Here is a 56047-nt window from a genome sequence, read left to right as displayed (position 1 = left end):
CATCCTGCGCCGCGTGATGGGCAAGAAGAAGCCCGAGGAACTGGCGAAGAACTTCACCATCTTCCAGGAGGGCGCCCGCAAGAACGGCTTCTCCGACCAGGCGATCCAGGCCCTGTGGGACGTCCTGGTGCCCTTCGCCGGCTACGCGTTCAACAAGGCGCACTCCTCCGCGTACGGCCTGGTCACCTACTGGACCGCGTACCTGAAGGCCAACTACCCGGCCGAGTACATGGCCGCGCTGCTCACCTCGGTGAAGGACGATAAGGACAAGTCGGCCGTCTACCTGAACGAGTGCCGGCGCATGAAGATCAAGGTCCTCCCGCCGAACGTGAACGAGTCGGTGCACAACTTCGCCGCCCAGGGCGACGACGTGATCCTCTTCGGCCTGGAGGCCGTCCGTAACGTCGGTACGAACGTGGTGGACGCGATCATCCGCTCCCGCAAGGCCAAGGGGAAGTACGCCTCGTTCCCCGACTACCTCGACAAGGTCGAGGCCGCCGCGTGCAACAAGCGGACGACCGAATCCCTCATCAAGGCGGGCGCGTTCGACGAGCTGGGACACACCCGCAAGGGCCTCACCGCGCAGTACGAGCCGATGATCGACAACGTGGTGGCGGTCAAGAGGAAGGAAGCGGAAGGGCAGTTCGACCTCTTCGGCGGCGGCGAGGAGGAGAGCGACGCCCCGGGCTTCGGGCTCGACGTCGAGTTCTCCACCGACGAGTGGGACAAGACGTATCTGCTCGCCCAGGAGCGGGAGATGCTCGGCCTGTACGTGTCCGACCACCCGCTGTTCGGTCTGGAGCACGTGCTGAGCGACAAGGCCGACGCGGGGATCGGGCAGCTGACCGGCGGCGACTTCGGGGACGGTGCCGTCGTCACCGTCGGCGGCATCATCTCGGGCCTCCAGCGCAAGATGACCAAGCAGGGCAACGCCTGGGCGATCGCGACCGTCGAGGACCTCGCCGGTTCCATCGAGTGCATGTTCTTCCCGGCGACCTACCAGCTGGTGTCGACCCAACTCGTCGAGGACGCCGTGGTGTTCGTCAAGGGACGCCTCGACAAGCGCGAGGACGTGCCGCGTCTGGTCGCCATGGAGATGCAGGTCCCCGACCTGTCGAACGCGGGCACCAACGCGCCGGTGATCCTCACCATCCCCGCCCTGAAGGTGACCCCGCCGATGATCAGCCGCCTCGGCGAGATCCTCAGCCACCACCGCGGCGACAGCGAGGTGCGGATCAAGCTCCAGGGGCCGCGCAAGACCACGGTCCTGCGGCTCGACCGGCACCGGGTGAAGCCGGACCCGGCGCTCTTCGGCGACCTGAAGGTGCTGCTCGGCCCGTCCTGCCTGGCCGGCTGAGCCGGACCGGACACGCGCGAGGGGCTCACCCGGACATCCGGGTGAGCCCCTCGCTGTGTGCCAAGTGCCTTTTAGTGTCAGTTGTGACCGAAGCGGCGCTGGTGCTTACGGGCCACATCCGCGGGGCTGCCCTGCGCCTGCGTCTGCGGCATCGACTGTGCTTCCTGAGCTGCCGACTTGGCCTGCTCCGATGCCTGCTCCGCCGCGGACGCGCGGTTCTGCTGGGCGGCCTGCTTGCGGTTCTTGTTCTTGGCCATGGTGATCTGCCTCCTGAGGGGGATCTAGGGGCCAGGGCCGGCTCCAGATTCACATAGGACGACAAACAGCGCATTTCAGAGAATTACCGTGCGTGACAAGGGGTATCCGGACGCGTTCGTCCGGCCTTCACGCCATCCGCCACGCCGAAGATCGAGTTCGGGCCGTTAACCCCCGCGCGGTCGGGCAGACTCGAAGGAAACCCGAAGCGAACGCACGGGCGTGTCGGCGAAAGAGGGTGGATCGCGTGGACCGTTGCATCGTCCTGGTGGATGCCGGGTATCTGCTGGGGGCCGCCGCGAGCCTTCTCGCGGGCGAGCCCTCCCGCTCCCGCATCCATGTCGACCACACCGCCCTCATCCAGGGCCTGCGCGAGCGCGCCGAGTCCGAGACCGAGCGCCAACTCCTGCGCATCTACTGGTTCGACGGGGCACCCGACCGCGTTCCGCAGCCCGAGCACCGGCGGCTGCGCGTCATGCCCCGCGTCACCGTCCGGCTCGGCGCGCTGACCCGCAGCGACGGACGCTGGGCGCAGAAGGGCGTCGACGCCGCCATGCACGCGGAGCTGACCGAACTCGCCCGCAATCGCGCGTGCTCCGACGTCGTGCTCGTGACCGGCGACGGCGATCTGCTGCCCGGCATGATGGCCGCCAAGGAGCACGGCGTCGCCGTCCACCTGTGGGCCGTGCAGGCCGCCGACGGCGACTACAACCAGTCCGAGGACCTCGTCGCCGAGGCCGACGAGCGGCGCGTCCTCGACCGGACCTGGATCACCAAGGCCGTCCGCGCCAAGGACCTCGGCGGCGTCTGCGCGCCGCCGCCCGTGCCGCGCCCCGAGATCGCCGCGATCCTCTCCGCCCCGCTGCCCGAGTCGGCGCTCGCCTCGGCGGGCCGCGCCGCCGACGAGCGAGGGACACCCAGCCCGTCCAACACGCGCCGGCGGCCCGGTCCGAGAGCGACACGGAGGACCGTTCCGGCGGCGCCAAGGGCGTCCCCACGCCGAAGGACCTGGCCGCCCTGCGCGGCCCCGGCCCGCAGCCGGGCCACGCCGCGCAGGTGGGACAGCCCGCGAACGCGACGCTGCGCTGGTCCTCCGACAAGGGCTGGGTGGAGCGCCCCGGAGGCGGCGGCGAGCCCCCCGAGGCCGCCTCGCTGCCGACACTCGCGCAGCTCACCACGGCGGAGCAGCGGTGGGCCGACCGCGAGGAGGACATCACCACGGTCGGCGGCGACCCGTACGAGGTGGGGCAGGTGTTCGCGCGGCGCTGGATGGGACGGCTCGCCGACCAGACGCTGCTGCCGAAGCTGGCGACCATGTACCCGCGCGTGCCGCACCGGATCGACGGGGAGCTGCTCAGGTACGCGGCGCGGTTCGGGCTGCTCGCCCACAAGGACGACCAGATCGACGAGCACGACCGGTACGCGATCCGGGCCGGATTCTGGCGCGAGATCGACGTGCGGACCACGGTGGAGCACGCCTCCGCGGGGGAGTGAGGCCGCGCCCGGCCGGGCACGTCCGCCGCATATGTCCGGCCCCGCGCGCCATGATGATGCCCGGACCCCGTACTCTCGTTCCTCGTGAGTACGCGCACCGGTCAGGCCGCCCCGACCCATAAAGGGGGCACTGTGGTGTGCGCGGTGCGAGGACTCAGTAAGACGTATTCCGCTGCGCGCGGGCGCCGCGGGGCGCCCGGCACCCCCGCCGTGCGGGCCACCGACGACGTGACGCTCGACATCCGGCGCGGCGAGATCTTCGGACTGCTCGGGCCCAACGGCGCCGGCAAGTCCACCCTCGTACGGCAGCTCACCGGGCTGATGCGGCCCGACGCGGGCAGCGTCGAGATCCTCGGGCACGACATCGTGCGGCACCCCGAGCGGGCCGCGCGGATCCTCGCGTACCTGGGGCAGGAGTCGACCGCCCTCGACGAGCTGACCGTCTCCCTCGCCGCCGAGACGACCGGGCGGCTGCGCGGGCTCACCCTCAAGGACGCGCGGATCGAGCGGGACGCCGTGCTCGACGAGCTGGGACTCACGGAGCTGGCCGGGCGGCCGCTGAAGAAGCTGTCCGGCGGACAGCGGCGCCTCGCGTGCCTCGCCGCCGCGCTCGTCGGCGAACGGCCCCTGCTCGTGCTCGACGAACCGACCACCGGAATGGACCCCGTCGCCCGGCGCGCCGTCTGGGCGGCCGTGGACCGGCGACGCGCCGAACGCGGCACGACGGTGCTGCTCGTCACCCACAACGTCATCGAGGCCGAGACCGTGCTCGACCGGGTCGCCGTGCTCGACGCGGGCCGGGTCATCGCCTGCGACAGCCCGGCCGGGCTCAAGGAGAGCGTGGCCGGTGAGGTGCGGGTCGAACTCGTGTGGCGGGAGAAGGCGCCGATGGAGCTCGACGAGGTCGCGCGGCTGCGCGAGCACGCCGTCGAGGCCGGTCGGCGCTGGTCCCTGCGGCTCGCCCCGGACGCGGCCCGCGCCGCCGTCGCCGCCGTCACCGGCGGCCCGGCCTTCGACTTCCTCGACGACTTCACGCTCGCCACACCGAGCCTGGAGGACGTGTACCTGGCGCTCGGCGGGAGCCGCAGCAGCGTGAAGGGCCTGGTGAAGGCATGAGTGTCGTTCCCGCCGAGGCGTTGCAGGGCGGCCGGGCCGCGGAGCCCGTACCACTGCCCTCACTCGCCGACGACGGTCTCGCGCCGCGCGCACGGTTCCTGCCGTCGCTCGCCGCCGTCTACCGCGCCCAGCTCTCCCGGGCCCGCGTGGCCCGGATCCCGCTGCTCTTCGTGGCGACCTTCCAGTCCATCGGGATCATGATCCTGATGCGGGGCGTCGTCGACCGGGGCGGCAGCGAGGCACGGGCCGTCGTCGCCGGCTCCGCCGTCCTCGTCGTCGCCTTCGTCGCGCTGAACCTGCTCGCCCAGTACTTCGGACAGCTGCGCGCGGCCGGCGGGCTCGACCACTACGCGACGCTTCCCGTGCCGCCCGCCTCCGTCGTCCTCGGCGCGGCCGGCGCGTACGCCTCCTTCACCGTGCCCGGCACCGTGGTCACCGCGGTCGTCGGCTCCCTCATGTTCGACCTGCCGCTCACCCACCTGTGGGTGCTCGGCGCCGTGATCCCGCTGGCCGGAGCGGCCCTCGCCGGTCTGGGCGCCGCCCTCGGACTCCTCGCGCCGCGACCCGAACTGGCCACCCTGCTCGGCCAGTTGGGCATGTCCGCGGCGCTGCTGCTCGGAGTGCTCCCGGCCGACCGGATGCCGGGGATCGTGCGCTACGCGCGGGATCTGCTGCCGTCCACGTACGGGGTCGAGGCCTTCGCGCGGACCTTCGGGGACCGGCCCGACTGGGCCGTCGTCCTGCTCGACCTGGGGGTCTGCGCCGCCGTCGGCGTGGCCTCGCTGGCCGTGGCGACGTGGGCGTACCGCCGGGCAGCCGTCCGGTGACGCGGCCGACAGGTACGCCTGGCACGATGGCAGGGTGACCGCACCGTTGACGCCGCCGCCTCATCAACCCCCGCACAACAACGGGCAGGGGGACCCGTGGCAGGCTCCCGATCCGATGACGGGACACCTGCCGCCCGCGCCGTCCGCCCCGCACGCCGGGGAGCAGGACGGACCCGGGCTCCGTACCGAACTGCGCGAGGCCGCCGTCGTGACGGTCGGCGTCGCGCTCGTCGGGCTGCTGCTCGGCGCGCTCTGGCTGTGGCTCGCGCCCCGGGTTCCGCTGGTGTCGGACAGTACGGCGGTCTACCTCAAGGACACCGAGGGGGAGCAGGCCATCGGCATCGACGGAACGTTCACCCTGCTCGGGCTGGCGTTCGGCGTGGTCACGGGTGCCGCCGTCTTCCTGTGGCGCAAGCGCGGCGGGATCGCGCTGGTGGTGGCGCTGGCCCTCGGCAGCCTGCTGGGCGGCGCGCTCGCGTGGCGGTTCGGGATCTGGCTCGGGCCCACGCAGAACGTCGCCGCGCACGCGAAGGACGTCGGCAAGGGTGTCGTGTTCGACGCGCCGCTGGAGCTGAAGGCCAAGGGGGCGCTGCTGGCATGGCCGCTCGCCGCGATGGTCGTGCACCTCGGCCTCACCGGGCTGTTCGGGCCGCGCGACCCGGACCCGTACGCCGAGTACTACATGCCGCGTGGAGAGGCCCCGCCGGCCGCGTGACGGCGGCACACCGGGCACCGGGACCCCGCCGGCCGCCTGCGCGGCCGGCGGGGCTCGTCCGTGCGGCTCAGGCGGGCCTGCGCCCGTGATTCGACTTGCCCTTCTTGATCCGCCACTTGCGCTTGCGCGTCTTCTTCGACATGTCCTTGGTGCTTAGCCGAGGACCAGGGGTTCGTCGAGGGGTCAGGCACGCCCGACCGGAGCGAGCACCGCGTCCGTGAGCGCCGCCAGGTCGCTCGCCGCCAGCTCCACCTCGAGCCCGCGGCGCCCCGCCGAGACACAGATCGTGGCGTGCTTCTCCGCCGACGCGTCGATGACCGTACGCAGCTTCTTGCGCTGCCCGAGAGGCGAGATCCCGCCCCGGACGTATCCGGTGGTGCGCTCGGCGAGGGCGGGGTCGGCCATCGTGGCGCGCTTGCCGCCGACCGCCGCCGCGAGCGCCTTGAGGTCGAGCTGGCCCGCCACCGGCACGACGGCGACGGTCAGCGCGCCGTCGACGTCCGCGACGAGCGTCTTGAACACCCGGTCGGGGGAGACGCCCATCGCCTCGGCCGCCTCCTCGCCGTACGAGGGGTGCGCCGGGTCGTGCTCGTACGCGTGGACCGTGAAGGTCGTGCCGGCGGCGGTCAGGGCCACCGTCGCGGGCGTTCCGCCGGACTGCTGCTTCTTGGCCTTCTTAGCCAACTTCTCTCGTCCTTGATGTCCGTCGGGTCAGTCAGGTCAGTTGAGGCTGGTCGCCTGCCGGGTGAGGTCGGTGGCGGGCAGCGAGGGCAGGTTCCGGATGATCGCCGTCTCCGCGCGCAGCAGCTTCAGCTCGTCGCGCAGCCGGGAGGCCGTGTCGGGGGACTGGAGCAGGCGCTGCTTGGTCGGTACGTCGAGGACGGCCGCGGCCGCGACGAGGTACGACACCACCGACGGCTCGTCCGGCAGCTCGGCGCCCGTCGACAGGGACCGCTCGCGGGCGCCCGCCAGCCGCTTCTGGTACGAGCGGAACGCGCGCAGCACCCCTTCGGCCAGGGCGCCCGCCTCGTCGCCCTCGTCCTCGGGCAGCTCCTCCACCTCGGCCGTCAGATACGGGCCCGAGGCGTCCACCGAGTGGAGCTTCACGCGGCGGGTGCCCGTGGCAAGCACCTCGAAGCTGCCGTCGGCGCGCTCGCGGATCGTCGCCGCGTCCGCGACGCAGCCGACGGTGTGGAAGGACGCGATCGGGTCGTCGCCGAAGCCCGCCGCGGGTCCCGCGCCGGCCTCCTTCGCCGTGGCGGCGTCCGGCATCCCGGCGGCGCTCGGTGCGACCTCGTGGCCGTCGCGGATGGCGACGACGACGAACTGCCGGGGCTCGTCGGAGACGGCCGGGTCGGTGTCGGGGATCTCGGGGGCGGCCTTCAGGAGATCGCGCATCATGGCGCGATAACGCTCCTCGAAGATGTTCAGCGGGAGCACGAGTCCCGGGAACAGCACCGAGTTGAGCGGAAAGAGCGGAAGCCGGACGGTGGTCACGACGGTCAAGCGTAATGGGCGCCGGACGTGCCGGGTCCGCCGCGCAGCGGCAGGGCCGCCGCGACCTCCAGGCGCACGGTGTCGCGCAGCTCCAGAAACCGGCCCAGCGGGTCGTCGCAGACCCGGTCCCAGGGGAACGTGGTCGCGTACGGGCCGATGAGCCGCAGCTGCTCCAGGGCGTCCGGCCAGCGCTGCAACTCGGTCAGGACGCAGGTCAGGACGTTGCGCACCTCGGCGGGCCAGGCGTCCGCGGTGTCGTACGCGCGGGACAGCTCGATGGCCAGGTCGGCGGCGGCGTCGAGGCGGGTGCGCGGGATGCCGTGCGGGGTCCTGGGCGCGGTCGTCGTCAGGTACGCGAGGGCGGCGCGGACCGGCAGGGCCTTGAGGAGGGAGCCGGGCAGCGCGTCCTGCGCGGCGCGCTCGGCGAAGTCGAAGCACTCGGCGTGCGAGCCGTACCAGGCGGCCGACAGGTACTGAAGCGCCGACACGTGGCAGCCGTAGTGGTGCGGGGAGCGGCGCACCGCCTGCGACCACAGGGCCTCGAAGGCGGTGTGCGGGGCGTTCGTGCCGCGGGCGTGGTCGAGCGCCACGCGCCAGGGGACCGGGTCGCCGGAGTCGGCGTCGGACGCGGCGAGGATCAGCGGGGTGACGTCGCGCAGCAGCTCGGCGCGGGCTGGGGAGGTGAAGGCGCGGCTCACCGCGAGCTCGGCCTTGACCAGGAGCAGGTCGGGGTCGTGCGGCGCGGAGCTCTGCCAGGACTCGAACCACTCGGTGCGGTGGGTGGCGAAGGCGGCCAGGCGCTGGACGTAGCGGTCCCGGTTCTCCCACTCGCCGGCCTCGCGGGTGTGGGCGAGGACCTTGGCGACCGGGCCGGGGTCGCCGGTGCCCGCGGCGACGAGGGCCGGGGCGAGCCGGGCGTCCGGGGCGTCGAGGAGGACGTCGTCGTCCGCGGGGAGTCCTTCGGACAGGGAACCGGTGTGGCGGATCATGCGGGCGGTGCGGATGAAAGCGCGCAGGAGCGGCATGGCGGGGCCTCCTCTGCGCGCGGGGTTCGTTGCTTGCGCAGGAATGACGGGTGATGCGGGCGGATGGTTGCTCAAGGGCGCTGAAATGTTTCGGGTGGGACGGTTCGGGACCGGCGGTGCCGGGACCAGGGCTGCTGCCGCCCAGTGTCGCCCGGCGCGGCGCCCGGTTCCTAGTCCCTGGTCCCTGCCAACCCCTGGCCCGCGGCCCGCGGCCCCTGGCTCGCGGCTGCTGACCACTGGCTTGCGGCGTCTAGCTCCTGCGGAGCAGTCGGGACGCGCCCGCCGCCACCGTCGTCGCCAGGATCCACCCCAGGAGCACCAGGACCGCCGCGAGCCACTGCCAGCCGCCCCGCAGCTGCCAGCTCGACGACTGGCCGAGGTCGATCACGGGGAGCAGGAGGTCGAGGGTGAACAGGGCCGAGTCCCACTGCGGGCCCTCGCCCGGCTTCATCCGGGGATGGTCGGCGTGGCTGAACGCCACCGCGCTGACCGCCCACAGCACCGTCATCCACACCGCCGCCCGGCCCGGCCGGTACCCGTACGCGACCGTCCAGTCCTGGATGACGCCCCAGGTCTTCGCCGCGAGCGGCAGCGTCTCGCGGCGGCGCCGCTGCTTGGCGAGGAGCACCTCGCGGGCGTCGGCGTCCTCGCCGCTGTTGCGCAGGACCGTGGCGAGCCGCTCGTACGGCTCCGGGTTGTACTCGGGGGTCGCGGAGGCGAGCCAGTCCAGGCGCCGGGTGAGCGGGAAGGAGCCGAACGGGATCAGGTTCTCGTACTGGAACCCGCCGACCCGCAGCTGCCCCGGGCCCGGCCAGCTCGTCGACTTGTCGACCAGGTTGACGACCTTCGCGCCGGACAGGACGACCCGCCCGCGCTGCGGCCTCTCGCCGAGGAAGCGCAGCTCGGGGGTCTGCACGCGGCGCAGCGAGATCTCCTGGTCCTGCTCCAGGGCGAAGCGCGCCGAGTCGAAGTCGATGGCGTCGCCGAAGCGCCCGTCGTCGAGCCGGATCCCGCCGACGCACGCGAAGCGCTGCACCCGGGTGCCGCGGGCCGGGGTGGAGCCGCTGGTCTGGAGCGGGTTCCCGAGCCCGGCCGGGGTCAGATAGAGGGTGCGCTCCACCGACATCTGCGGGGCGTTGAGGGCGAGCCGCCCGCCGGTGTTGCTGAGCAGGCTGCCGCGCAGCGAGAGGGAGACGCCCACCGTGGCGCCGCGCAGGCTCAGCTCCCCGTGCGTCTCCAGCATCTCGGCCTGGAGGTCCTGCCCGACCGACATCCCGTCCGCCATGATCGACTTGCCGCGCCGGTCGCGGAACACGACGGCCTGGTTGAGCAACAGGTCCGTACCGATGTGGGCGTCGGTGAGGCGGACGCCGTTGTGGAAGCGGCAGCGGGGGAGGTGCAGATCGCCCTCGGTGCGCACCCGGGCGCCCTCCAGGCGCGGTACCGAGCAGTCGACGAGGCGCACGGTCGTGAAGTGCGCCTCGGGGAGGAGCACCTCTTTCTCGAAACGGCAGTGCTTCATCTCGACATACGGGACGACCGTGCCGCCCGCGAGATCGAGGACGTCCGTGATCTGCACGCCCTGGAGCTTGAGGGAGGAGACCCGGCCGTCCAGGGCGGGCGGTCCCGCCAGCAGGAGCCACGCCACGATCCGCGCCCGCACGCTGCGCTCGGGTCCCCAGGGATGTCCGCCGTGCGGGTCGTCCACCGCCGTGTCCCCGGACCGGAGGTCGTAGACGCTCCCGTTCCGGAACGCCTGCCACATCCCGACTTCCGTTGCGGTCAGTCCGTCCGGCACGTCTCCGTCGCCGCTGCCGGTCGTCGTCCCGTCGACCACGACTGCTCTTCCTCCCCGTACGTTTCGTACACCTGTTCATGCCCGCTGGGTGACCGTCTGAACGCTAGTCGTGAAGGTCATCTTCCGGGGCCGGAACAACGGCCGGATCAGGGCGTGTATCAGCCATTGATACGGGCGGCCGACGGCCGAGCGGCGTCTGAGAGAATTGGCGGGTGATCTCTCGAATCGATCTGCGCGGCGCCGCCCTCCCCGAGGGTCAGGCCCTGCGCTCGCTGCTGCCCCGTGCCGACTTCGACGTCTCGGCCGCCCTGGACAAGGTGCGTCCGATCTGCGAGGACGTGCATCATCGCGGTGACGCGGCGCTGATCGAGTACGCGGAGAAATTCGACGGTGTGAAGCTGGAGAGCGTACGGGTCCCGGCCGAGGCCATCACCGAGGCCCTGGAGACGCTCGACCCCGCCGTCCGCGCCGCCCTGGAGGAGTCGATCCGGCGCGCCAGGATCGTGCACCGCGCCCAGCGCCGTACGACCGAGACCACGCAGGTCGTCCCCGGTGGCACCGTCACCGAGAAGTGGGTCCCCGTGGACCGCGTCGGGCTCTACGCGCCCGGCGGCCGTGCCGTCTACCCCTCCTCCGTGATCATGGACGTGGTCCCGGCGCAGGAGGCCGAGGTCCCCTCGATCGCGCTCGCCTCGCCCGCCCAGGCCGACTTCGGCGGCCTGCCGCACCCGACGATCCTGGCCGCCTGCGCGCTGCTCGGCGTCGACGAGGTGTACGCGGCCGGCGGCGCCACCGCCGTCGCGATGTTCGCGTACGGCACCGAGTCCTGCCCGTCCGCGCCGATGGTGATGGGCCCCGGCAACATCTGGGTGGCCGCCGCCAAGCGCTACTTCACCGGCGTCATCGGCATCGACTCCGAGGCCGGTCCCACCGAGATCGCCGTCCTCGCCGACGCGACCGCCGACCCGGTGCACGTCGCCGCCGACCTGATCAGCCAGGCCGAGCACGACCCGCTGGCCGCCTCGGTCCTGGTCACCGACTCCGCGGAGCTCGCCGACGGCGTCGTCCGGGAGCTGGAGGCGCAGGTCGCCGTCAGCAAGCACCGCGACGAGCGGATCGTCCCGGCGCTCACCGGCAAGCAGTCCGCGATCGTCCTCGTCGACTCCGTCGAGGACGGACTCGCCGTCGTGAACGCGTACGGGGCCGAGCACCTGGAGATCCAGACCGCCGACGCCGCCGCCGTGGCCGAAAAGGTGCGGAACGCGGGCGCCGTGTTCGTCGGCCCGTGGGCCCCGGTCTCGCTCGGCGACTACGCCGCGGGATCGAACCACGTGCTGCCCACCGGCGGCTGCGCCTGCCACTCCTCGGGCCTGTCCGTGCAGTCCTTCCTGCGCGGCATCCACGTCGTGGACTACAGCCGGGACGCCCTCGCCGAGATCACCCGGCACGTGGTGACCCTCTCGGAGGCCGAGGACCTGCCCGCGCACGGTGCCGCCCTCAAGGCGCGGTTCGGGTGGAAGGTGCCCACCGTATGACCGGCATCGACGACCTCCCCGTACGGGACGAGCTGCGCGGCAAGTCCCCTTACGGCGCGCCGCAGTTGGACGTCGCCGTACGGCTCAACACGAACGAGAACCCGTACCCGCTGCCCGAGCCCCTCGTGCGGCGGATCGCGGAGCGGGTCGCGGAAGCGGCCAGGAACCTCAACCGCTACCCCGACCGGGACGCGGTCGAGCTGCGCACCGCACTCGCCGGGTACCTGACCCGGACCACCGGTCACCCCGTCACGTACGAGCAGGTGTGGGCGGCCAACGGGTCGAACGAGGTGCTCCAGCAGCTGCTCCAGGCCTTCGGCGGGCCGGGGCGCACCGCCCTCGGCTTCGAGCCGTCGTACTCGATGCACCCGCTGCTCGCCCGCGGTACCAACACCGGCTGGATCAGCGCCCCGCGCCGGGCGGACTTCTCGCTCGACGTGCCCGGCGCCGTCGAGGCGATCCGTACGCACAGGCCGAGCGTCGTCTTCATCACCAGCCCCAACAACCCCACGGGCAACGCGGTGGCGGCCGAGGACGTCCTCGCGCTCTACGAGGCGGCCGGCAAGGACGCCCTGGTGATCGTCGACGAGGCGTACACCGAGTTCAGCCACGGCGACTCGCTGCTCCCGCTGATCGAGGGACGGCCGAACCTGGTCATCTCGCGCACCATGTCCAAGGCGTTCGGCGCCGCCGGACTGCGGCTCGGCTACCTCGCCGCCGACCCGGCCGTCGTCGACGCCGTCCAACTGGTGCGCCTGCCCTACCACCTGTCGGCCGTCAACCAGGCCACGGCGCTCGCCGCCCTGGAGTACACCGACACGCTGCTGAGTTACGTGGAGCAGCTGAAGGCCGAACGCGACCGCGTGGTCGCCGAGTTGAAGGGCCTCGGCTTCGACGTGACCGTCGCCGACGCCAACTTCATCCAGTTCGGTGTCTTCGAAGACCCGCACGCCGTCTGGCAGTTCATCCTCGACCGCGGAGTCCTCATCCGCGACAACGGAGTGCCGGGACGGCTGCGGATGTCCGTGGGCACCCCCGAGGAGAACGACGCGTTCCTGGACGCGGCCCGCGAAGTGAAGAAGGCCCAAATGAACAGTCAGGAGCGGGGCGCATGAGCCGCGTAGGACGTATTGAACGTGTGACGAAGGAGACCTCCGTCCTCGTCGAGATCGACCTCGACGGAAGCGGGAAGGTCGACGTGTCGACCGGTGTGGGCTTCTACGACCACATGCTCGACCAGCTCGGCCGCCACGGCCTCTTCGACCTCACGGTCAAGACCGAGGGCGACCTGCACATCGACTCGCACCACACCATCGAGGACACCGCCCTCGCCCTCGGCGCCGCCTTCAAGCAGGCCCTCGGCGACAAGGTCGGCATCTACCGCTTCGGCAACTGCACCGTCCCGCTGGACGAGTCGCTCGCCCAGGTCACCGTCGACCTCTCCGGCCGCCCGTACCTCGTGCACACCGAGCCCGAGAAGATGGCGCCGATGATCGGCGAGTACGACACGACGATGACCCGGCACATCCTGGAGTCCTTCGTCGCACAGGCCCAGATCGCGCTGCACGTCCACGTCCCGTACGGGCGCAACGCGCACCACATCGTCGAGTGCCAGTTCAAGGCCCTCGCCCGCGCCCTGCGCTACGCGAGCGAGCGCGACCCGCGCGCCGCCGGCATCCTCCCCTCCACGAAGGGTGCCCTCTAGCCATGAACGGCCTCGCGACCGTCCTCATCGTCCTCGGCCTCTTCCTGCTCGGCGGCGTCTACTCGTTCGTCAAGCAGGGCATGGGCAAGAGCCTCATCACGCTCCTCTCGATCAGCGCCGCCCTGTGCCTGGTCGCGGGCGTGCTGCGGCTCGACTACTGGAATTGACCCCACTGTCATGACTGAGAAGAAAGTTGTCGTCTTCGACTACGGCTTCGGGAACGTGCGCTCCGCCGAGCGCGCCCTCGCCCGCGCGGGCGCCGACGTCGAGATAACGCGCGACTTCGACAAGGCCATGAACGCGGACGGACTGCTCGTCCCCGGCGTCGGCGCCTTCGCCGCCTGCATGCGGGGCCTCAAGGACGCCCGCGGCGACTGGATCGTCGGCCGCAGGCTCTCCGGCGGGCGCCCCGTCATGGGCATCTGCGTCGGCATGCAGATCCTGTTCGCGCGCGGCATCGAGCACGGCGTCGAGGCCGAGGGCCTCGACGAGTGGCCCGGTGTCGTCGAGCCGCTCAAGGCCGACGTCGTCCCGCACATGGGCTGGAACACCGTGCGCGCCCCCGAGGGCAGCCGGCTGTTCGCCGGCCTCGACGCCGACGAGCGCTACTACTTCGTGCACTCGTACGCGGTCCAGAACTGGGACCTGGAGGTGCACAACCCGAACATCCGTGCGCCGAAGGTCACCTGGGCCACCCACGGCGAGCCGTTCGTGGCCGCCGTCGAGAACGGCGCGCTGTGGGCGACGCAGTTCCACCCCGAGAAGTCCGGCGACGCCGGAGCCCAGCTGCTGAAGAACTGGATCGGAACCCTCTGATGAGCGCCGCGAACAAGCTCGAACTTCTCCCCGCCGTCGACGTCCGCGACGGACAGGCCGTCCGCCTCGTGCACGGCGAGTCCGGCTCCGAGACCTCCTACGGCTCCCCGCTGGAGGCCGCCCTCGCCTGGCAGAACGCCGGCGCCGAGTGGCTGCACCTGGTCGACCTGGACGCCGCGTTCGGCACCGGCGACAACCGCGCCCTGATCCGCGAGATCAGCCAGGCCATGGACATCAAGGTGGAGCTGTCCGGCGGCATCCGCGACGACGACACCCTCGCCGCCGCCCTCGCCACCGGCTGCACCCGCGTGAACCTCGGCACCGCGGCCCTGGAGACCCCCGAATGGGTCGCCAAGGTCATCGCCGAGCACGGCGACAAGATCGCCGTCGGCCTCGACGTGCGCGGCACGACGCTGCGCGGCCGCGGCTGGACCCGCGACGGCGGCGACCTCTACGAGACGCTGGAGCGCCTCGACGCCGAGGGCTGCTCCCGCTACGTCGTCACCGACATCGCCAAGGACGGCACGCTCCAGGGCCCGAACCTGGAGCTCCTGAAGAACGTCTGCGCGGCCACGGACCGCCCGGTCGTGGCGTCCGGCGGCGTGTCCTCCCTGGACGACCTGCGCGCCATCGCCGAGCTCGTGCCCCTGGGCGTCGAGGGCTCCATCGTCGGCAAGGCCCTGTACGCCAAGGCGTTCACCCTGGAAGAGGCCCTGGAGGCGGTCTCCGTATGACCTCCTCCGGTTCCGGCGAGGTGCGCCGGGTCTCCTCGGGCGTCCCGTACGAGGAGACCATCGGGTACTCACGTGCCGTGGAACTGCCCAACGGCCTGGTCCTGGTCTCCGGCTGCACGTCCCACGTCAACGGCGTGATCGACGCCGGCACGCCGTACGAGCAGACGGTCAACGCCTTCCAGGTCGCCTTCGACGCGCTGCGCGCCCTGGGGCTCGGCCGTGAGGACGTCGTGCGCACCCGCATGTACCTCACGCACGCCCGGGACGTGGACGACGTCGGACGCGCCCACAAGGAGCTGTTCGACACCGTGCGCCCCGTCACGTCCCTGCTGATCGTCTCCGGCTTCATCGACCCGTCGCTGGTCGTCGAGGTGGAGGTCGAGGCCTTCCGACACGCGACAGGAGCAGCGCAGTGAGTCTCGCCGTACGCGTCATCCCCTGCCTCGACGTCGACAACGGCCGCGTCGTCAAGGGCGTCAACTTCCAGAACCTGCGCGACGCGGGCGACCCCGTCGAGATGGCGAAGGTCTACGACGCCGAGGGCGCGGACGAGCTGACGTTCCTGGACATCACCGCGTCCAGCGGCAACCGCGAGACCACGTACGACGTGGTGCGGCGCACCGCCGAGCAGGTCTTCATCCCGCTCACCGTCGGCGGCGGCGTACGCACCGCCGACGACGTCGACAAGCTGCTGCGCGCCGGCGCGGACAAGGTGGGGGTCAACACCGCCGCCATCGCCCGCCCGGACCTGATCCGCGAGATCGCCGAGCGGTTCGGCCGCCAGGTGCTCGTCCTGTCGGTGGACGCCCGCCGCACCCCCGCCCGCCCCGGGGCGCCCGCCTCCTTCGAGGTCACCACGCACGGCGGGCGCCGGTCCGCCGGCATCGACGCCGTCGAATGGGCCCACCGGGCGGCCGAGTTGGGCGCGGGCGAGATCCTGCTCAACTCGATGGACGCCGACGGCACCAAGGACGGCTACGACATCGAGATGATCGAGGCCGTCCGCAAGCACGTGACCGTGCCGGTGATCGCGTCCGGCGGGGCGGGCAAGCTGGAGCACTTCCCGCCGGCCGTCGCCGCGGGCGCGGACGCGGTGCTCGCCGCCTCCGTGTTCCACTTCGGCGACCTGCGGATCGGCGAGGTGAAGCAGGAACTGCGCCGGGCCGGACACCCGGTGCGCTGAGCCACGACCACCCAAGGGCCCCGACCGCGTCCGCGGCCGGGGCCCTTCGCGCTGCTCGCGCCGCTGCACGAGACCGGCGATTTCACCGATGCGTGGGGGCGCGCCCCACGGGAGCGTGGCCGCTGTCACTGACCGCGGTGGCGTCCCGGGACGGACGCCGCCCCACCGAGAGGAACGCGTCATCGTGCAGCAGCACAGCAGTGCGGCATCCCCCGTGCACGCCCGACGAGCCGCCGGCAAGATGCGAACCCGCCTGATCCGTACGGCACTCGCCGCCGCCCTCGCGGCCGGCGGCCTGGTCACCACGCAGGCGCTGACCGCGCACGCCGCCGCCAACCCCTACGAGCGCGGCCCCGCCCCGACCCAGTCCAGCATCGAGGCGTCGCGCGGCTCGTACGCCGTCTCCCAGACCACCGTGTCGTCGCTGAGCGTCAGCGGGTTCGGCGGCGGCACGATCTACTACCCGACGTCGACGGCCGACGGCACGTTCGGCGCCGTCGCGATATCGCCCGGCTACACGGCGTACCAGTCGTCGATCGCCTGGCTCGGCCCACGCCTGGCCTCGCAGGGCTTCGTCGTCTTCACCATCGACACGAACACGACGCTCGACCAGCCCGACAGCCGCGGCCGCCAACTCCTCGCCGCGCTCGACTACCTGACGCAGCAGAGCTCCGTGCGCGGCCGCATCGACACCAGCAGGCTCGGCGTCATGGGTCACTCCATGGGCGGCGGCGGCACGCTGGAGGCCGCCAAGAGCCGCCCCTCGCTCCAGGCCGCGATCCCGCTCACCGGCTGGAACCTCGACAAGACCTGGCCCGAGATCCAGACGCCGACCCTCGTCGTGGGCGCCGACGGCGACACGGTCGCCCCGGTCGCCACCCACTCCGAACCGTTCTACGAGAGCCTGCCCGGATCGCTCGACAAGGCGTATCTGGAGCTGAACGGCGCCACGCACTTCACGCCCAACTCGTCCAACACGACGATCGCGAAGTACAGCATTTCGTGGCTGAAGCGCTTCATCGACAACGACACCCGGTACGAGCAGTTCCTCTGCCCGCTGCCGAGTCCGAGCCTCACGATCGACGAGTACCGGGGGAACTGCCCCCACACCTCCTGATCGTGCGACCTGTGGTGTGCGGGGGCACAGCGTCGTGCGACGCCGGTTGGGTGTGGGCCCAACCGGCGTTCCCCGTCGGGCGGTTGGCTCCTACCGTGACGTAGGTGACCGCGTCAGAGGTTCTGGTGCTGGCCGCCGCCGCGTACGAGAGCGACCCCGAGGCTCCCGGCGCCGACGGCGGAATCGTGCTGCGGGCCGCCGCCCTCGCGGGACTCGGCCCCGACGACCTGGACGCCGCCGAGCGCGCGGGCCTGGAGCGCGGACCGGACGGCAGGCTCCTGCTCCCCGGCCGCCGCGCGCTGTACGAGGCGACGCCGCCCGCCCGGCGCAGGGCCGCGCACCGGCTGCTCTCCGAGGCCGCCGCTGCCGCCGCGGGGAGCGGCAGCGGCTCGCGGGCCTGCTGCACCGGGTACTCGCCTCCCCGTACCCGGACGAGCGGCTCGGCGCCGAACTCGCGTCGGCGGCGCAGGAGTCAGGCCCGCCGCACGGGGAGCGTGCCGTCGCGCTCGCCCACGCGGCCGCCCTGGCCACCGCTCCGGACGCGTACGCCTGGCGGCTGGTCGCCGCCGCCGACCAGGCCCGGCTCGCCGGCCGCCCCGGGCAGGCCCGCGCACTCCTCGACAGGGCCGCCGAAGCGGCGCGGGGCGACGCCGTCCGGGGTGGGCCGCCCTGGTCCACGGGCTCCTCGCCCTGCGCGACGGGCCCGTGGCCGACGCCCGCGAGTCCCTGCTGCTCGCGACCCGGCTCTGCCCGCCGGACCTCGCGCTCCCGGCCCGGCTCGCCGCGGCGGAAGCGTCCTGGGCCCTCGGCGACATGGACGCGTACCGGGAGGCGGCGGCCCCGGCGCTCGTCAGGACGCCGGAGACACCCGAGCCGGACGCCGACCGCGACTACCGGCTCGGCATGTCCGCCTCCCTCGGCGACCGGTACCGGCCCGCGCGGGTCGCCCTGCGCCGGGTCGTCGCACGGGCCGCCCAGGAACGCGACCCGGACGCCCTGCTGCGGGCCGGGGCCGCCGCCCTCGTCGCCGGGGACGTCGACGCCGCCTGCCGCACGGGCAGCAGAGCCCTCGCCGCCGCCCGCGTCCAGCACGCGGAGGCCGAACTCCTCGCGCCCTGGAGCTGTTGGCGTACGGCGAACTGCGCGCGGGGCGGCACGCGCGGGCCCGCGCCCACGCCGAGGAGGGCTGCGCGCCGCGCTCGCCACCGGCCAGCGCAACGCCCTCGCCCACCAGCACGCGATCCTGGCCCTCGTCGCCTCCCTCGACAGCGACGCGGCGGCCGTCGCCCACCACGCCGGGGCCGCGCAGGACATCGCCGCCCGGCACGGCCTCGTCCAGGCCGCCACCCTCGCCCAGTGGGCGCTGGCCCGCGCCGACCTGGCGCGCGGCCGGGCCGGGGAGGCGGCGGCCCGGCTCGGGCCGCTCGTCCGGCCCGGGACCCGGTGCGGGCACTTCGCGATCCGGATGCTCGCCGTGCCGTGCTTCGTCGAGGCGGCGGTGCTCGCGGGCGAGACGCAGGACGCGGGGAGGGGAGCGGGGCGCACGCCGCCGTCGCCGAGTTCGTGGTGTGGGCCGAGCGCGGCCACGACGCGCAGGCGCCCGCCCAACTCGCACGCTGCCAGGCCCTGTTGTCCACCCATGACCCGGCCGTCGCCCCGGCCCGCTTCGTCGAGGCCCTCGCCCGCCACGAGCGGACGGGCGGCGACTTCGAGCGGGCCCGCACCGCCGCCCTCTACGGCAAGTGGCTGCGCCGCGCCCGCAGACCGGCCCGCGCCCGCGTCCTGCTGCGCGACGCGCTCGTCGCCTTCGAGCGGTGCGGCGCCACCGTCTGGGCGGAGCAGACCGCGGCCGAACTGCGGGCCACGGGCGAGGCTCCCGCGCACCGCGAACCCCCGGGCATGCTCAGCGAGTTGACCCCGCAGCAACTGCGTATCGCGCGCTGCGTCGCGGACGGCGCCACCAACCGCGAGGTGGCCCAGCACCTCTCGGTGAGCCCTCGCACCGTCGACCACCACCTGCGCAACGTCTTCGCGCAGCTCGGCGTCCGCTCCCGGGTCGAACTGGCCCGCCTCGTGGACCGCGCGGAACAGATGGCCGCGCATTCCTGAACGTCACCTGTGCCGTCCCCTCCGGACGCCACCCTTCGGGCGTCACGACCCGAACGACGACACCTGAACGTCACCGCACCGTGACCTGCCGCTTTCTTCCGAACACTAGAGACCGACCGGACGGTATGTCATTCTTCGGGCGCGAGTCGACCCGTGGAGGACCGCCATGCCCGCTGCGCACCTCGTCCGTCCCCGTCCCCGTACGCGCTCCGCCGCAGGCCCCGTCGGATCCGACGCGGTCGCCGTACTGCGCCGCGCCGCGCTGCCCCTGAGCGGTCAACTCGCCTCGCTCACCGAACGGTTGACGGCCGACCTGTACGCACAGGAGCCGGCCTACCGTGCCGCGATCGAGGCCGACCCCGCCGACGTGCGCGCGGAGATCCGCCGCTCGCTGCGGCACAGCGTCGACTCCCTCCTCGACCCGGTGCGCTCCCGTGCCGCCGCCCGCGCCTGCTCCGCCCGGATCGGCGCCGAGCGCGCGGCGCGCGGCCTCCCGCTCGACGCCGTGCTGCACGCCTTCCGGCTCGGTGGCGCCCTGGTCTGGCAGGCCCTCGTCGACGAGGTGACGCTGCACCACCCCGAGGACGCGCATCTGCTGGTCCACCTCGCCGCCGACGTGTGGAACTTCGTCGACGAGCACTGCACCTGTGTCGCCGACGCCTACCGGGAGGCCGAGCGCGAGCTGACCTGGCGCCGCGAGAACCGGCGCCGCCTGATGACCGCGGCGCTCCTCGACGGGGCCATCCGCATCGCCGACCTGCCCGAGGCCGCCGCCGTGCTCGGCCTGCCCGAACGCGGCCGGTACGCGGTGGTGCTCGTCGCGGGCGGCCGCGGCACGCCGCCCGCGCTGCCGGGCGGGGTCCGCGCGGTCTGGCACAAGAGCGGCGACGCCGAGCTGGGCATCGTCGCCCTGGGGGACCTCGACCCCGACGGGCTCGCCGCGGCGCTGCGGGAGTCGGCGACCGGGCGGGCCGGTGTCAGCCCCGCCGTCGACGGGCTCGCCGCCGTCGGCACCGCCCGGCGCCTGGCCGAGACCGCCCTGCGCATCTGTCCCGCCGCCGGCGGCACGGTCCTCCTCGACGACGAGCTGCCCGCCGCCCTCGTCGCGGGCGCCCCCGCCCTCGGCCGCATGCTCGTCGCCCGGGTCCTCGGCCCCCTGCTCGTCCTGCCGCCCGCCGACGCGACGGTCCTGCTCGACACCCTGCGGGCCTGGCTGGACTGCGGCGGCTCGGCCCAGCGTGCCGCCACCCGCCTCTACTGCCACCGCAACACCGTCCTCAACCGCCTGCGCCGCTGCGAACAGCTCACGGGCCGCAGCCTGACCAGCCCCACCGACCTGGTGGAGCTCGGCCTCGCCCTGAGCGCCCACCGCCAGCTGCCCTAGGGCCTGTCTCCCGGATCTCTCCTGCCCTGCGACGCCTGGCACGCGCTCTCGCCGCACCGGGCCCAAGGCCACGTACATCCAGTACGAGGCCCTGCACCCGGCACGCCGAGAGCACGCACCGGACGCCGCAGGGCCCGCCCTTCGGGCGGACGGAGGGATCTGGGAGACAGGCTCAGGCGCGCGCTCCCGCGGACCCCGCGACCGCGACAGATACACAGCAGAACTTGCGCAATTTATATTGCGCAAGTTTTCCTGCGTACCTACGGTGGTGTCATGGCAGACAAAGAGCGCGACCGCCGCATCACCGACCTGGGCACCCTCAAGGCGCTGGCCCACCCCGTACGGGCCCAGCTCTACCGGGAGCTGTCCCTGCGCCGCGTCGCGACCGCCTCGCAACTGGCCGAGCAGGTCGACGAAGCCGTCGCCCTGGTCAGCTACCACCTGCGCAAACTCGCCGAGCACGGTCTCATCGAGCAGGCCGAGCCGCAGCGCGCCGACGCCCGCGAGCGCTGGTGGCAGCCCGCGTCCGAGGGCGTCGAGATCCGCGACGCCGACTTCCGCGACGCCCCCGAGAAGGCCGCGGCGCACACCGCCGCCAGCCGCCTCTTCTTCGAGCAGCGCGCCGCCATGTACCGGCGCTTCCTCGACGAGCGGATCGCCTGGGAGGACGCCTGGGCCACGGCCCACGAGTCGTCCGAGTCGATGATGCGTCTCACCGCCGCCGAACTCACCTCCCTCGTACGGGAGATGCGCGAGCTGCTGCGCCGCTACGAGGAGGACGGCCGGGCCGCCGAGGCCGCCGGGGACACCGAGGGCCGGGAGAACGTCGCCGTGCACACCTACGCGTTCCCGTTCCGGACCTGAGGAGGCGCCCCGCGATGGCCGCGACCGCCGTACGCATATCGCCCGTCGACGATGCCGTGTCCGCCCACCGCGACGGCAACGTCCTGCGCTGGCTCGGCGCCTACACCGCGTCCGCCGTCGGCGACAACGTCTACTACTTCGCCCTGTCCTGGGCGGCCGTGCAGCAGGGGACCCCCGCCCAGGCCGGCGTCGTCACCGCCGTCAGCGCCGTGCCGCGGGCCGTCCTCATGCTGGGCGGCGGCGTGGTCGCCGACCGGTACGGGCCGCGCCGCGTCGTCCTCGGCAGCAGCGCGGTGCGCGCCGTCCTCGTCGTCGCCGCGGCCGTGATGCTGCTCGCCACCAGCCCCGGCCTGTGGGCCCTCGGCGCCGTCGCCGTCGTCTTCGGCATCGTCGACGCCGTCTTCCTGCCCGCCGCCGGAGCACTGCCCACCCGGATCACGGGCCGCGCCCAACTCGCCCGCGTCCAGGGCCTGCGCGCCCTCGCGACCCGCCTCGCCAACGTGCTCGGCGGACCCCTCGGCGGACTCGGCATCGCGCTCGGCGGCACGGCCGGATCCTTCGGGCTCGCCGCGCTCCTCATCGGGGTGTCGCTGCCACTGCTGCTCACCGTCCGGCTGCGCACACCGGCACCGCGCGAGGAGCCCGGACGCGGCGCCGTCGGAGCCGAACTCCGCGACGGGCTGCGGTACATCGCCCGCCACCCGGTGCTGCGCCCCCTCGTCCTGTGCATCGCCCTCGGCGACCTCGGCTTCGTCGGGCCGATGAACCTCGGCCTGACCCTCCTCGCACGCGAACGCGGCTGGGGCTCGGCCGGCATGGGGCTCGTCCTCGCCGGATTCGGCGTCGGCGCCGGGGTCGCGGCGCTCCTGGTCACCGTGCGCGGCCGGGTGCCCCGCGCCGGGCTCGTCACCGGGGTGGTCGCCGTCGTCGGGTCCACGGCGATCGCGGCCCTCGCGCAGGTGCCGTCCCTGTGGGGCGCGGTCGGCGCGGCACTCGCCGTCGGGCTCCTCGTGGGACTCGCCGGCACCCTCAGCGGCGCACTGCTCCAGGCGTACGCCGGACCCGCCTACATCGGCCGGGTCACCTCGGCCTCCACGCTGGTCAGCTTCGGCGTCGCCCCGCTCACGTTCCCCGTCGTCGGCTGGGCCGTGCAGGGCTGGGGGACCGGCGTCGTCTTCGCGATGTGCGCCGCAGTCTGCGCGCTCGGCGGTGTCACCGCTCTGGTCTCGGGACCGCTGCGGCGCGCCGAACTCCCGTAGCGGAAAAGCTACTTGGCGACCGACTGCATCAACTGCACATAGTTGCCCACGGTGTCGTCGAGCACCGCCGTGATCACCGGTCCCTGCTCCTCGGGGCCCTGCGTGAACCGCACCCCCAGCCGGTCGAGGCGGGCGTGCTCGGCCGCGACGTCGTCCACGGAGAAGACGATCACCGGCAGGCCCGCCTCGCGCAGCGCCGCGCGGTAGGGCTCGGCGATCGGCCCCTGGCCGGGCTCCAGGAGGAGCTCCACGTCCCCCTGGGCACCGGCCGCGCCCACCGTCACGAACAGCGTGCCGTCGCCCAGGTCGACGTGGTTGCGGGTCTCGAAGCCCAGGACGTCCGTGTAGAACGCGTGGGCCTTGGCCACGTCGTCGACGTAGACGCTGGTCATGGCGATCTTGATCATGAGGGCCTTTCCTGCGGGACGACTGCGGACAGCGGTACGCCCCAGGGTGCTACAGCCCCAGCTGCTTCGTCTCGCTGAGCGTGGCGATCGCCGCCTTGTCCCCCTCCAGCTCCACGCTCGCCGCGTCCTGCCGCCCGAACGCGTACATCAGCAGCTCCGACGGCTGACCGGTCACCGTGACCACCGGCGTGCCGCGGTGCGCGACCGCCGTCTGCCCGTCCGGGCGGCGCAGCACCAGGCCGACGGGCGCCTTGCGGCCCATCACCCGCGCCATCCGCTCCAGACGCGACCAGAGGACGTCGGAGAAGACCGGGTCCAGCTCGCGCGGCGTCCAGTCGGGCTGCGCGCGCCGCACGTCCTCGGCGTGGACATAGAACTCCACCGCGTTCGACGCCTCGTCGATCTGCTTCAGGGAGAACGGCGAGAACCGCGGTGGCCCCGTGCGGATCAGCTGGATCAGTTCCTCGTACGGCTTCTCGGCGAACTCGGCCTGCACCCGCTCCAGGCGGGACGCGAGCTGCTTGACGAGGATGCCGCCCGCGGCGTCCGGGCGGCGCTCGCGCACCACCACATGGGCCGCGAGATCGCGGGCGGTCCAGCCCTCGCAGAGGGTGGCGGCCTCGGGCCCCGCGGCCTCCAACAGATCGGCGAGCAGAAGTCGTTCACGCTTGGCATGGGTCGACATGGCCGCCAGCCTACGACCGTGCCTGCCGTCCGGACAGTGGACGGGCCGCCGGGAGCGTCCCGCGGCGCGGCACAATGGCACGTATGACCAGCTCGCCCGTGCCCCGCAGCAACCTCGACCCGGCCATCGCGGCGCGCCTCAAGCGCGGCGCCGACGGCCTCGTGCCCGCCGTAGCCCAGCAGTACGACACCGGTGAGGTGCTCATGCTCGGCTGGATGGACGACGAGGCACTGCACCGCACCCTGACCACGGGCCGCTGCACGTACTGGTCGCGCAGCCGCCAGGAGTACTGGGTCAAGGGCGACACCTCCGGCCACTTCCAGCACGTGAAGTCCGTCGCCCTCGACTGCGACGCGGACACCGTCCTGGTCAAGGTCGACCAGGTCGGCGCCGCCTGTCACACCGGCGACCGCACCTGCTTCGACGCCGACGAACTGCCCCTCAGCGGCAGCGCAGCGTGATCCGCGATCCGTCCCGGAACACGATCCGGGCCGGATCGCCCGGCACCGCCCGCCCGTCCACCACGCCCGCGCAGTGCGGCCGCACGCCCCACTCCGTCAACAGCTGACCGACGGTGAAGTCCTGCCACCGCGGTGACTCCACGTGCACGACACCGGTCGTGTCGTGCGTGTGCAGCGGGCTGTAGCGCGGCTTCTCCCCGCTGCGGTCGATGCCGAGGTCGGCCGGCACGGTGACCTGCTGCCCGTCCGCGTACACCGTGAGCCGCGAGTGGATGTGCATGACGACGCCCTCCTCCGGGAGCATCGTCAGCCCGGCGGCGCGCACCCGCTCCGCGACGTTCGTCGGGGCGGGCCACCGCGGCGGGGCGGGCGTGGGGGCGGCGGCACAGAGCAGGGGCAACAGCGGGGCGAGGGCGGCCAGGACGGCGGCACGTTTCATGATCACGTCCTACGTTCTAGGGGATGCGGCGGCAGGACCCGACCAGCCACGCGGGGCACACCCGCGGTGACCGTAAGCTCGTCCCATGGATCTCGAGACCTTCCGCAAGCTCGCGACCGACCGCCGAGTGATCCCCGTCAGCCGCAAGCTCCTCGCGGACGGTGACACGCCCGTCGGTCTGTATCGCAAGCTCGCCGCCGAGCGGCCCGGCACGTTCCTCCTGGAGTCCGCGGAGAACGGCCGCTCCTGGTCCCGGTACTCGTTCGTCGGCGTACGTTCCGCGGGCACCCTCACCGAGCGCGACGGACAGGCCCACTGGCAGGGCACCCCGCCGGTGGGCGTCCCCGTCGACGGCGACCCGCTCGCCGCGCTGCGCGCCACCGTCGAGACGCTGCACACCCCGCGCTACGAGGGTCTGCCGCCCTTCACCGGCGGCATGGTCGGCTACCTCGGCTACGACATCGTGCGCCGCCTGGAGAAGATCGGCCCGGGGGAGCGCGACGACCTCGCGCTGCCCGAGCTGACGATGCTGCTCACCAGCGACCTCGCCGTCCTCGACCACTGGGACGGCTCCGTCCTGCTCATCGCCAACGCGATCAACCACAACGACCTCGACACCGGCGTCGACGAGGCCTACGCGGACGCCGTCGCCCGCCTCGACGCGATGGAGGCCGACCTCGGCAGGTCCGTCGAGAGCGCCCCCGCCGTGCTGCCCCCCTCCGAGCTCCCCGAGTTCACCGCCCTGTGGGGCGGCCAGCAGTACCAGGACGCCGTCGAGGACATCAAGGAGCGCATCCGGGCCGGCGAAGCCTTCCAGGTCGTCCCCTCCCAGCGCTTCGAAACCCCGTGTGAAGCAAGCGCGTTGGACGTCTACCGGGTGCTGCGGGCCACGAACCCGTCCCCGTACATGTACCTGTTCCGCTTCGACGGGTTCGACGTCGTCGGCTCCTCGCCCGAGGCGCTCGTCAAGGTCGAGGACGGGCGCGCGATGGTCCACCCCATCGCCGGCACCCGGCCGCGCGGCGCCACCCCGCAGGAGGACCAGGCCCTCGCCGACGAGCTGCTCGCCGACCCCAAGGAGCGCGCCGAGCACCTGATGCTCGTCGACCTCGGCCGCAACGACCTGGGCCGCGTCTGCGAGCCCGGCTCCGTCGAGGTCGTCGACTTCATGTCCGTCGAGAAGTACTCGCACGTCATGCACATCGTCTCGACCGTGACCGGCCGGGTCGCCGAGGGCCGCACCGCCTACGACGTGCTCACCGCCTGCTTCCCCGCGGGCACCCTCTCCGGCGCCCCCAAGCCCCGCGCGATGCAGATCATCGACGAGCTGGAGCCGTCCCGGCGCGGCCTGTACGGCGGCTGCGTCGGCTACCTCGACTTCGCGGGCGACTCCGACACCGCCATCGCCATCCGTACGGCACTGCTGCGCGACGGCACCGCCTACGTGCAGGCGGGCGCGGGCGTCGTCGCCGACTCGGACCCCGTCGCCGAGGACACCGAGTGCCGCAACAAGGCCGCCGCGGTGCTCCGCGCCGTGCACACCGCGGGCCGGCTCCATGTGAAGTGACCCACGCTTGCGGCCCCCGAGTCACACATACCTGGACGGAGGGGCGATAGTGGAGTGCGTGACTGCCGTACCGCACCCCCGTACCGATGCCGCCGAGTCCGCCGACCCGGCCGAGCCGCCGAAGAACGGCCGGCGCAGCCTCGGCGCAGCCCTGCTCCTGGGGGCGGCGGGCGCCGTGGTCGCGCTGCTCGCCTCCCGTCAGGAATGGTGCTCGGGCGTCGTCTCCGTCGCGGGCGGCGAACTGCCGCTCTCCGCGACGGGCAGCGACGTCACCGGCGTCCCCGCCGCCCTCGCGATCGTCGGGCTCGCCGCCCTGGTGGCCGTGTTCGCGGTCCGCAGGGCCGGCCGCATCCTGGTCTCGGCGCTGCTCGCGCTCAGCGGCGCGGGCGCCGTCGCCGCCGCCGTGCTCGGCGCCGACGACAGCGCCGCGCTCGACGAGAAGGCGGCCACCGCCGCGGGCAACACCGCGGCCACCATGGACACGATCAGCCACACGGCCTGGCCGTACGTCGCCGCGGCCGGCGGCGCCCTCATCCTGCTCGCCGGGATCCTCGCCGTGATCTACGGCGCGGCCTGGCCCTCGATGGGCGGCCGCTACGAGCGCTCCGGCGCTCCCCGCCCCCGCAGGGCGAAGGCCGTCGACCCGGAGCGCCCCGAGGAGCTGTGGAAGGCCCTCGACCGCGGCGAGGACCCGACGGGCGCTGCCTGACCCCGGGTTATTTCCCTATGTACGAGTACGGGACAATGGACCCGAACGACGTACGTGCGCGTACGCATAGGCCATAAGCAACGAGGAGCAAGCCATGGCGGACATCAGCCACGGACACACCCCGGCCGCCTGGACGGGTGTCATCATCGCCTTCATCGGTTTCTGTGTCGGCGGCGCCTTCATGGTGATGGGCAACGTCGCCGGATTCTGGGCGGGCATGGCCCTGCTCGCCCTCGCGGCGATCGTCGGCGGCATCATGAGCGCGGTCGGCCTCGGCAAGCCGAAGCGCGCCGAGCTCCAGATGAAGTCCTCGGCCACCGCGCGCCCGGTCGGCTCGGAGGCCTGACCCTTCTCGGTACGTGACAGGGGCGGGGCGGCGACGGGTTCGCCGCCCCGCCCCTCCGCGTTTCCCGGCGGGCGCGACGAGGGTCACCGGGGCAGAATGCACCGGGTGACCGTCGAGACGCGCGACACCGGCACCGCCCGCACCACGACGCTGCGCGGGCTCGCCGTGCCGCTCGGCGTGCTCGCCGGGGTCGCCGCGGCCTTCGCGTACGTCGGCGCCGTCGACCCGAACGAACCGGGCCACTACCCGGCCTGCCCGCTCCTGCGGGCCACGGGGATCTACTGCCCCGGCTGCGGCGGACTGCGCGGCGCCCACGCCCTCGTGCACGGCGACCTGACCGCGGCGCTCGGGGCCAACGCCCTCGCCGTCGCCGGCTACGCGGTTCTCGCCGTGGTGTGGACGGTGTGGGCCGTGCGCGCGGCGCGCGGCAAGCCGCTCGGCCTCGCTCTCGGCCGCCCCCAGCTGTGGGCCGTCGGCGCCGTGGTGCTCGTCTTCACCGTTGTCCGGAACCTGCCCCTCGGTGGCTTCCTGCACCCTTGATCAACTAGAAATGTCCAGGTAGTGGGACCGCCGTCAACCGGATGCGGGTCCTTCGCCCACCTCCGGATACCATCGCAGTGACCACTTGGTCGCTCAGGATCGCCAGGAAAGGAGTCCGCTCGCGTGAGTGTGCTCGACGAGATCATCGACGGAGTCCGTGCCGACCTCGCGGAACGGCAGGCGAGCGTCAGCCTCGACGAGCTCAAGGAGCGCGCGGCGAAGGCTCCAGCCGCCAAGGACGGTGTCGCGGCCCTGCGCGGCGACGGCGTCAAGGTCATCTGTGAGGTCAAGCGGTCCAGCCCCTCCAAGGGCGCCCTCGCGATGATCGCCGACCCCGCCGCCCTCGCCGCCGACTACGAGGCGGGTGGCGCGGCCGTCATCTCCGTACTGACCGAGCAGCGACGCTTCGGCGGCTCGCTCGCCGACCTCGAAGCGGTCCGCGCCAAGGTCGACATCCCGATCCTGCGCAAGGACTTCATCGTCACCTCGTACCAGCTGTGGGAGGCCCGCGCGTACGGCGCCGACCTCGCCCTGCTGATCGTGGCGGCCCTCGACCAGCCCGCCCTGGAGTCCCTCATCGAGCGCGCCGAGTCCATCGGTCTCACGCCGCTCGTCGAGGCGCACGACGAGGACGAGGTGGAGCGGGCCGTGGACGCCGGCGCCAAGATCATCGGCGTCAACACCCGGAACCTGAAGGACCTCACCGTCGACCGCGGCACCTTCGAGCGCGTCGCCCCGGAGATCCCGGACCACATCGTCAAGGTCGCCGAGTCCGGCGTCCGCGGCCCGCACGACCTGATCGCGTACGCCAACGCCGGCGCCGACGCCGTCCTCGTCGGCGAGTCCCTCGTCACCGGCCGCGACCCGAAGTCCGCGGTCGCCGACCTGGTCGCCGCCGGCGCCCACCCGGCCCTGCGGCACGGCCGGAGCTGACCCGACCCATGCCGATCTCCGCCCGCCTCGCCCCCGGCTGCCGCCCTCGCGGCTGCCGGGCCCCGGCGCGCCGCGTACGAGGTCGCAGGGTCAGGTACCACATCGGCAGCGAGCCCGGTCAGATCAACGGCATGCGATGGCAGGCGCCCCGCTAGGGGCGCGGGACTCATCCACTCGACCCTTCGGACGGCGCCGCGCGAGCGCGGGCCACCACGAACAGCTCACCGTCGAGTAACGACCCATGCCCCCACGGCGATCAGTCATCACCCGTTCCCACCGTGAGGTTTACGCATGCCCAGCGAGTACTTCATCCCCGACCCCGAAGGTCGGATCCCCAGCGCCGAGGGGTACTTCGGCGCGTTCGGCGGCAAGTTCATCCCGGAGGCGCTCGTCGCCGCCGTGGACGAGGTCGCCGTCGAGTACGAGAAGGCCAAGAACGACCCGGAGTTCGCCCGCGAGCTCGACGACCTCCTCGTGAACTACACCGGCCGCCCCAGCAGCCTCACCGAGGTGCCCCGGTTCGCCGAGCACGCCGGTGGCGCCCGGATCTTCCTCAAGCGTGAGGACCTGAACCACACCGGCTCGCACAAGATCAACAATGTGCTCGGCCAGGCGCTGCTCACCAAGCGCATGGGCAAGACCCGCGTCATCGCCGAGACCGGCGCCGGCCAGCACGGCGTCGCCACGGCCACCGCCTGCGCCCTGTTCGGCCTCGAATGCACCATCTACATGGGCGAGATCGACACCGAGCGGCAGGCCCTGAACGTGGCCCGCATGCGCATGCTCGGCGCCGAGGTCATCGCCGTGAAGTCCGGCAGCCGCACCCTCAAGGACGCCATCAACGAGGCGTTCCGCGACTGGGTCGCCAACGTCGACCGCACGCACTACCTCTTCGGCACCGTCGCGGGACCGCACCCCTTCCCGGCGATGGTCCGCGACTTCCACCGCGTCATCGGCGTCGAGGCCCGCCGCCAGATCCTGGAGCGCGCCGGGCGGCTCCCCGACGCCGCGATCGCCTGCGTCGGCGGCGGCTCCAACGCCATCGGCCTGTTCCACGCGTTCATCCCGGACACCGACGTCCGCCTCATCGGCTGCGAGCCCGCCGGCCACGGCATCGAGACCGGCGAGCACGCCGCGACGCTCAGCGCGGGCAACCCGGGCATCCTGCACGGCTCCCGCTCCTACGTCCTCCAGGACGAGGAGGGCCAGATCACCGAGCCGTACTCGATCTCGGCCGGTCTGGACTACCCGGGCATCGGCCCGGAGCACGCCTACCTCAAGGACAGCGGACGCGGCGAGTACCGCGCGGTGACCGACGACGCGGCCATGCAGGCGCTGCGCCTGCTGTCCCGTACCGAGGGCATCATCCCGGCCATCGAGTCGGCGCACGCCCTCGCGGGCGCCCTGGAGGTCGGCACGGAGCTGGGCGCGGACGGGCTGATCATCGTCAACCTGTCGGGTCGCGGCGACAAGGACATGGACACCGCCGCACGCTACTTCGGGCTCTACGACACGGACGCGTCCGTCGCCGCGGACGCCGAGGGCGAGCAGGCCGAGATCGAGGGGGACGCCAAGTGAGCGGCAACATCCAGCTGTTGAACGACACCCTCGCCGGCGCGAAGGCCGAGGGGCGCGCCGCGCTCATCGCCTACCTGCCCGCCGGCTTCCCCACCGTCGACGGCGGCATCGAGGCGATCAAGGCCGCCTTCGACGGCGGCGCCGACGTCGTCGAGGTCGGGTTCCCGCACTCCGACCCGGTGCTCGACGGCCCGGTCATCCAGACCGCCGACGACATCGCGCTGCGCGGCGGCCTCAAGATCAAGGACGTCATGCGCAGCGTCCGCGAGGCGCACGAGGCCACCGGCAAGCCGGTCCTCGTCATGACGTACTGGAACCCGATCTACATCTACGGCGTCGAGCGGTTCACCGCCGAGCTCGCCGAGGCGGGCGGTGCGGGCTGCATCCTGCCCGACCTGCCCGTACAGGAGTCGGCGGTCTGGCGCGAGCACGCCGACAAGCACGGTCTCGGGACCGTCTTCGTCGTCGCGCCCAGCAGCAAGGACGAGCGCCTGGCCACCATCACGGCGGCCGGCTCCGGCTTCGTCTACGCCGCCTCCCTCATGGGCGTCACCGGCACCCGCGAGTCCGTCGGCAACCAGGCCCAGGACCTCGTACGCCGTACGAAGGCCACCACCGACCTGCCCGTCTGCGTCGGTATCGGCGTCTCCAACGCCCAGCAGGCCAAGGAGGTCGCCGGCTTCGCCGACGGCGTCATCGTCGGCTCCGCGTTCGTCAAGCGGATGCTGGACGCCGAGGACGAGAAGGCCGGGATCGACGGGGTGCGCGCCCTCGCCGCGGAACTCGCCGCCGGCGTGCGCGGTCACGCATAGTCACGTCGCCGTGTCGCCCGTACGGGTGGAATCGGACCGGGGAGGCACGCTCGTGCCTCCCCGGTTCGTTGCGCGGGTGTGAGTGAGAAGAACCGTGAGGGAAAGCGCGCGGCCCGCGATCGGCTTGCCGCGGAGCGCGAGAAGCAGAAGGCCGCGGAGAAGCGGCGCCGGACGTTGGTGGTGGGCGCGGCCGTCGTCTGCGTACTGGGACTTGCCGCGGTGATCGGTGTGGTCGCCGCGAACTCGGGCGACGACAGTTCCGGCGACACGTCGTCGGGCCCGGTCGTCGCGCCGAAGGGAGCGGACGGCGACGACCAGCTCGCCATCCCCGTGGGCAAGGACACCGCCAAGTCGACGCTCACGATCTGGGAGGACTTCCGCTGCCCGGCGTGCAAGTCCTTCGAGACCAACTACCGCACGGTGCTGCACGAGCTGGCCGACAGCGGCAAGGCGCAGATCCAGTACCACCTCGTCACGCTCATCGACGGGAACCTCGGCGGCACGGGCTCGCTCCGCGCGGGCAACGCGGCGGCGTGCGCACAGGAAGCCGGCAAGTTCCGCGACTACCACGACGTGCTGTACGAGAACCAGCCGGAAGAGACGGACGACGCGTACGCCAAGAACAGCAAGCTGATCGAGCTGGCCGGGAAGGTCGACGGCCTGGTCACCGACACCTTCACGTCCTGTGTGAACGACGGGACGCACGACAGCTGGGTGCAGAAGACCTACAAGAAGTTCCAGGACGAGAAGATCTCGGCGACGCCGACGGTGATCCTGAACGGCACGACCCTCGATCTGAACACGCTGACGCCGGACAAGCTGAAGCAGCAGGTGGAGGAAGCGGCCAAGTAGCCCTCGCCCGCCGCTTGGTCACCCTGCAAGCAGTCCTGGCAGGGCGCCGGGTGATCCTTGTTATGGAGACGTAGCCGGGCTGCCGGACGAGTCCGCGGCCCGGCACGGTAGCGTCGACCCTGCCATGGAACTTGCCTACATCCCCAGCCCGTCGCGCGGGGTCCTCTACCTCGGACCGATCCCGCTGCGCGGCTACGCGTTCTGCATCATCATCGGCGTCTTCGTGGCCGTCTGGCTCGGCAACAAGCGCTGGATCGCCCGCGGCGGGCGGGCCGGCACGGTCGCCGACATCGCCGTCTGGGCGGTGCCGTTCGGCCTGGTCGGCGGGCGGCTCTACCACGTGATCACGGACTACGAGCTGTACTTCAGCGAGGGCCGCGACTGGGTGGACGCCTTCAAGATCTGGGAGGGCGGCCTCGGGATCTGGGGCGCGATCGCGCTCGGCGCGGTCGGTGCCTGGATCGGCTGCCGCCGCCGGGGCATCCCGCTCCCCGCGTGGGCCGACGCGCTGGCACCCGGCATCGCCCTCGCCCAGGCCTTCGGCCGCTGGGGCAACTGGTTCAACCAGGAGCTGTACGGCCGGGAGACCGATCTGCCGTGGGCGCTGAAGATCACCTCGGACACGGACGGGCGGGTGCCGGGCCTCTACCACCCGACCTTCCTGTACGAGTCGCTGTGGTGCATCGGCGTCGCCGTGCTCGTCATCTGGGCCGACCGGAAGTTCCGGCTCGGGCACGGGCGTGCCTTCGCGCTCTACGTCGCCTCGTACTGCGTGGGCCGGTTCTGGATCGAGTACATGCGCGTGGACGACGCGCACCACATCTTCGGGATGCGGCTCAACAACTGGACCGCGATCTTCGTCTTCGTGCTCGCCGTGGTCTACCTGGTGCTGTCGGCGAAGATGCGGCCGGGGCGTGAGGAGATCGTCGAGCCTAGGGCGTCCGAGGACGGCGACGGATCGAGTGGCGGATCGGTGGACGGATCGGTGGACGCCGGCTCGTCGGCGGATGGTGCGTCGGCGGATGGTGCGGAGGCCGGGTCGGCCGACGCCGACGCGGCCGAGGGCTCCGAGAAGTCCGGTGGTGGTGAGTCCGTGACCTTGGGCAAGGGCGACATGGAGAACGCCAAGGACGAGGCCGAGGCCAAGAACGGCTGATGTTTCTTCGCCGTACGTCGACGAGGGCGCCGGAACCGCGAGGTTCGGGCGCCCTTCGGCGTCATACGGTGGACGGCCTGGGCGTCACACGGTGGACGGCCTGGGCGTCACACGGTGGACGGCCTGGGCGCCGAGCGCCCCGCCAGACTCAGCGTGCGGCGGGCACCCGCCACCACCGCCGCGTCCACGAAACGGCCGTCCGGCAACGCGAGCGCACCCGCGTCCGTGGCCGCCGCCCCGACGATCTCCTCGGCCGCCGCCACCTCCGCCTCCGTCGGACGGAACGCCTCCTCGATCACCGGCAGCTGGCGCGGATGGATCGCCGTACGCCCGAGGAAGCCGAGCGCGCGGCCCTCGGCGCAGGAACGGGCCAGGCCCTGCGTGTCACGGATGTCCGGATACACGGACTGCGGCGGAGGCGGCAGCTGGGCCGCGCGCGCGGCGACCACCGCGCGGCCGCGCACCCACGCCAGCCCCGCCGCGTCCGAGATGCCGAGCTCCGCGCGCAGATCCGCCTCACCGAGCGCGATGCCGTGGACGGACGGCTGGGACGCGATCTCGTACGCCTGCTCGACGCCGAGCGCCGACTCCAACAGGGCGTACAGCGGCAGGTCTTCGGGCCCCTCGCCCGTCCAGTCGGCGACCCGCGCCAGGTCCGCCGGGCCGTGCACCTTCGGCAGACGCAGCGCGCCCAGGCCCGGCAGCGCGGCGAGACGGCGTACCTCGTGCTCGGCGAGCGGACCGTCGAGCGCGTTCACGCGCACATGCACCGGCACCTCGGGCCGGTCGGCCAGCAGCTCGGCCGTCGCGTCGAGGGCGTACGCCTTGCGGTCCGGGGCGACCGCGTCCTCCAGGTCGACCAGCACCACATCGGCGCCCGAGCCGAGGGCCTTGGCGACGACATCGGGGCGGTCACCAGGGGCGTACAGCCAGGTGACGTGCACCGGCTGAGAGGTGGTCCGGGGCGTGTTCGCAGAGGTGGTCCGGGGGGTGTTCGGCCAGGTGTTCTGTGGGGTGTGCCGCCTGGTGGTCATACCGCACCGGCCTTTCGCAGCGCCACGATGTCCGCCTCCGTCAGACCGAGGCCGTCGAGGACCTCGTCGGTGTCCGCGCCGTGCTCCCGGCCCGTCCACCTGATGGCCCCGGGGGTCTCGGAGAGGCGGAACAGGACGTTCTGCATCTTGACCGTGCCGAGGTCCGGGTCCGGGAGTTCGGTGATGGAACCCAGCGCCCGGTACTGCTCGTCCCGCATCACGTCACGGACGTCGTAGATCGGGGCGATCGCCGCCTCCGCCCGCTCGAAGGCCGCCACGACCTCGTCCCGGGTGTGGGCCGCGATCCAGCCGCCGACCGCCTCGTCCAGTTCGTCCGCGTGAGCGGCGCGGCCCGCACCCGACCCGAACCACTCCTCCTCGATGAACTCGGGCCGCCCCACGAGACGCATCACGCGCTCCGCGATCGACTGGGCCGAGGTCGAGACCGCCACCCACAGGCCGTCGCTGGTGCGGTACGTGTTGCGCGGCGCGTTGTTCGTCGAACGGTTGCCGGTGCGCGGCTGGACGTAGCCGAGCTGGTCGTACCACGTGGCCTGCGGGCCGAGGATCGCCAGCATCGGCTCGATGATCGCCATGTCGACGACCTGGCCGCGCCCGGTCGTGTCCCGGCCGCGCAGCGCCGCCATGATCGCGTACGAGGTGGCCAGCGCGGCGATGGAGTCGGCGAGGCCGAACGGAGGGAGCGTCGGCGGGCCGTCCGGCTGGCCCGTGATCGCCGCGAAGCCCGACATGGCCTCCGCGAGCGTGCCGAATCCGGGGCGGCGGGCGTACGGGCCGAACTGGCCGAAGCCGGTGACACGCGCCAGGACCAGGCGGGGGTTCGCCGCCGACAGCTCCTCCCAGCCGAGGTGCCACTTCTCCAGGGTGCCCGGACGGAAGTTCTCGACGATCACGTCCGACTCGGCCGCCAGCTTGAGCAGGACCTCGCGGCCGCCGGGGGAGGAGAGGTCCAGGGTGAGATTCTTCTTGTTGCGGCCCAGCGTCTTCCACCACAGGCCCACGCCGTCCTTCGACGGGCCGTGGCCGCGCGACGGGTCCGGCTTGCGCGGGTGCTCCACCTTGATGACCTCGGCGCCGAAGTCGCCGAGCATCGTGGCGCAGAGCGGACCCGCGAAGAGAGTGGCCAGGTCCAGGACGCGCAAGCCCTTCAGGGGGCCCTGGGGTTGGTGCGGAGGGTTCGGCCGGTGGTGATTTTGAGGGGTCGTCATGTGCGGGCCTCCAGAGTGAGCCGGGCCAGTTCGTCGAAGCCGATGCCGTCGAAACCGCCCACCGTGGTCGCCAAGCGGTTCTTCAACGGGGCCGTCCACGCCTCGCCGAGCGCGTCCGGGTCCCCCGCCAGCAGGCCCGCGATCGAGCCGGCCGTCGCGCCGTTCGAGTCCGTGTCCCAACCGCCCTCCACCGCACGGCAGACGGAGGCGCCGAAGTCGCCGTCCGCGTGGGTGAGCGCCGCGGCCAGGAGCGCCGCGTTCGGCAGGACGTGCACCCAGTGGTGGTCGGCGTAGACGGCGTGCAGTTCGTCCGCCACCCGGTCGAAGTCGCTGTGCTCCGCGGCCAGGCGGATGCCCAGGTCGATCGCCTTCGCGTAGCGCGACCGCGGCGGCACGACCGCGAGGCCCGCCCGCAGCGCCCCGTGCACGTCCGTCGTGCCCGACGCCGCCGCCGCGATGACCGCCGCCGTGAACATCTCCCCGTACACGCCGTTCGCCGTGTGCGTCAGGACGGCGTCCCGGTGCGCCTGCTCGGCCGCCCGCCCCGGGTCGCCCGGGTTCGTCCAGCCGAAGACGTCGGCCCGGATCTGCGCGCCGATCCACTCCCGGAACGGGTTGCGGTGCACCGCCGTCGCGGGGGGCTCCAGGCCGTCGAGGAGATTGCGGTACGCGACCCTCTCCGCCGTGAACGTACGGCCCGCCGGGAGCTCGTCCAGCCACAGCTTCGCCACATCCTCGGTGGTGAAGCCGGCACCGTGCCGCCGGAGCAGGAGCAGCGCCAGGAGCGGGTAGTTGAGGTCGTCGTCCTCCGGCATACCGTCGATGTTCTCGGCGAGCGAGGTGGGCGCGCTGCGGCGGTTCCAGGGGTACGCCGCGGCCGTCTCCCGGTCCAGGCCCACCTCCGTGAACCAGCCGCGCAGCGGCCAGTTGCCCGTGGCCCGCGCCAGGGCTCGGATGCCCTTGAGAGGGAGCTTCTCCACCGGCTTGCCCAGGAGGCAGCCTGCCGCCCTGCCCAGCCATGCCGCATGCAGTGCCTTCGTGCCGTACGCGGCCGAGGGCGTCCTCGCGGTGGGCCACGCAGGGCAGGCCGCCTTGATCGCCTCCAGGTCCGTGGGCTCGTCCACTGCCGTGGGGGGCGGGGTCATCGCCGCCAGTTCCGCGAGCAACTCCGTGGCCAGCAGTTTCAGTTCCGCGTTCGGCGGTGTCGCTGAAGCGCCGGCCCGGGGCGGCGCCAAGTGGCCGCCCGCCGCCGTCCAGCGCGCCTCGATCGCGGCGGCGTCCCGGCCGTCCTGCGCCGCCTGGCGCAGTTCGTGGCCGATCAGGTCCTCGGGCTGGACCCAGGTCAGGCGGAGCATCACAGCGCCGTGATCGCCGCGAACGCGGACTCGTGGGCCCGGCGGCGCTCCTGGTCCTTCGCGTACACCTCACGCGTGATCCTCGCCAGCGACGCCGCCGGACAGTGCAGGTCCAGCTTGCTCGCCCGCGCGATCTCCGCGCTCCACTCCTTGGGCACCGCGCTCTCCCCGTACAGCGCACCGACGATCGCGCCGCTCATCGTCGCGATCGAGTCGCAGTCCCGGCCGTAGTTCACCGAACCGAGGACGGTGTGCCGGAAGTCGCCGCCGCCCACCAGCAACATGCCCAGCGCCACCGGGAGTTCCTCGATCGCGTGCAGCCGCGACGGGCGCCGCGCCCCCAGCGACGGCTTGCGGTACTCGTCGCCCACCGTGTCGAACGGAGCCACCGCCGCACGCAGCGGCTTCAGCGCCTCCTCGAAGTCGTCGTAGCGGCCCGCCACTTCGCAGACCGCCTCGATCGCCGACTTCGTCCCGTCCTTCGCCAGCGCCAGAACCTCGTCGATCACCGTGGTGGGTGTCGCGTCCGGTTTGTGGGCCGCCGCTACCGCCGCCGCGAAGACCCCCGCCGCCTCACGGCCGTACGAACTCTGGTGCGCGCCCGCGACATCCAGCGCCTCCTCGTACGCCTTGAGCGGGTTGCCCGCGTTGACCGCGCCCACCGGCGCCATGTACATCGCCGCACCGCAGTTCACGATGTTGCCGACGCCCGCCTCACGCGGGTCGACGTGGCCGTAGTGGATCCGCGCCACGATCCACTTCTCCGCCAGGAAGATGCGCTGGAGGGGGAGGGCCTCCGCCTCCAGCTCCGGGATCCAGCGCGGAGTCGTGATCAGGTCCGGGACCAGGTGATCCGCCACGGAGTACGCGTCGAGGTGGTCGCGGACCTTCTCGTACACGCGGATCAGCGCGTGCGTCATGAGAGTGTCGTCGGTGACGTGACCGTCGCCCTTGTGGTACGGCGCGATCGGCCTCGCCGTCCTCCAGTCGTCCTTGTAGAACGGCTCCACGATGCCGCGGACCCGGCCGCCGTGGCGCTCCGCGATGGCCTCCGGGGTCCAGCCCTCGACGGGGCCGCCGAGCGCGTCGCCCACAGCGGCTCCTACGAGGGCGCCGGTGATGCGGTCTTCCAACGAAACGGTGGTCATGCCGACGTTCCCTTCAAGGCGGGGGAGTTCGAGTACGAAGTGATCTGTGACAGGCGGGCGGCCAGGTCGATGAGGTCCGTGCCCGCGAGGCGGGGCAGGGCGCAGCCCGCGAGGACGCGGCAGGCGTCCCGCCAGGTGTCGGGGAGCGCCTCCGCGCCGCCGATCGCGCCCGTGAGCGCTCCGGCCAGCGCCGGGGCCGAGTCCGCGACGCGGGACAGGCAGGCCGCCGTGGGCACCGCCTCGGTGACGTCGCCCGCGGCCGCCGTCGCCACGGCCAGCGCCACCGGGACGGTCTCCGCCGCCGCGATGCCGTAGCTGTAGACGTGGTCGACGATCTCGTGTTCGAGGACGGGGACGAGCGCGAACGCGTTGCCGTGGCGGCCGGGGCGGGCCGTGGCCGCCGCCCGGCCGAGTTCGACCGCGCGGTGGGCGTTGCGATGGATCTCCGTGCCCGGCGGAAGCTGCGCGAGCGCCTCGTCCACGCAGACGTCCACGGCCGCGCCGCCGAGCGCCGTCGCGACGGCTGCCGCCATCGCGCGGGCGCCGTGCACGCCGTCGCCGTCCTGGGTGTAGCGGGCGTCGAACTCGGCCAGATCCGCGGCCCGTTGGGCGTCGCCCGGATGGACCACCGCGAGGACGGCGGCGCGTACGCAGGCCGCGTCGTCGAAGTAGTGCGGGTTGTCGTGGCCGGTCGCCGGAGGGCGCAGGCCCGCGGCCAGGTTGCCCAGGCCCGCCCGGACCGAGATGCGGGCGCGCAGCGGCATGCGCGCCGACTCGATCTCGTCCGCTCGGGCCGCCGCCGCCGCGATCTCGTCCGCGAGGTTGTTCCAGGCGAGGGCGAGCGCCGAGCGGACGCTCTGGTCGGGCGGGAGGTCGCTGAGGCCCGCCGCGTACGCGTCGAGGACGGCCTGCGCGGTGAAGGCCGCCCACTCCGCGTCGTCGGACGGGCCGAGGCGCAGGGGTTCGGGGGGCTGGTTCAGGGCGATGGGGACCGGGAGGGTCGTGGTGGCGTTCTGCTCGGCGAACGTGTCGAGTTCGCGGGTGAGGCGGCGGGTCCAGTCGGGCAGGCGGGCGGCGCGGTGCCGGCCCGAGGGCCAGCCGGCTGCGTCGCCTGCGGCGATGCCCAGAAGGAGGCCCTCGATGCGGGGCGCGTCCGCGGGGGTCATGGGCGGGGCCTTTCGGTGGTGCGGGTGTTCTCGGGCGAGGTCGCGGGGCTCTGCCTCGGGGCCCGCTTCTCATGTGCCGGAGGGGCCTCGGACGGTCGCCGTCCGTCGCGGGGTGGGGCGGGGCCGCGTCGGGGTGCCTCCTCGGCCGGATGGGTCTCGTCGCCTCCGGACGACCGAAGTCGGGTACGGGTGTGCTGAGTGCCTGCGGAGTCCTGCGGGGGCACCCCGACGCGTCCCCGCCCGGTGCGTGGGCGGGTGCGGGTGGTGGTCGTCATGCCACGGCTCCCGGGGGCGGCGGTGACAGCTGGTCCGCCACGTCCAGGATGTGGCGGCCCGCCATGGACGGGAGGCAGCTGCCGCGGACCGGGCCGATCGCCGATGCCCAGACCTCGGGGATCGCCGCCTCGCCGCAGAGTGCCCCGGCCAGTGCTCCCGCGACCGCGGCCGTGGTGTCGGCGTCGCGGCCCATGTTGACCGCGGTGAGGATCGACTCGCTGAAGTCGCCTCGGGCCACCGCGAACGCCCCGAAGGCGAGGCCGACCGCCTCCGGTGCCAGGTCCGTCCAGGGGTAGCCGCCGATCACGACGGCCTTGCGTACCGCCCTTTCCATGGAGAGTTGGGTGGCGTCCGGGTCGCGGCGGGCCCGGCGCGCCGCCGACACGGCGCGGTGCAGGGAGCGGGCCGTCCAGGAGTCCTCGGGGACCACGGAGAGGGCTGCCTGGACCACCGCGTCGGGGTTGTGGCTGACCATGGCGGCGGCCACGCCCGCCGCCACTGCCCGGCCGCCGTGGATGCCCTCGCCGTCGTGCGACACCGTGCCGTCGATCGAGACCAGGCGGGCGGCTTCGGCGGGGCGGCCGGCCGCGTAGACGCCGAAGGGTGCCGCGCGCATGGCCAGGCCGTCGCTCCACGCGTGGCGGTGCTGGGCCGAGATGGGGGCGGCCAGGCCCCGGCGCAGGTTCTCCAGGGTGCCGCGTTCGCTGAACCCGGCACCCTTGAACGGGCCCTCGTCCTGGTCCGCGATCCAGGTGTGCCAGGCCGCCTCCACGTCGGCGATGGTGAGGGCCGCGCCGTGCTCGGCCAGCAGCAGGCCCGAGAAGATCGCGTACTCGGTGTCGTCCGTCCCTGCCGGGTTGTCGGAGACGAACCCCTCGATGCGGCCCCAGCGTTCGCGGATCTGGGACGGCTTCATGTTCTCGGCGGGCGCGCCCAGCGCATCGCCGACAGCCAGTCCCAGGAGCGCGCCGCGGGCACGGTCCCGCGGAGTGATCGCGGCCGGGGGTGTGGGGTGCGGGACCGTGCGGAGCCTGCGAGCCGATGGATCTGGGTCGACGCTGACGCTCATGGTGTGCTCGTGCTCTCTAGTGGGGTGGTGCCATTTGTGCCAGTTGTGCCAGTGGTGCTAGTTATGTCGATTTTGCTAGTTGTTTCAGTTGTGTTAGCTGTGCTAGCCGTGCCAGTTGTTTGAGTTGTGGCGGTGGCGGTGGCGGTGGCGGTGGCGGTGGCGGTGGTTGTGGTTGTGGCGGTGGTTGTGGGGTCGGTTGTTGGGGTCGTGAGGGGGCTCGGGGCGTTTAGCGTTGGTAGCGGTCCAGGATTCTGTTGCCGTCCTGGGCCAGGCGCTTGCGTAGCTCGTCCACCCCGAACGCGCCGTTGTAGTACTCCTGGTAGGCCGGAGTCGCGATCTTGTCCTTCCACTCCGCATAGCCGCGGACGCCCAGGACCGGCGACGGGCGCAGGGACGTCGCTATGTCCGCCCCCGTCTTCCAGCCGTACGCGGTCGTCGTGAGGGACGGGTCCTTCAGCGCCTTGGTGCTCGTGGGCAACAGCCAGTCCCCTCGGGCCAGTTCGACCTGGTGCTGTGCCTGCGTGAGGAAGGCGATGAAGTCGGTGGCCTCCTGCTTGTGGTTGCTGTCCTCGGAGACCGAGAGGGTCTGGGGTGCGGTGCCCTGGGCCGTGCCTCCCTCGCCCGACGGCATCGGCAGGACCGTCCAGTCGAAGCCCTTGGGCGCCTGCTGCTTGACCTGCTGGCGGTACGAGAAGTTGAGCGGCAGCATCGCGTAGCGGCCGGCGAAGAAGCCGGGCAGCGTGTCCGAGCCCGACATGCCCAGGCCCGTCTTGGGCGCGGTGTGGTCCTGGTTGACCTGGCGGTTGATCAGTTGGGCGACCGCTGAGTCCGCCGCGTCGTAGCGGATCTCGTTCTTGCCGTCCGCGTCCTTGTAGAAGATCTTGCCGCCGGTGGAGAGGGAGAGATTGACCGACTGACTGACCGGCTCCTTCATCGACCACGCCACGCCGTAGGTGTGGGGTTTGTCGTCGTTGGTGGTGGTGCCGGGGTTCTTCGTCAGGCGTTTGCTCGCCTTCTCGAATTCCGCCCAGGTCCAGGGGTGTTGGGCCGTGGGGATGCGGACTCCGGACTGCTTGAGGAGCTTGGTGTTCGCGATGAGGACGCGCGGCTCCTGGAGGAACGGGACGCCGTACGTCTTGTCGTCATAGGTGGTGGTGTTCCAGGACGCCTGGGGGATGTCCGCGCGGAGGGACTTCGGGAGGTACGGAGTGAGGTCGGCCAGGTAGCCGCCGTTCGCGAAGTCCGTGAGGTCGGAGGCGTCGTCGTGGAAGATGTCCGGCGCCTCGCCGCCCTCGAAGGACGTGAGCAGCTGGTCGTGGATGTTGTCCCAACTGCCCTGTACGTATGTGACCTTGACCGTCGAGTGGGTGTCGTTCCACTGCTTGACCAGGGCCTTGTTGGCGTCCACCGACTCCTTCTGCCAGGCGAGGCTGAGGAATTCGAGGGTGACCGTGCCGTCCGCGTCGTCGTCCGATCCGGTGCAGCCCGCGACGAGCGTGAGGGCGAGGGCCGCCGTGACCAGTGCTGTCGGCTTCCTTGTACGCATCAGCCCTTCACCGCCCCGGCGAGCATGCCGCCCACGAGCCGGCGTTGCAGCAGCGCGAAGAAGACGAGGCTGGGGATCGTGGCGAGGACCGAGGCCGCCGCGAGCGGGCCGAGGTCGGCGACGCCCTCGGCGCCCAGGAAGCGGGTGAGGATGACCGACATCGTCTGGTTCTCCGGAGACTTGAGAAGCACGAGCGCGAAGAAGAACTCGTTCCAGGCCGTCACGAAGCTGAACATCAGCGTCGCCACCAGGCCCGGCGCGAGGAGGGGCAGGACGACATTGGTGAGCGTGCGCAGGCGGCCCGCGCCGTCCATCGCCGCCGCCTCCTCCAGTTCGCGCGGCACCGACTTGACGTAGCCCTGGAGCATCCAGAGGGAGAAGGGCAGGTTCCAGACGACGTACACGATGATCAGGCCGGGGATGCTGTCGATCATGTGCAGGTTCTTGAGCACCAGGAACAGCGGGATGATCACCAGGACGAACGGGAACATCTGGCTGACCAGGATCCAGACCGTGCCCGCCTGGCTGACCCGGGACCGGTAACGGACCATCACGTACGCCGCGGGCACGGCGATCGCCACCGAGATCAGCGACGCGCTCACCGCGACGATCAGGCTGTTGAGCGCCGAGTGCAGGAGCGGCTGCGCGTCGAAGGCCGCGCGGTAGTTGTCCAGGCTCGGGTGCTGCGGGAACCACGTCGGATCGATCGAGCCCAGTTCCTGTGGCGACTTGAAGGATGTCGAGAGGAGCCAGAGGAAGGGGAAGGCCAGGAACACCATGTAGCAGAGCAGGGCCAGGTACTGGCCGGTCCGGCCCGCGGTTCGGGAGAGGGTCGTGCTCGTGCTCATGCCGCGTCCTCCTTCAGCTTCGTACGGAGGAAGAGGGTCAGCAGGACGGCGATCACCGCGACCATGACCAGGCCCATCGCCGCCGCGTAACCGAACTGGCCGTACTTGAAGGCCTCTTCGTACGCGAAGAGCATCGGCAGGCGGGTCTGGCCGCCGGGGCCGCCCTGGGTCAGTACGTACACGAGGCCGAAGGAGTTGAAGTTCCAGATGAAGTTGAGCGCGGTGATGGCCATGACCACGGGCTTGAGCGCCGGCCAGGTCACCGTCGTGAAGCGGCGCCACAGGCCCGCTCCGTCGAGCTGGGCGGCCTCGCGCAGTTCGTGCGGCACGTTCTGCAAGCCCGCGAGGAGGACCACTGTGGTCTGCGGCATGCCCGCCCAGACCCCGACGACGATGACCGCGGGCAGCGCGTAGGAGAGGTCCGCGAGCCAGTCGACGTTCTCGTGGATGACGCCGAGCTGGGTCAGCGTCTTGTTGAGGATGCCCGCGTCCGAGTGGTAGACGAGGCGCCACATGATGCCGACCACGACCTCCGGCATCGCCCAGGGGACCAGGGCGAGGGTGCGGGCCAGCCAGCGGAAGCGCAGATTCTGGTTCAGCAGCAGCGCCAGGCCGAGGGCCAGGACGAACTGGAGGGCCGTGACGCACACCGCCCAGATCAGGCCGATGCGGAACGACTCCCAGAACAGGTTGTCGTGGCGCAGGTCCAGGAGGTTGTCGAGGCCGATGAACTGCGTGGGTGCCGTGCGGCCCGCCTGCGAGTCGGTGAACGCGAGCGCGACGCCGTACAGGAGCGGTCCGACGCTGAGTATCAGGATCGGGATCAGCGCGGGAAGCAGCAGGAACCACGCGTCCCGGTCCAGGCCGAGCGCGCGTTTGCGCTGGGCCGGGGTCCGGGGCGGCGGTGTGCCGCGACTGCCCGGGACGGCGCTGTCCCGGGAGGCGGTGAGGCGCATGAGGGTCCTCGCGTTCTCAACTGTCGGTCGCCGCCGGGCCTGTGGAGGCACGGACGACGAGGCGGGGAGGGGCGGTGGTGCTCCGGGGTGGTGGGTTCCCGGTGGAGGCCCCGGCGATGCCGAGGCGCTCCAGAAGCAGTTCTGCCGCGCGCCGGCCGCGCTCCGTGGAGCCGAGGTCGACGCTGGTCAGTGGGGGCCAGCCGGCCTGCGCGAGCATGCTGTCGTCCATTCCCGCGACGGCGACGTCCTCGGGTATGCGCAGGCCACGGGCGTGCAGGGCGCGGGCGGCGCCGAGCGCCAGCTGGTCGTTGGCGCAGAAGACCGCGTCGGGGGCGTGGTCGAGGAGCGCCTCGGCGGCCTCGGCGCCCGACTCGATCCCGAAGTCGGTGTGCCGCACGAGCGACGGGTCGTATACGAGACCGCAGTCGGCGAGCGCGGCGCGGTAGCCCCGGTCGCGGTTGTGGCCGGGGACCGTGTCCGAGGGGCCGTTCACGAAGGCGATCCGGCGGCGGCCCGTGTCGTGCAGATGGCGGACGGCGAGCTCGGCCCCGGCGACGGAGTCGGCGCGCACGCTGTCCACCGGGACGTCGTCGGGCAGGGACCCTATGACCACCACCGGGCCCGCGGCCGTGCGCAGCGCCTCCACGTGGTCGTCGGTGATGCGGATGGGGCAGATGATCAGGCCGTCGCTGGTGCGGTCGCCGAGGCTGCGCAGGACGGCCAGTTCGTCGTCGACGACGGCGTCCGTGGAGTGCAGGAGCAGGCGGTACCCGGCGGCCTTCGTCACCGTCTGGATCGCGCGGACCATCGCCACGTAGACCGGGTTGCCGATGTCGGGCATCGCGAACGTGAGCTGGCGGGTGCGGCCGCCCTTGAGGGAGCGGGCCACCGCGTTCGGCACGTAGCCGAGCTCGCTGGCGGCGCGTTCGACCCGCTCTACGGTGTCGCGGCGGGCCCCCACGCCGTTCAGGACGCGCGAGACCGACGCGATGGAGACCCCGGCGCGCTCGGCGATCGAGACGACTGTCGGTTGACCCGTGCCCATTCCCTTGCCCCCATACGTCCTGCATGCTCCGGTATCGGCTCTTGCTGTAAACGTTTCCCGCAACTGGAAACGTTTACAGATGTTGCGGTGATGTTTCCCAGCCGTCAACGGCCCCATCGCGTGATCCATCTCACGGGTGACGGCGGGAAGATCGAGGTCAGCCCGCGCCGAGGGTGTTGCGCAGGGCGCAAAACCGCAGGTAAGTACGGCCTTCCTTGCTAGCGGCCAGGATTATTCGCGCGTATTTTCGTGTTCCAGGAAGAGACTTCGAATGAGTCCGAACCTGGATCTTGTCCAGGCTCGGGCAGGGGAGCGGGGAGCGCGAGCATGGCCATCATCGAGACCGAGGCGACACTTCACGACGCGCACCGGGACAACCACACCCACCGCGACGTCAACGGGGGCTGGCTGCGCCCGGCGGTGTTCGGTGCGATGGACGGGCTCGTCTCCAACTTCGCGCTCATGGCCGGTGTCGCCGGCGGCGCCGTCTCGCAGCAGACGATCGTCATCACCGGTCTGTCGGGACTGGCCGCCGGCGCCTTCTCCATGGCCGCGGGCGAGTACACCTCCGTCGCCTCGCAGCGTGAGTTGGTCGAGGCCGAACTCGACGTCGAGCGGCGGGAGTTGAGGAAGCATCCGGCCGACGAGGAGCGCGAGCTCGCCGAGCTGTACGTCTCGCGTGGCGTCGAGCCCGAGCTCGCCCACGAGGTCGCCCGGCAGCTTTCCAAGGACCCCGAGCAGGCCCTGGAGATCCACGCCCGCGAGGAGCTCGGCATCGATCCGGGCGATCTGCCCTCGCCGATGCTGGCCGCCGTCTCGTCCTTCGGCGCGTTCGCGCTGGGCGCCCTCATCCCCGTACTGCCGTACCTGCTGGGGGCGAGCCAGTTGTGGCCGGCCGTCCTGCTCGCGCTCGTCGGGCTCTTCGCCTGCGGAGCCCTCGTGGCCCGGGTGACGGCGCGGTCGTGGTGGTTCAGCGGGTTGCGGCAGTTGGCCCTGGGTGGCGCCGCTGCGGGTGTGACGTATCTCCTGGGCAGTCTTTTCGGAACGGCAATAGGTTGACGGTTCGCCGGTCACGGCCGGAAGATGGCTATACAGGGCCTTGCATAAGTAGTCGTTACTGGACGGTTTCGATTACTTGACCGCGGGGCATGAGCCGTAAGCGCTGAGGGCAATGAGGCCCGCGGCGCTCACCGGCATATCGGCCCCCGGCCATCGACCTGTCCGCCCGGGCCTCTCCTCGCCGCCCACCCGCGGTGTCCGCATGTTGGAACGAAGTATCCGGTTCCCGAGAATCGCTCCATCATGTAACCTGCACGAAATTTTGCCGCAGCATGCCTGCGACAACACGTTTTCGCAGTACTCCGCAGAGGGCCAACGTCGTCCCTCGGCACGCAAATGCCACGACGACGACGGGAGAGCCGATGCGTACGCCGCGCCAGCCGTCCCAGCACTCCGCGAGCGGCCAGAACTGGTCGCACATGGATGCTCGCCCTGCCGCACAGGGCATGTACGACCCGCGCAACGAGCACGACGCCTGTGGCGTCGGCTTCGTGGCCACCCTCACCGGTGAGGCGAGCCACACGCTGGTCGAGCAGGCGCTCACCGTTCTGCGCAACCTGGAACACCGCGGTGCCACCGGCTCCGAGCCCGACTCGGGCGACGGCGCGGGCATCCTGTCCCAGGTGCCGGACGCCTTCCTGCGCGAGGCGGTCGACTTCGACCTGCCCGAGGCCGGTGCGTACGCCGTAGGTATCGCCTTCCTGCCGGAGAACGACACCGAGTCCTTCGTCGCGCAGATCGAGACGATCGCCGCTGAAGAGGGCCTGAACGTTCTGGGGTGGCGTGCGGTCCCCGTCGCTCCGCAGCTGCTCGGCGCCACCGCGCGCTCGACGATGCCGGAGTTCCGGCAGATCTTCGTCGCGGACGGTGCCAGCGAGGGCATCGACCTCGACCGCAAGGCGTTCGCGCTGCGCAAGCGCTCCGAGCGCGAGGCCGACGTGTACTTCCCGTCGCTCTCCGCCCGCACCATCGTCTACAAGGGCATGCTGACCACCGGCCAGCTGGAGCCCTTCTTCCCGGACCTGTCCGACCGCCGATTCGCGTCGGCCGTCGCGCTCGTCCACTCGCGCTTCTCCACGAACACGTTCCCGTCGTGGCCGCTCGCGCACCCGTACCGCTTCGTCGCGCACAACGGTGAGATCAACACCGTCAAGGGCAACCGCAACTGGATGCGGGCCCGCGAGTCCCAGCTCGCCTCCGAGCTGTTCGGCGCGGAGAAGCTGGAGCGGATCTTCCCGATCTGTACGCCGGACGCCTCGGACTCGGCGTCCTTCGACGAGGTGCTCGAACTCCTGCACCTCGGTGGACGTTCGCTTCCGCACAGCGTCCTGATGATGATTCCGGAGGCGTGGGAGAACCACGAGTCCATGGATCCGGCCCGGCGCGCCTTCTACCAGTACCACTCCACGCTGATGGAGCCCTGGGACGGCCCGGCCTGTGTCACCTTCACCGACGGCGTCCAGGTCGGCGCCGTTCTCGACCGCAACGGTCTGCGCCCCGGTCGCTACTGGGTCACCGACGACGGCCTGGTGGTCCTCGGCTCCGAGGTCGGCGTGCTCGACATCGACCCGGCGAAGGTCGTCCGCAAGGGCCGCCTCCAGCCCGGCAAGATGTTCCTCGTCGACACCGCCGAGCACCGCATCATCGAGGACGACGAGATCAAGGCGGGCCTCGCCGCCGAGCAGCCGTACGCGGAGTGGCTCGAAGCCGGCGAGATCGAGCTGTCCGACCTGCCCGAGCGCGAGCACATCGTGCACACGCACGCCTCCGTCACGCGCCGCCAGCAGACCTTCGGCTACACCGAGGAAGAGCTGCGCATCCTGGTCGCGCCGATGGCCAGGACGGCCGCCGAGCCGATCGGTTCGATGGGCACGGACACCCCGATCGCGGCTCTCTCGAAGCGCCCGCGGCTGCTCTTCGACTACTTCACCCAGCTGTTCGCGCAGGTCACGAACCCGCCGCTGGACGCGATCCGCGAAGAGCTCGTCACCTCGCTGCGCTCGTCGCTCGGCCCGGGCAGCAACCTCCTGGAGCCGTCCGCCGCGTCGTGCCGTTCCGTGACGCTGCCGTTCCCCGTCATCGACAACGACGAGCTGGCCAAGCTCATCCACATCAACGCCGACGGTGACATGCCCGGCATGAAGGCCGCGACGCTGTCCGGCCTGTACCGGGTCTCCGGCGGCGGCGACGCCCTCGCCGCCCGGATCGACGAGATCTGCGCCGAGGCCGACGCCGCCCTGGAGGCCGGCGCCCGCCTGATCGTCCTCTCGGACCGCCACTCGGACGCCGAGCACGCGCCGATCCCGTCGCTGCTGCTCACCGCCGCCGTGCACCACCACCTCATCCGTACGAAGAAGCGCACCCAGGTGGGCCTGCTCGTCGAGGCCGGTGACGTGCGCGAGGTGCACCACGTCGCGCTGCTCATCGGTTTCGGTGCCGCGGCCGTCAACCCGTACCTGGCCATGGAGTCGGTGGAGGACCTGGTCCGCGCCGGCACGTTCCTGCCCGCCGACGAGGAGGGCGGTGCCGAGCAGGCCATCCGCAACCTCATCTACGCGCTCGGCAAGGGCGTCCTCAAGGTCATGTCCAAGATGGGCATCTCGACCGTCGCCTCCTACCGCGGCGCCCAGGTCTTCGAGGCCGTCGGTCTCGAAGCCGCCTTCGTCGAGAAGTACTTCAACGGCACGGCCACCAAGATCGGCGGCGCCGGTCTCGACGTCATCGCCGAGGAGGTCGCCGCCCGCCACGCGAAGGCGTACCCGGCGAGCGGCATCGCGCCCGCCCACCGTGCGCTCGACATCGGCGGCGAGTACCAGTGGCGCCGCGAGGGCGAGCCGCACCTGTTCGACCCGGAGACGGTCTTCCGCCTCCAGCACGCGACGCGCTCGCGCCGCTACGACATCTTCAAGAAGTACACGGGCCGGGTGAACGAGCAGTCGGAGCGTCTGATGACGCTGCGCGGCCTCTTCGGCTTCAAGTCCGGCGAGCGTGAGCCGATCTCCATCGACGAGGTCGAGTCGGTCTCCGACATCGTCAAGCGGTTCTCGACCGGCGCCATGTCCTACGGCTCCATCTCGCGCGAGGCCCACGAGACCCTCGCCATCGCGATGAACCAGCTGGGCGGCAAGTCCAACACCGGTGAGGGCGGCGAGGACGCCGACCGTCTGTACGACCCGGCCCGCCGCTCGTCGATCAAGCAGGTCGCCTCCGGCCGCTTCGGTGTGACGTCCGAGTACCTGGTCAACGCCGACGACATCCAGATCAAGATGGCCCAGGGCGCCAAGCCCGGTGAGGGCGGTCAGCTGCCCGGCCACAAGGTCTACCCGTGGGTCGCGAAGACGCGTCACTCGACGCCGGGCGTCGGCCTCATCTCGCCGCCGCCGCACCACGACATCTACTCCATCGAGGACCTGGCTCAGCTGATCCACGACCTCAAGAACGCCAACCCGTCGGCCCGCATCCACGTGAAGCTGGTCTCCGAGGTCGGCGTCGGCACGGTCGCCGCGGGTGTCTCCAAGGCGCACGCGGACGTGGTCCTGATCTCCGGTCACGACGGTGGCACGGGCGCCTCGCCGCTCACGTCCCTGAAGCACGCCGGTGGTCCGTGGGAGCTGGGTCTCGCCGAGACGCAGCAGACGCTGCTCCTCAACGGCCTGCGCGACCGTATCGTCGTGCAGACCGACGGCCAGCTGAAGACCGGCCGCGACGTGATCATCGCCGCGCTGCTCGGCGCCGAGGAGTTCGGTTTCGCGACCGCGCCGCTCGTCGTCTCCGGCTGCGTCATGATGCGCGTCTGCCACCTGGACACCTGCCCGGTCGGCATCGCCACACAGAACCCGACGCTGCGCGACCGGTTCTCCGGCAAGCCCGAGTTCATCGTGAACTTCTTCGAGTTCATCGCCGAAGAGGTCCGCGAACTCCTCGCCGAGCTGGGCTTCCGCTCCATCGAGGAGGCCGTCGGCCACGCCGAACTCCTCGACACCGAGCGGGCCGTGAACCACTGGAAGGCGCAGGGCCTCGACCTGGAGCCGCTCTTCTACGTTCCCGAACTGCCGGACGGCGCCGTGCGCCACCAGCTGATCACGCAGGACCACGGCCTGGAGAAGGCGCTCGACAACGAGCTGATCAAGCTCGCCGCCGACGCCCTCTCGGCCAGCGACCAGGCGGACGCCCAGCCGGTGCGCGCGCAGGTCGCCATCCGCAACATCAACCGCACGGTCGGCACCATGCTCGGCCACGAGGTGACGAAGAAGTTCGGTGGCGCGGGCCTGCCCGACGACACCATCGACATCACCTTCACGGGCTCGGCCGGTCAGTCCTTCGGCGCCTTCGTCCCGCGCGGTGTCACGCTCCGCCTGGAGGGCGACGCCAACGACTACGTCGGCAAGGGCCTGTCCGGCGGCCGGATCATCGTGCGCCCGGACCGCGGCGCCGACCACCTCGCCGAGTACTCGACGATCGCCGGCAACACCATCGCGTACGGCGCGACGGGCGGCGAGCTGTTCCTGCGCGGCCGCACCGGCGAGCGCTTCTGCGTCCGCAACTCCGGTGCCACGGTCGTCTCGGAGGGCGTGGGCGACCACGGCTGCGAGTACATGACCGGTGGCCGCGCGGTGGTCCTCGGCGAGACGGGCCGTAACTTCGCGGCCGGTATGTCGGGCGGTACCGCGTACGTCATCGACCTGGACCTCAACAACGTCAACGTCGCCTCCCGGGCGGCGGTCGAGGCCCTGGACGACAGCGACAAGCAGTGGCTGCACGACGTCGTGCGCCGCCACGCCGAGGAGACCGGCTCGACGGTCGCCGAGAAGCTGCTCGTCGACTGGGACGCGTCGGTGGCCCGGTTCAGCAAGATCATCCCCAGCACGTACAAGGCAGTGCTCGCCGCCAAGGACGCCGCCGAGCGAGCCGGTCTCTCCGAGACCGAGATCACCGAGAAGATGATGGAGGCGGCGACCAATGGCTGATCCCAAGGGCTTTCTCAACCACGGGCGCGAGGTCGCCAAGACCCGTCCCGTCGGCGAGCGCGTGCAGGACTGGAACGAGGTCTACGTTCCGGGGTCCCTGCTGCCGATCATCAGCAAGCAGGCGTCGCGCTGCATGGACTGCGGCATCCCGTTCTGCCACAACGGCTGCCCGCTGGGGAACCTGATCCCCGAGTGGAACGACTACGCGTACCGCGAGGACTGGTCGGCCGCGCAGGAGCGTCTGCACGCGACGAACAACTTCCCGGAGTTCACCGGCCGACTGTGCCCGGCCCCGTGCGAGTCGGCGTGTGTGCTCGGCATCAACCAGCCGGCCGTCACCATCAAGAACGTCGAGGTCTCGATCATCGACCAGGCGTGGGACCGGGGCGACGTCGCCCCGCAGATCCCCGAGCGCCTGTCGGGCAAGACCGTCGCCGTCATCGGCTCGGGCCCGGCGGGTCTCGCCGCCGCCCAGCAGCTGACGCGGGCCGGTCACACGGTCGCCGTGTACGAGCGCGCCGACCGCATCGGCGGCCTGCTGCGCTACGGCATCCCCGAGTTCAAGATGGAGAAGCGCCACATCAACCGCCGCATCGAGCAGATGCGCGCGGAGGGCACCAAGTTCCGTACGGGCGTGGAGATCGGCCGCGACATCGACGCGGCGAAGCTGCGCAAGCGCTACGACGCGGTCGTCGTCGCCGCCGGTGCCACCGTCTCCCGCGACCTGCCGGTCCCGGGCCGTGAGCTGAACGGCATCCACTTCGCGATGGAGTACCTGCCGCTCTCGAACAAGGTGCAGGAGGGCGACTTCGTGCAGCCCCCCATCACCGCCGAGGGCAAGCACGTCGTCGTCATCGGCGGTGGCGACACCGGCGCCGACTGCGTCGGCACCGCCCACCGCCAGGGTGCCGCCTCGGTCACGCAGCTGGAGATCATGCCGCGGCCGAACGACGACCGTGACCCGGTCTCGCAGCCGTGGCCGACGTTCCCGATGCTGTACAAGGTGACCTCGGCCCACGAGGAGGGCGGCGAGCGCGTCTACTCGGTGTCCACGACGCACTTCGAGGGCGACGAGGACGGCAACGTCCAGTGGCTGCACCTCACCGAGGTCGAGTTCATCGACGGCAAGCTGACGCCGAAGCCGGGCACGGAGCGCAAGCTCCCCGCCCAGCTCGTCACCCTCGCCATGGGCTTCACCGGCACCGACCAGGAGAACGGTCTGGTCGCGCAGTTCGGCCTGGACCTCGACGCGCGCGGCAACATCGAGCGCGACGCCGACTTCCAGACGAACGTCCCCGGCGTCTTCGTCGCCGGTGACGCCGGCCGCGGTCAGTCGCTCATCGTGTGGGCCATCGCGGAGGGCCGCTCGGCCGCCCGCGGCGTGGACCGCTTCCTGACCGGCGTCTCGGAGCTCCCCGCCCCGATCCGCCCGACGGACCGCGCCCTCATGGTGTGAGTCCGGTGACCTGACGGTCCATCAAAAGACGTCCCGTACAACGGCGTACGGAACTGAGCGCGACGCCTGCCCTACTGTCCCCGACCGGACGACCGGGTGGGCGTCGCGGTGCTTCGCGGTCGGCCGTGGATCCCGGATGTGGATCTCAGCCGCGGATCCTGGATGTGGATCTCAGCCGTGGATCCCGGAGCTGGACCTCGCCGGTTGAAGCCTCAGCTGTGGAAGCCGATGTACCCGTTGCCGTCGGAGTCGTCGCGCGACTTGGTGTACGCGTGCGTGTCCGCGTGGCTGCCCGACGGCTTGTACAGGGAGATCGTGTCGCTGGTGTTGTTCCACAGGAAGTTGCAGTTGTTGCGGTAGACGACGTTGTTCGCGTCGGAGTCCGTGCCCCTGCCGCCGCGCAGCCGGACGTAGTCGCCGGGCTGAAGGCTGTGGCTGTTGGTGAACGTGAACGTGTTGCCTGCCGCGTCCTTGACCTTGTAGCCCTTGAGGTTGATCGTCGCGGTGCTGGAGTAGTTCTTGATCGTCACGTACTCCTTGTACGTGTTGCCGCCGGAGCAGCGGTTGTCGTCGCTTCCCGGTGCGTCGTACTGGACCCCGCGGACCTTCAGCGCCGAGCTGTACTCGGTGGCGTACGCGGGGGCCGCACCCAGCAGGGCCACGGCCGCCAGGGCGGAGACGGTGAGCGCGGAGGCGGCGGCCAAAGTCGGGCGTATATGCATGTGTTGTCCTCTTTTGGGCAGGCGGTACGCACGCGGGCACCGCGAAATCGACACGCCATCTTCACAGACGGGTGGGTGTTCGCGGGGTCGAATCGTCGTAACCGCCGTGGCCTACGGCACGCGGTACGTCTCGCCGTAGACCTGCCACGTGAGCGGCTTCTTGAGGCTCAGGTTCCCGTCGTAGAGGAACGTGCGCTGCGCCGTGTCGATGCGCGTGGTGTCGCGGTCCGGGTTCTTGGACTTCATCGCCTTGCGGCGGATGTCCAGGAAGATGTCCAGGTACGCCTTCTCCTTGCCGCCCTGGGACGGGGTGTCGGCTTCCTTCATCGCGCGTTCGCGCAGGCCGTAGAAGCCGTTCGGGCCGATGCCGGGGCCGTGCAGGACCATCGCGTCGTAGTAGATGAACTGGCCGAGCGTGCCGAGGCCGTCGAGCTTGGCGAGGCGGACCGCCGGGTTGAAGTAGACCCGGTCGCGTTCCTCGTCCTGGGCGTCGCGGAACGCCGTCTTGGCCGCCTCCGCCTTCCAGGCCGCCGTGAACCCGGGGTCCAGACCCTCGTGCGAGTCCGTGCCGTCGACCTTGCGCAGGGCCGGGAGGTAGCGGGCGAGGCCGTTGTCCGGGTGGGCCTTGGTGTAACGCTCGACCAGGGTCAACAGGTCGTGGGTGCCGGTGCAGAAACCGATGATGCCCGCGGTGTAACCCTGGCCGTCGTCTATGTCCTCTATGTATCCGTACGCGCTGCGCCAGTCGAGCGTGGAGTTCTCGGCGCTGGCCACGATCTGCTGCGCCAGCTCCTTGGAGGCGGGCGCGGAGAGACCGGGCGGCAGGCTCGCGATCAGCTTGTCGTCGGCCTTGCGCTCCGCGGCCGACTTGCCGTCGTCGTACGAGCGCGCGGAGGCGCCGGCCGACACCGACGGCATGGCCGGGGAGTCGCCCGATCCGCCGTCGGGGGACAGGAGGAACACGACCGCTGTGGCGACGGGGGCCACGGCGAGAAAGGAGAGGACCAGACAGCCTGCGCGTTTCATGCGGGACAGAGTAAGCGGGAGCTGTGAGGTGGCTGTTGCCTGTGTCCTCTATTGAGATGTCATGTGGTGCCTGGGGCCTCTGTGGCGACTGTGATGCCTGTGATGGCTGTGATGTCTGGGGGGTTTGTGGTCTTCGTGGGGGAGGGGGTGGTCCCCGTGATGTCCGCCGGGTGGCCTCGCTCTCCGATGAGGGCGGGGCCGGTTGTCACAGGAGTGCCGATGCCTTCAGCGCCGCCAGGACCAGAAGGAGCCCCACCAGCGCCACGCACGCCACCCCTTGCACCAGGCCCCGTCGCTCCCGCGGCGCGTACACCAGCGCCAGGGCCACGATCCCGCCTGTCAGGAGCCCGCCCAAGTGGCCCTGCCACGAGGCGAACCGGGACGAGATCACCAGCCACACCAGGAAGTACGCCATGAAGCGGTTGACGCCGCTCATGTCCGCGCCGATCCGGCGCGCGATCACGTAGTACGCCGCCGCGAGCCCGAAGATCGCGCCGGACGCCCCGACCGTCGACTCGTCCGGCGCGATCAGCAGCACCAGGACCGAGCCGCCGAGCGCCGCGATCAGATACAGGGCGAGATAGCGGACGCGGCCCAGCTGGGACTCGACGATCCGGCCGATGTTCCACAGCGACCACATGTTCAGGCCGATGTGCAGGATCCCGAACACGCTCTCGGTGGGCGACAGATGGAGGAACGCGCCGGTCAGCAGTCGGTACCACTCGCCCGCCGCCACGCCCTCGGGATGGAAGGCGGCCGGGTACTCGTCCTGGTAGACGTACCCGCCGCCGTCCGGACCGGCCAGGCCGAGACCGAGCATCTGCAGCCGGTCCACGAGGTCCGGGAAGATCGCCTCGCCGAGGAAGACGAGGATGTTCACCGCCATCAGCGCGTACGTCACCAGCGGTACGGCCGAGATCCGGCCGCCCGCCACCGTGCGGGCCTGCCGCACGGAACGGGCCCCCTCGCGCACACACTCCGGGCACTGGAAGCCGACCGCCGCGTCCCGCATGCAGGACGGGCATATGGGCCGCTCGCAGCGCGTGCAGTTGATATGCGTCTCGGCGTCGGCGTGGCGGTAGCACGTCGGCGCCGTGGCGGACTGGGGCGTGGGCTCCACGGCCGGGCTCCTGGGGGTCTGATCAGGGAATGCGTCGACGGGGTCCGCGGCGGTGCGCCCGTCGACATGGGGCGGCGAACAAAATAGCGAACCCGGCGGGGGTCGGACGCCCCGGTCAGGTCTCGATCACGTACCGTCTGCGCCCATGGACACCGAGGCCCCCGTACGCCTGCTGCCCGCCGCGGGGCGCACCGCTGTCGCCTGGAAGAACGGCGGCGGCGTCACCCGCGAGATCGCCGGAGCCCCGCAGGGCGCGGGCATGGCGGACTTCCGGTGGCGGGTGAGTCTCGCGGAGGTGGCCGCCGACGGGCCGTTCTCCGCGTTCCCCGGCGTCGACCGCACGCTCACCATGGTCGAGGGCGACGGCATGGAGCTGACGGTCGACGGGCGGGTGACTCTCGTCGACACCCCTTACGCGCCAAGGGACTTCCCCGGTGATGTGCCCACCGGGTGCCGCCTGCTGGGTGCGCCCGTCGTCAACTTCAACGTCATGTGGCGGCGCGCCGCGCTCACCGCCGCGCCGTCCGTCGCCGTCGTGAGCGGGCGGCTGCCGCTCGCCGGGCCCGCCCTCGTCGTCGCCCTCGCCGACGAAGGAGCCGAGATCGCGGGGCAGCGGCTCGGCCGCTACGACGCCGCGCTCGTGACCGGTGACGGTGCCGCCGCGCTGCACGCCAGGGGGCAGGTCGCCGTGGTCAGCGGCCTGTGAGCAGGGTCACTTGACGGTTCGGGGGTGGAAGGAGTCCCTCCGGG

Annotated in this window: 54 protein-coding genes and 1 pseudogene (1 of these 55 only partly in view); 33 read left to right on the top strand and 22 right to left on the bottom strand. The window is 71.9% G+C overall.

Translation table 11 applies throughout. The annotated features are described in order from the left end of the window. On the top strand, positions 1–1357 hold the 3' end of the coding sequence (dnaE, locus tag V2W30_RS10610; protein WP_338695616.1) for a DNA polymerase III subunit alpha. It extends 2183 nt beyond the left edge of the window; 1357 of the gene's 3540 nt are visible here — the last part of the coding sequence; its start codon lies off the left edge, out of view; it ends in the stop codon at positions 1355–1357. Positions 1358–1434: 77 nt separating this feature from the next. Here the strand turns inward: dnaE and V2W30_RS10605 are convergent, their stop codons facing one another. Beyond that, positions 1435–1614 (bottom strand): hypothetical protein, encoded by a 180-nt coding sequence (locus V2W30_RS10605; protein ID WP_338695614.1) that lies wholly within the window; start codon positions 1612–1614, stop codon positions 1435–1437. 245 nt (positions 1615–1859) lie between these two features. On the opposite strand from V2W30_RS10605, the pseudogene V2W30_RS10600 reads away from it, so the two are divergent. From V2W30_RS10600 to V2W30_RS10585, 4 genes and pseudogenes are all read left to right on the top strand, one after another. Then, positions 1860–3106, top strand: a pseudogene (locus V2W30_RS10600) (NYN domain-containing protein). Between the two features lie 135 nt (positions 3107–3241). Next, positions 3242–4222, top strand: coding sequence for an ABC transporter ATP-binding protein (locus V2W30_RS10595; protein WP_338703557.1), 981 nt, complete (start codon positions 3242–3244; stop codon positions 4220–4222). Next, a complete protein-coding gene (locus V2W30_RS10590; RefSeq protein WP_338695612.1) occupies positions 4219–5049 on the top strand; it encodes an ABC transporter permease in 831 nt (276 codons plus the stop codon). Before V2W30_RS10595 ends, V2W30_RS10590 begins: the two co-directional genes overlap by 4 nt. A 34-nt stretch (positions 5050–5083) precedes the next feature. Next, entirely contained in the window at positions 5084–5764 is a 681-nt protein-coding gene (locus tag V2W30_RS10585; protein WP_338695611.1) for a DUF2567 domain-containing protein, read from the top strand. A gap of 183 nt (positions 5765–5947) precedes the next feature. Here the strand turns inward: V2W30_RS10585 and ybaK are convergent, their stop codons facing one another. The 4 genes from ybaK to V2W30_RS10565 all read right to left on the bottom strand — a co-directional run bounded on the left by ybaK (position 5948) and on the right by V2W30_RS10565 (position 10051). Beyond that, positions 5948–6448, bottom strand: coding sequence for a Cys-tRNA(Pro) deacylase (gene ybaK, locus V2W30_RS10580; RefSeq protein ID WP_338695610.1), 501 nt, complete (start codon positions 6446–6448; stop codon positions 5948–5950). A gap of 36 nt (positions 6449–6484) precedes the next feature. Continuing rightward, positions 6485–7261, bottom strand: a complete 777-nt coding sequence (locus V2W30_RS10575; RefSeq protein ID WP_338695608.1) for an LON peptidase substrate-binding domain-containing protein — start codon at positions 7259–7261, stop codon at positions 6485–6487. A 5-nt stretch (positions 7262–7266) separates the two neighbouring features. Beyond that, positions 7267–8286, bottom strand: coding sequence for a hypothetical protein (locus V2W30_RS10570; protein ID WP_338695606.1), 1020 nt, complete (start codon positions 8284–8286; stop codon positions 7267–7269). A 250-nt stretch (positions 8287–8536) separates the two neighbouring features. Further along, the gene (locus tag V2W30_RS10565; protein ID WP_338703556.1) at positions 8537–10051 is read right to left on the bottom strand and encodes an oxidoreductase; all 1515 of its coding nucleotides are present in this window, start codon (positions 10049–10051) and stop codon (positions 8537–8539) included. A 245-nt stretch (positions 10052–10296) separates the two neighbouring features. Between V2W30_RS10565 and hisD the strand changes: the two genes are divergently transcribed. The 9 genes from hisD (at position 10297) to V2W30_RS10520 (ending at position 17174) form a co-directional block, all read left to right on the top strand. Then, positions 10297–11619 carry a histidinol dehydrogenase gene (gene hisD, locus V2W30_RS10560; RefSeq protein ID WP_338695604.1) on the top strand — a complete coding sequence of 441 codons (1323 nt, stop codon included), beginning with the start codon at positions 10297–10299 and terminating at the stop codon, positions 11617–11619. Next, a complete protein-coding gene (locus V2W30_RS10555) occupies positions 11616–12734 on the top strand; it encodes a histidinol-phosphate transaminase (RefSeq protein ID WP_338695602.1) in 1119 nt (372 codons plus the stop codon). Before hisD ends, V2W30_RS10555 begins: the two co-directional genes overlap by 4 nt. Beyond that, positions 12731–13324 carry an imidazoleglycerol-phosphate dehydratase HisB gene (hisB, locus tag V2W30_RS10550; protein WP_026246354.1) on the top strand — a complete coding sequence of 198 codons (594 nt, stop codon included), beginning with the start codon at positions 12731–12733 and terminating at the stop codon, positions 13322–13324. The genes V2W30_RS10555 and hisB overlap by 4 nt, the downstream gene beginning before the upstream one ends. Positions 13325–13326: 2 nt before the next feature. Then, positions 13327–13491 (top strand): hypothetical protein, encoded by a 165-nt coding sequence (locus V2W30_RS10545; protein WP_338695599.1) that lies wholly within the window; start codon positions 13327–13329, stop codon positions 13489–13491. Between the two features lie 10 nt (positions 13492–13501). Beyond that, positions 13502–14140: an imidazole glycerol phosphate synthase subunit HisH gene (hisH, locus tag V2W30_RS10540; RefSeq protein ID WP_338695597.1), complete on the top strand. Its 639-nt coding sequence runs from the start codon at positions 13502–13504 to the stop codon at positions 14138–14140. Continuing rightward, a complete protein-coding gene (gene priA, locus V2W30_RS10535) occupies positions 14140–14874 on the top strand; it encodes a bifunctional 1-(5-phosphoribosyl)-5-((5-phosphoribosylamino)methylideneamino)imidazole-4-carboxamide isomerase/phosphoribosylanthranilate isomerase PriA (protein ID WP_338695595.1) in 735 nt (244 codons plus the stop codon). The genes hisH and priA overlap by 1 nt, the downstream gene beginning before the upstream one ends. Beyond that, positions 14871–15290, top strand: coding sequence for a RidA family protein (locus V2W30_RS10530; protein WP_338695593.1), 420 nt, complete (start codon positions 14871–14873; stop codon positions 15288–15290). Before priA ends, V2W30_RS10530 begins: the two co-directional genes overlap by 4 nt. After that, on the top strand, positions 15287–16057 hold the full coding sequence (hisF, locus tag V2W30_RS10525) for an imidazole glycerol phosphate synthase subunit HisF (RefSeq protein WP_338695591.1): 771 nt from the start codon (positions 15287–15289) through the stop codon (positions 16055–16057). The genes V2W30_RS10530 and hisF overlap by 4 nt, the downstream gene beginning before the upstream one ends. Before the next feature lie 241 nt (positions 16058–16298). After that, positions 16299–17174, top strand: coding sequence for a dienelactone hydrolase family protein (locus V2W30_RS10520; protein ID WP_338695589.1), 876 nt, complete (start codon positions 16299–16301; stop codon positions 17172–17174). Positions 17175–17287: 113 nt separating this feature from the next. Here V2W30_RS10520 and V2W30_RS10515 read toward each other — a convergent pair whose 3' ends face one another. After that, a complete protein-coding gene (locus tag V2W30_RS10515) occupies positions 17288–17515 on the bottom strand; it encodes a hypothetical protein (RefSeq protein ID WP_338695588.1) in 228 nt (75 codons plus the stop codon). 364 nt (positions 17516–17879) lie between these two features. Between V2W30_RS10515 and V2W30_RS10510 the strand changes: the two genes are divergently transcribed. The 4 genes from V2W30_RS10510 (at position 17880) to V2W30_RS10495 (ending at position 22790) form a co-directional block, all read left to right on the top strand. Then, positions 17880–19283, top strand: coding sequence for a helix-turn-helix transcriptional regulator (locus tag V2W30_RS10510; protein ID WP_338695585.1), 1404 nt, complete (start codon positions 17880–17882; stop codon positions 19281–19283). A gap of 166 nt (positions 19284–19449) precedes the next feature. Further along, positions 19450–20667, top strand: coding sequence for a helix-turn-helix domain-containing protein (locus V2W30_RS10505; protein ID WP_338695582.1), 1218 nt, complete (start codon positions 19450–19452; stop codon positions 20665–20667). Between the two features lie 273 nt (positions 20668–20940). Next, positions 20941–21531 (top strand): helix-turn-helix domain-containing protein, encoded by a 591-nt coding sequence (locus V2W30_RS10500; RefSeq protein ID WP_338695580.1) that lies wholly within the window; start codon positions 20941–20943, stop codon positions 21529–21531. 14 nt (positions 21532–21545) lie between these two features. Beyond that, positions 21546–22790, top strand: a complete 1245-nt coding sequence (locus V2W30_RS10495; RefSeq protein ID WP_338695578.1) for an MFS transporter — start codon at positions 21546–21548, stop codon at positions 22788–22790. Positions 22791–22798: 8 nt separating this feature from the next. Here V2W30_RS10495 and V2W30_RS10490 read toward each other — a convergent pair whose 3' ends face one another. Both V2W30_RS10490 and V2W30_RS10485 read right to left on the bottom strand, forming a co-directional pair. Continuing rightward, entirely contained in the window at positions 22799–23197 is a 399-nt protein-coding gene (locus V2W30_RS10490; RefSeq protein WP_338695577.1) for a VOC family protein, read from the bottom strand. A gap of 49 nt (positions 23198–23246) precedes the next feature. Beyond that, positions 23247–23882: a TIGR03085 family metal-binding protein gene (locus V2W30_RS10485; protein ID WP_338695576.1), complete on the bottom strand. Its 636-nt coding sequence runs from the start codon at positions 23880–23882 to the stop codon at positions 23247–23249. 74 nt (positions 23883–23956) lie between these two features. On the opposite strand from V2W30_RS10485, the gene hisI reads away from it, so the two are divergent. Beyond that, positions 23957–24343, top strand: coding sequence for a phosphoribosyl-AMP cyclohydrolase (gene hisI, locus V2W30_RS10480; RefSeq protein WP_425244518.1), 387 nt, complete (start codon positions 23957–23959; stop codon positions 24341–24343). On the opposite strand, the gene V2W30_RS10475 is transcribed toward hisI, so the two are convergent. After that, positions 24324–24782 (bottom strand): hypothetical protein, encoded by a 459-nt coding sequence (locus V2W30_RS10475; RefSeq protein ID WP_338695574.1) that lies wholly within the window; start codon positions 24780–24782, stop codon positions 24324–24326. The genes hisI and V2W30_RS10475 overlap by 20 nt on opposite strands. Before the next feature lie 85 nt (positions 24783–24867). On the opposite strand from V2W30_RS10475, the gene V2W30_RS10470 reads away from it, so the two are divergent. From V2W30_RS10470 to lgt, 10 genes are all read left to right on the top strand, one after another. After that, a complete protein-coding gene (locus V2W30_RS10470) occupies positions 24868–26349 on the top strand; it encodes an anthranilate synthase component I (protein ID WP_338695573.1) in 1482 nt (493 codons plus the stop codon). Between the two features lie 49 nt (positions 26350–26398). Next, positions 26399–27058 (top strand): TIGR02234 family membrane protein, encoded by a 660-nt coding sequence (locus V2W30_RS10465; RefSeq protein WP_338695571.1) that lies wholly within the window; start codon positions 26399–26401, stop codon positions 27056–27058. 94 nt (positions 27059–27152) lie between these two features. Continuing rightward, complete coding sequence (locus V2W30_RS10460; protein WP_338695570.1) at positions 27153–27404, top strand: HGxxPAAW family protein; 252 nt, start codon at positions 27153–27155, stop codon at positions 27402–27404. A gap of 96 nt (positions 27405–27500) precedes the next feature. Further along, entirely contained in the window at positions 27501–27944 is a 444-nt protein-coding gene (locus V2W30_RS10455; RefSeq protein ID WP_338695569.1) for a DUF2752 domain-containing protein, read from the top strand. Positions 27945–28067: 123 nt separating this feature from the next. Further along, complete coding sequence (gene trpC, locus V2W30_RS10450) at positions 28068–28877, top strand: indole-3-glycerol phosphate synthase TrpC (protein WP_338695567.1); 810 nt, start codon at positions 28068–28070, stop codon at positions 28875–28877. 8 nt (positions 28878–28885) lie between these two features. Next, positions 28886–29032 (top strand): tryptophan biosynthesis modulator TrpM, encoded by a 147-nt coding sequence (gene trpM / locus V2W30_RS41545; protein ID WP_425244517.1) that lies wholly within the window; start codon positions 28886–28888, stop codon positions 29030–29032. Between the two features lie 136 nt (positions 29033–29168). Then, positions 29169–30455 (top strand): tryptophan synthase subunit beta, encoded by a 1287-nt coding sequence (gene trpB / locus V2W30_RS10445; RefSeq protein ID WP_338695565.1) that lies wholly within the window; start codon positions 29169–29171, stop codon positions 30453–30455. After that, a complete protein-coding gene (gene trpA, locus V2W30_RS10440; protein WP_338695563.1) occupies positions 30452–31267 on the top strand; it encodes a tryptophan synthase subunit alpha in 816 nt (271 codons plus the stop codon). The genes trpB and trpA overlap by 4 nt, the downstream gene beginning before the upstream one ends. A gap of 78 nt (positions 31268–31345) precedes the next feature. Next, a complete protein-coding gene (locus tag V2W30_RS10435; RefSeq protein WP_338695561.1) occupies positions 31346–32119 on the top strand; it encodes a DsbA family protein in 774 nt (257 codons plus the stop codon). A 124-nt stretch (positions 32120–32243) separates the two neighbouring features. Continuing rightward, positions 32244–33275 (top strand): prolipoprotein diacylglyceryl transferase, encoded by a 1032-nt coding sequence (gene lgt / locus V2W30_RS10430; protein ID WP_338695559.1) that lies wholly within the window; start codon positions 32244–32246, stop codon positions 33273–33275. Positions 33276–33382: 107 nt separating this feature from the next. Here lgt and V2W30_RS10425 read toward each other — a convergent pair whose 3' ends face one another. From V2W30_RS10425 to V2W30_RS10380, 10 genes are all read right to left on the bottom strand, one after another. Then, complete coding sequence (locus tag V2W30_RS10425) at positions 33383–34309, bottom strand: CoA ester lyase (protein WP_338695557.1); 927 nt, start codon at positions 34307–34309, stop codon at positions 33383–33385. Then, positions 34306–35538, bottom strand: coding sequence for a CoA transferase (locus V2W30_RS10420; RefSeq protein ID WP_338695555.1), 1233 nt, complete (start codon positions 35536–35538; stop codon positions 34306–34308). Before V2W30_RS10420 ends, V2W30_RS10425 begins: the two co-directional genes overlap by 4 nt. After that, positions 35535–36893: an ADP-ribosylglycohydrolase family protein gene (locus V2W30_RS10415; RefSeq protein WP_338695554.1), complete on the bottom strand. Its 1359-nt coding sequence runs from the start codon at positions 36891–36893 to the stop codon at positions 35535–35537. Before V2W30_RS10415 ends, V2W30_RS10420 begins: the two co-directional genes overlap by 4 nt. Continuing rightward, positions 36893–38041 carry an ADP-ribosylglycohydrolase family protein gene (locus V2W30_RS10410; RefSeq protein WP_338695552.1) on the bottom strand — a complete coding sequence of 383 codons (1149 nt, stop codon included), beginning with the start codon at positions 38039–38041 and terminating at the stop codon, positions 36893–36895. Before V2W30_RS10410 ends, V2W30_RS10415 begins: the two co-directional genes overlap by 1 nt. Then, entirely contained in the window at positions 38038–39207 is a 1170-nt protein-coding gene (locus tag V2W30_RS10405) for an ADP-ribosylglycohydrolase family protein (RefSeq protein ID WP_338695550.1), read from the bottom strand. Before V2W30_RS10405 ends, V2W30_RS10410 begins: the two co-directional genes overlap by 4 nt. Before the next feature lie 271 nt (positions 39208–39478). Continuing rightward, a complete protein-coding gene (locus tag V2W30_RS10400; RefSeq protein WP_338695548.1) occupies positions 39479–40552 on the bottom strand; it encodes an ADP-ribosylglycohydrolase family protein in 1074 nt (357 codons plus the stop codon). A 226-nt stretch (positions 40553–40778) separates the two neighbouring features. After that, positions 40779–42098, bottom strand: a complete 1320-nt coding sequence (locus V2W30_RS10395; RefSeq protein ID WP_338695546.1) for a sugar ABC transporter substrate-binding protein — start codon at positions 42096–42098, stop codon at positions 40779–40781. Continuing rightward, positions 42098–42946: a carbohydrate ABC transporter permease gene (locus V2W30_RS10390; protein ID WP_338695544.1), complete on the bottom strand. Its 849-nt coding sequence runs from the start codon at positions 42944–42946 to the stop codon at positions 42098–42100. Before V2W30_RS10390 ends, V2W30_RS10395 begins: the two co-directional genes overlap by 1 nt. Next, positions 42943–43902, bottom strand: coding sequence for a sugar ABC transporter permease (locus V2W30_RS10385; RefSeq protein ID WP_338695542.1), 960 nt, complete (start codon positions 43900–43902; stop codon positions 42943–42945). Before V2W30_RS10385 ends, V2W30_RS10390 begins: the two co-directional genes overlap by 4 nt. A gap of 16 nt (positions 43903–43918) precedes the next feature. Then, positions 43919–44947: a LacI family DNA-binding transcriptional regulator gene (locus V2W30_RS10380; protein ID WP_338695540.1), complete on the bottom strand. Its 1029-nt coding sequence runs from the start codon at positions 44945–44947 to the stop codon at positions 43919–43921. A gap of 327 nt (positions 44948–45274) precedes the next feature. On the opposite strand from V2W30_RS10380, the gene V2W30_RS10375 reads away from it, so the two are divergent. From V2W30_RS10375 to V2W30_RS10365, 3 genes are all read left to right on the top strand, one after another. After that, positions 45275–46006: a VIT1/CCC1 transporter family protein gene (locus V2W30_RS10375; RefSeq protein WP_338695538.1), complete on the top strand. Its 732-nt coding sequence runs from the start codon at positions 45275–45277 to the stop codon at positions 46004–46006. Positions 46007–46368: 362 nt separating this feature from the next. Continuing rightward, positions 46369–50973: a glutamate synthase large subunit gene (gene gltB / locus V2W30_RS10370; protein WP_338695537.1), complete on the top strand. Its 4605-nt coding sequence runs from the start codon at positions 46369–46371 to the stop codon at positions 50971–50973. Beyond that, positions 50966–52429 carry a glutamate synthase subunit beta gene (locus tag V2W30_RS10365; RefSeq protein ID WP_338695535.1) on the top strand — a complete coding sequence of 488 codons (1464 nt, stop codon included), beginning with the start codon at positions 50966–50968 and terminating at the stop codon, positions 52427–52429. The genes gltB and V2W30_RS10365 overlap by 8 nt, the downstream gene beginning before the upstream one ends. A 212-nt stretch (positions 52430–52641) precedes the next feature. Here V2W30_RS10365 and V2W30_RS10360 read toward each other — a convergent pair whose 3' ends face one another. The 3 genes from V2W30_RS10360 to V2W30_RS10350 all read right to left on the bottom strand — a co-directional run bounded on the left by V2W30_RS10360 (position 52642) and on the right by V2W30_RS10350 (position 55297). After that, complete coding sequence (locus tag V2W30_RS10360; protein WP_338695533.1) at positions 52642–53151, bottom strand: lamin tail domain-containing protein; 510 nt, start codon at positions 53149–53151, stop codon at positions 52642–52644. Between the two features lie 111 nt (positions 53152–53262). Continuing rightward, on the bottom strand, positions 53263–54177 hold the full coding sequence (locus tag V2W30_RS10355) for a chitosanase (RefSeq protein ID WP_338695531.1): 915 nt from the start codon (positions 54175–54177) through the stop codon (positions 53263–53265). A 205-nt stretch (positions 54178–54382) separates the two neighbouring features. Then, positions 54383–55297, bottom strand: a complete 915-nt coding sequence (locus V2W30_RS10350; RefSeq protein ID WP_338695529.1) for a rhomboid family intramembrane serine protease — start codon at positions 55295–55297, stop codon at positions 54383–54385. Between the two features lie 145 nt (positions 55298–55442). Here V2W30_RS10350 and V2W30_RS10345 point away from each other — a divergent pair, with 145 nt between their 5' ends. Further along, the gene (locus tag V2W30_RS10345) at positions 55443–56003 is read left to right on the top strand and encodes a HutD family protein (protein WP_338695527.1); all 561 of its coding nucleotides are present in this window, start codon (positions 55443–55445) and stop codon (positions 56001–56003) included. The last annotated feature ends 44 nt before the right edge of the window (positions 56004–56047 follow it).

Origin of the sequence: Streptomyces sp. Q6 (genome assembly GCF_036967205.1) — a bacterium.
In the GTDB taxonomy this organism is placed as follows: Bacteria; Actinomycetota; Actinomycetes; order Streptomycetales; family Streptomycetaceae; genus Streptomyces; species Streptomyces citrinus.
This window is presented reverse-complemented; position numbering and strand designations above follow the sequence as displayed.

Bases quoted from the DNA above. Each gene is read 5' to 3' on its own strand.
- V2W30_RS10495 (WP_338695578.1), top strand. From the start codon at position 21,546: ATGGCCGCGACCGCCGTACGCATATCGCCCGTCGACGATGCCGTGTCC.
- V2W30_RS10455 (WP_338695569.1), top strand. From the start codon at position 27,501: ATGCACCGGGTGACCGTCGAGACGCGCGACACCGGCACCGCCCGCACC.
- V2W30_RS10375 (WP_338695538.1), top strand. From the start codon at position 45,275: ATGGCCATCATCGAGACCGAGGCGACACTTCACGACGCGCACCGGGAC.
- V2W30_RS10425 (WP_338695557.1), bottom strand. From the start codon at position 34,309: ATGACCACCAGGCGGCACACCCCACAGAACACCTGGCCGAACACCCCC.
- V2W30_RS10410 (WP_338695552.1), bottom strand. From the start codon at position 38,041: ATGACCACCGTTTCGTTGGAAGACCGCATCACCGGCGCCCTCGTAGGA.
- V2W30_RS10545 (WP_338695599.1), top strand. From the start codon at position 13,327: ATGAACGGCCTCGCGACCGTCCTCATCGTCCTCGGCCTCTTCCTGCTC.
- V2W30_RS10590 (WP_338695612.1), top strand. From the start codon at position 4,219: ATGAGTGTCGTTCCCGCCGAGGCGTTGCAGGGCGGCCGGGCCGCGGAG.
- lgt (WP_338695559.1), top strand. From the start codon at position 32,244: ATGGAACTTGCCTACATCCCCAGCCCGTCGCGCGGGGTCCTCTACCTC.
- V2W30_RS10475 (WP_338695574.1), bottom strand. From the start codon at position 24,782: ATGAAACGTGCCGCCGTCCTGGCCGCCCTCGCCCCGCTGTTGCCCCTG.
- V2W30_RS10360 (WP_338695533.1), bottom strand. From the start codon at position 53,151: ATGCATATACGCCCGACTTTGGCCGCCGCCTCCGCGCTCACCGTCTCC.
- trpM (WP_425244517.1), top strand. From the start codon at position 28,886: ATGCCGATCTCCGCCCGCCTCGCCCCCGGCTGCCGCCCTCGCGGCTGC.
- V2W30_RS10485 (WP_338695576.1), bottom strand. From the start codon at position 23,882: ATGTCGACCCATGCCAAGCGTGAACGACTTCTGCTCGCCGATCTGTTG.
- V2W30_RS10565 (WP_338703556.1), bottom strand. From the start codon at position 10,051: ATGTGGCAGGCGTTCCGGAACGGGAGCGTCTACGACCTCCGGTCCGGG.
- V2W30_RS10385 (WP_338695542.1), bottom strand. From the start codon at position 43,902: ATGCGCCTCACCGCCTCCCGGGACAGCGCCGTCCCGGGCAGTCGCGGC.
- V2W30_RS10395 (WP_338695546.1), bottom strand. From the start codon at position 42,098: ATGCGTACAAGGAAGCCGACAGCACTGGTCACGGCGGCCCTCGCCCTC.
- V2W30_RS10415 (WP_338695554.1), bottom strand. From the start codon at position 36,893: ATGCTCCGCCTGACCTGGGTCCAGCCCGAGGACCTGATCGGCCACGAA.
- V2W30_RS10365 (WP_338695535.1), top strand. From the start codon at position 50,966: ATGGCTGATCCCAAGGGCTTTCTCAACCACGGGCGCGAGGTCGCCAAG.
- V2W30_RS10390 (WP_338695544.1), bottom strand. From the start codon at position 42,946: ATGAGCACGAGCACGACCCTCTCCCGAACCGCGGGCCGGACCGGCCAG.
- V2W30_RS10405 (WP_338695550.1), bottom strand. From the start codon at position 39,207: ATGACCCCCGCGGACGCGCCCCGCATCGAGGGCCTCCTTCTGGGCATC.
- priA (WP_338695595.1), top strand. From the start codon at position 14,140: ATGAGCGCCGCGAACAAGCTCGAACTTCTCCCCGCCGTCGACGTCCGC.
- V2W30_RS10520 (WP_338695589.1), top strand. From the start codon at position 16,299: ATGCGAACCCGCCTGATCCGTACGGCACTCGCCGCCGCCCTCGCGGCC.
- V2W30_RS10505 (WP_338695582.1), top strand. From the start codon at position 19,450: ATGCCCGCTGCGCACCTCGTCCGTCCCCGTCCCCGTACGCGCTCCGCC.
- V2W30_RS10380 (WP_338695540.1), bottom strand. From the start codon at position 44,947: ATGGGCACGGGTCAACCGACAGTCGTCTCGATCGCCGAGCGCGCCGGG.
- V2W30_RS10345 (WP_338695527.1), top strand. From the start codon at position 55,443: ATGGACACCGAGGCCCCCGTACGCCTGCTGCCCGCCGCGGGGCGCACC.
- V2W30_RS10605 (WP_338695614.1), bottom strand. From the start codon at position 1,614: ATGGCCAAGAACAAGAACCGCAAGCAGGCCGCCCAGCAGAACCGCGCG.
- V2W30_RS10530 (WP_338695593.1), top strand. From the start codon at position 14,871: ATGACCTCCTCCGGTTCCGGCGAGGTGCGCCGGGTCTCCTCGGGCGTC.
- hisH (WP_338695597.1), top strand. From the start codon at position 13,502: ATGACTGAGAAGAAAGTTGTCGTCTTCGACTACGGCTTCGGGAACGTG.
- V2W30_RS10460 (WP_338695570.1), top strand. From the start codon at position 27,153: ATGGCGGACATCAGCCACGGACACACCCCGGCCGCCTGGACGGGTGTC.
- V2W30_RS10570 (WP_338695606.1), bottom strand. From the start codon at position 8,286: ATGCCGCTCCTGCGCGCTTTCATCCGCACCGCCCGCATGATCCGCCAC.
- V2W30_RS10470 (WP_338695573.1), top strand. From the start codon at position 24,868: ATGGATCTCGAGACCTTCCGCAAGCTCGCGACCGACCGCCGAGTGATC.
- hisB (WP_026246354.1), top strand. From the start codon at position 12,731: ATGAGCCGCGTAGGACGTATTGAACGTGTGACGAAGGAGACCTCCGTC.
- V2W30_RS10420 (WP_338695555.1), bottom strand. From the start codon at position 35,538: ATGACGACCCCTCAAAATCACCACCGGCCGAACCCTCCGCACCAACCC.
- hisI (WP_425244518.1), top strand. From the start codon at position 23,957: ATGGCACGTATGACCAGCTCGCCCGTGCCCCGCAGCAACCTCGACCCG.
- V2W30_RS10555 (WP_338695602.1), top strand. From the start codon at position 11,616: ATGACCGGCATCGACGACCTCCCCGTACGGGACGAGCTGCGCGGCAAG.
- trpB (WP_338695565.1), top strand. From the start codon at position 29,169: ATGCCCAGCGAGTACTTCATCCCCGACCCCGAAGGTCGGATCCCCAGC.
- V2W30_RS10355 (WP_338695531.1), bottom strand. From the start codon at position 54,177: ATGAAACGCGCAGGCTGTCTGGTCCTCTCCTTTCTCGCCGTGGCCCCC.
- gltB (WP_338695537.1), top strand. From the start codon at position 46,369: ATGCGTACGCCGCGCCAGCCGTCCCAGCACTCCGCGAGCGGCCAGAAC.
- V2W30_RS10500 (WP_338695580.1), top strand. From the start codon at position 20,941: ATGGCAGACAAAGAGCGCGACCGCCGCATCACCGACCTGGGCACCCTC.
- V2W30_RS10400 (WP_338695548.1), bottom strand. From the start codon at position 40,552: ATGAGCGTCAGCGTCGACCCAGATCCATCGGCTCGCAGGCTCCGCACG.
- V2W30_RS10490 (WP_338695577.1), bottom strand. From the start codon at position 23,197: ATGATCAAGATCGCCATGACCAGCGTCTACGTCGACGACGTGGCCAAG.